At 66.7% G+C, this 56128-nt stretch carries 56 protein-coding genes (1 of these 56 cut by a window edge); 29 read left to right on the forward strand and 27 right to left on the reverse strand.

Features of this window, described 5'->3' with window-relative positions; genetic code table 11:
- The first annotated feature begins 22 nt into the window (after window positions 1-22).
- From C1876_RS07990 to hflX, 7 genes are all read left to right on the forward strand, one after another.
- Window positions 23-553 carry a regulatory protein RecX gene (locus tag C1876_RS07990; RefSeq protein ID WP_425320750.1) on the forward strand — a complete coding sequence of 177 codons (531 nt, stop codon included), beginning with the start codon at window positions 23-25 and terminating at the stop codon, window positions 551-553.
- A gap of 271 nt (window positions 554-824) precedes the next feature.
- Complete coding sequence (rny, locus tag C1876_RS07995; protein WP_114546202.1) at window positions 825-2357, forward strand: ribonuclease Y; 1533 nt, start codon at window positions 825-827, stop codon at window positions 2355-2357.
- Window positions 2358-2463: 106 nt separating this feature from the next.
- Entirely contained in the window at window positions 2464-3462 is a 999-nt protein-coding gene (locus C1876_RS08000; protein ID WP_244910081.1) for an ATP-binding protein, read from the forward strand.
- Between the two features lie 155 nt (window positions 3463-3617).
- Entirely contained in the window at window positions 3618-3968 is a 351-nt protein-coding gene (locus C1876_RS08005) for a stage V sporulation protein S (protein WP_114546204.1), read from the forward strand.
- 8 nt (window positions 3969-3976) lie between these two features.
- On the forward strand, window positions 3977-5356 hold the full coding sequence (gene miaB / locus C1876_RS08010; protein WP_114546205.1) for a tRNA (N6-isopentenyl adenosine(37)-C2)-methylthiotransferase MiaB: 1380 nt from the start codon (window positions 3977-3979) through the stop codon (window positions 5354-5356).
- Window positions 5337-6338, forward strand: coding sequence for a tRNA (adenosine(37)-N6)-dimethylallyltransferase MiaA (gene miaA, locus C1876_RS08015; protein ID WP_114546206.1), 1002 nt, complete (start codon window positions 5337-5339; stop codon window positions 6336-6338). The genes miaB and miaA overlap by 20 nt, the downstream gene beginning before the upstream one ends.
- Window positions 6339-6498: 160 nt before the next feature.
- Window positions 6499-7809 carry a GTPase HflX gene (gene hflX / locus C1876_RS08020; RefSeq protein ID WP_114546207.1) on the forward strand — a complete coding sequence of 437 codons (1311 nt, stop codon included), beginning with the start codon at window positions 6499-6501 and terminating at the stop codon, window positions 7807-7809.
- A 110-nt stretch (window positions 7810-7919) separates the two neighbouring features.
- Here the strand turns inward: hflX and lexA are convergent, their stop codons facing one another.
- Window positions 7920-8558 carry a transcriptional repressor LexA gene (lexA, locus tag C1876_RS08025; protein WP_114546208.1) on the reverse strand — a complete coding sequence of 213 codons (639 nt, stop codon included), beginning with the start codon at window positions 8556-8558 and terminating at the stop codon, window positions 7920-7922.
- Between the two features lie 125 nt (window positions 8559-8683).
- On the opposite strand from lexA, the gene C1876_RS08030 reads away from it, so the two are divergent.
- The 6 genes from C1876_RS08030 to C1876_RS08055 all read left to right on the forward strand — a co-directional run bounded on the left by C1876_RS08030 (window position 8684) and on the right by C1876_RS08055 (window position 12950).
- Window positions 8684-8956, forward strand: a complete 273-nt coding sequence (locus tag C1876_RS08030) for a hypothetical protein (RefSeq protein ID WP_114546209.1) — start codon at window positions 8684-8686, stop codon at window positions 8954-8956.
- A 388-nt stretch (window positions 8957-9344) separates the two neighbouring features.
- Complete coding sequence (locus C1876_RS08035) at window positions 9345-10859, forward strand: ATP-binding cassette domain-containing protein (protein ID WP_114546210.1); 1515 nt, start codon at window positions 9345-9347, stop codon at window positions 10857-10859.
- 87 nt (window positions 10860-10946) lie between these two features.
- Complete coding sequence (gene nrdR, locus C1876_RS08040) at window positions 10947-11393, forward strand: transcriptional regulator NrdR (RefSeq protein ID WP_114546211.1); 447 nt, start codon at window positions 10947-10949, stop codon at window positions 11391-11393.
- Window position 11394: 1 nt separating this feature from the next.
- A complete protein-coding gene (dut, locus tag C1876_RS08045) occupies window positions 11395-11841 on the forward strand; it encodes a dUTP diphosphatase (RefSeq protein WP_114546212.1) in 447 nt (148 codons plus the stop codon).
- Between the two features lie 55 nt (window positions 11842-11896).
- Window positions 11897-12304 (forward strand): MerR family transcriptional regulator, encoded by a 408-nt coding sequence (locus tag C1876_RS08050; protein ID WP_114546213.1) that lies wholly within the window; start codon window positions 11897-11899, stop codon window positions 12302-12304.
- 160 nt (window positions 12305-12464) lie between these two features.
- A complete protein-coding gene (locus C1876_RS08055; protein WP_244910082.1) occupies window positions 12465-12950 on the forward strand; it encodes a hypothetical protein in 486 nt (161 codons plus the stop codon).
- Between the two features lie 136 nt (window positions 12951-13086).
- On the opposite strand, the gene C1876_RS08060 is transcribed toward C1876_RS08055, so the two are convergent.
- Window positions 13087-13701, reverse strand: a complete 615-nt coding sequence (locus tag C1876_RS08060) for an acetate uptake transporter (protein ID WP_114546214.1) — start codon at window positions 13699-13701, stop codon at window positions 13087-13089.
- A 219-nt stretch (window positions 13702-13920) separates the two neighbouring features.
- Here C1876_RS08060 and C1876_RS08065 point away from each other — a divergent pair, with 219 nt between their 5' ends.
- The 4 genes from C1876_RS08065 (at window position 13921) to C1876_RS08080 (ending at window position 16517) form a co-directional block, all read left to right on the forward strand.
- Window positions 13921-14664, forward strand: a complete 744-nt coding sequence (locus C1876_RS08065; RefSeq protein WP_114546215.1) for a hypothetical protein — start codon at window positions 13921-13923, stop codon at window positions 14662-14664.
- 143 nt (window positions 14665-14807) lie between these two features.
- Window positions 14808-15128, forward strand: a complete 321-nt coding sequence (locus tag C1876_RS08070) for a PadR family transcriptional regulator (protein ID WP_114546216.1) — start codon at window positions 14808-14810, stop codon at window positions 15126-15128.
- Between the two features lies 1 nt (window position 15129).
- Window positions 15130-15507 carry a DUF1048 domain-containing protein gene (locus C1876_RS08075; protein ID WP_114546217.1) on the forward strand — a complete coding sequence of 126 codons (378 nt, stop codon included), beginning with the start codon at window positions 15130-15132 and terminating at the stop codon, window positions 15505-15507.
- A gap of 113 nt (window positions 15508-15620) precedes the next feature.
- Window positions 15621-16517 carry a DUF5996 family protein gene (locus tag C1876_RS08080; protein ID WP_114546218.1) on the forward strand — a complete coding sequence of 299 codons (897 nt, stop codon included), beginning with the start codon at window positions 15621-15623 and terminating at the stop codon, window positions 16515-16517.
- A gap of 77 nt (window positions 16518-16594) precedes the next feature.
- Here C1876_RS08080 and C1876_RS17500 read toward each other — a convergent pair whose 3' ends face one another.
- Window positions 16595-18097 carry a helix-turn-helix transcriptional regulator gene (locus C1876_RS17500; RefSeq protein ID WP_148707940.1) on the reverse strand — a complete coding sequence of 501 codons (1503 nt, stop codon included), beginning with the start codon at window positions 18095-18097 and terminating at the stop codon, window positions 16595-16597.
- Window positions 18098-18187: 90 nt separating this feature from the next.
- On the opposite strand from C1876_RS17500, the gene C1876_RS08095 reads away from it, so the two are divergent.
- Entirely contained in the window at window positions 18188-18754 is a 567-nt protein-coding gene (locus C1876_RS08095) for a hypothetical protein (protein WP_114546302.1), read from the forward strand.
- A gap of 279 nt (window positions 18755-19033) precedes the next feature.
- Here C1876_RS08095 and C1876_RS08100 read toward each other — a convergent pair whose 3' ends face one another.
- Window positions 19034-20644 (reverse strand): sensor domain-containing diguanylate cyclase, encoded by a 1611-nt coding sequence (locus C1876_RS08100; RefSeq protein ID WP_211309528.1) that lies wholly within the window; start codon window positions 20642-20644, stop codon window positions 19034-19036.
- 187 nt (window positions 20645-20831) lie between these two features.
- Here C1876_RS08100 and wecB point away from each other — a divergent pair, with 187 nt between their 5' ends.
- A complete protein-coding gene (wecB, locus tag C1876_RS08105; protein ID WP_114546219.1) occupies window positions 20832-21959 on the forward strand; it encodes a non-hydrolyzing UDP-N-acetylglucosamine 2-epimerase in 1128 nt (375 codons plus the stop codon).
- Here the strand turns inward: wecB and C1876_RS08110 are convergent.
- Complete coding sequence (locus C1876_RS08110; RefSeq protein ID WP_114546220.1) at window positions 21956-24181, reverse strand: glycosyltransferase; 2226 nt, start codon at window positions 24179-24181, stop codon at window positions 21956-21958. The two genes, wecB and C1876_RS08110, sit on opposite strands and share 4 nt — an antisense overlap.
- A gap of 151 nt (window positions 24182-24332) precedes the next feature.
- Between C1876_RS08110 and ku the strand changes: the two genes are divergently transcribed.
- Window positions 24333-25157, forward strand: a complete 825-nt coding sequence (ku, locus tag C1876_RS08115) for a non-homologous end joining protein Ku (protein WP_114546221.1) — start codon at window positions 24333-24335, stop codon at window positions 25155-25157.
- A 29-nt stretch (window positions 25158-25186) separates the two neighbouring features.
- On the opposite strand, the gene C1876_RS08120 is transcribed toward ku, so the two are convergent.
- Together C1876_RS08120 and C1876_RS08125 are read right to left on the reverse strand one after the other, a co-directional pair.
- A complete protein-coding gene (locus tag C1876_RS08120) occupies window positions 25187-25816 on the reverse strand; it encodes a hypothetical protein (RefSeq protein ID WP_114546222.1) in 630 nt (209 codons plus the stop codon).
- Between the two features lie 160 nt (window positions 25817-25976).
- Complete coding sequence (locus C1876_RS08125) at window positions 25977-27884, reverse strand: flavocytochrome c (RefSeq protein WP_114546223.1); 1908 nt, start codon at window positions 27882-27884, stop codon at window positions 25977-25979.
- Window positions 27885-28140: 256 nt separating this feature from the next.
- Here C1876_RS08125 and C1876_RS08130 point away from each other — a divergent pair, with 256 nt between their 5' ends.
- The gene (locus tag C1876_RS08130) at window positions 28141-29607 is read left to right on the forward strand and encodes a LuxR C-terminal-related transcriptional regulator (RefSeq protein ID WP_114546224.1); all 1467 of its coding nucleotides are present in this window, start codon (window positions 28141-28143) and stop codon (window positions 29605-29607) included.
- Here the strand turns inward: C1876_RS08130 and C1876_RS08135 are convergent.
- Genes C1876_RS08135 through C1876_RS08145 form a run of 3 tightly spaced genes read right to left on the reverse strand, consistent with a single transcriptional unit; the run spans window position 29604 to window position 31122 of the window.
- The gene (locus tag C1876_RS08135) at window positions 29604-30173 is read right to left on the reverse strand and encodes a phosphatase PAP2 family protein (RefSeq protein ID WP_114546225.1); all 570 of its coding nucleotides are present in this window, start codon (window positions 30171-30173) and stop codon (window positions 29604-29606) included. The two genes, C1876_RS08130 and C1876_RS08135, sit on opposite strands and share 4 nt — an antisense overlap.
- 26 nt (window positions 30174-30199) lie before the next feature.
- Window positions 30200-30676 carry a low molecular weight protein-tyrosine-phosphatase gene (locus C1876_RS08140; protein ID WP_114546226.1) on the reverse strand — a complete coding sequence of 159 codons (477 nt, stop codon included), beginning with the start codon at window positions 30674-30676 and terminating at the stop codon, window positions 30200-30202.
- On the reverse strand, window positions 30673-31122 hold the full coding sequence (locus C1876_RS08145; protein WP_114546227.1) for an acyl-CoA thioesterase: 450 nt from the start codon (window positions 31120-31122) through the stop codon (window positions 30673-30675). Before C1876_RS08145 ends, C1876_RS08140 begins: the two co-directional genes overlap by 4 nt.
- Window positions 31123-31163: 41 nt before the next feature.
- Here C1876_RS08145 and C1876_RS08150 point away from each other — a divergent pair, with 41 nt between their 5' ends.
- The 3 genes from C1876_RS08150 to C1876_RS08160 are packed head-to-tail and all read left to right on the forward strand — an operon-like array spanning window position 31164 to window position 33733.
- Complete coding sequence (locus C1876_RS08150; RefSeq protein WP_114546228.1) at window positions 31164-32336, forward strand: Mbeg1-like protein; 1173 nt, start codon at window positions 31164-31166, stop codon at window positions 32334-32336.
- Window positions 32333-33262 carry a prenyltransferase gene (locus C1876_RS08155; RefSeq protein WP_114546229.1) on the forward strand — a complete coding sequence of 310 codons (930 nt, stop codon included), beginning with the start codon at window positions 32333-32335 and terminating at the stop codon, window positions 33260-33262. Before C1876_RS08150 ends, C1876_RS08155 begins: the two co-directional genes overlap by 4 nt.
- A gap of 21 nt (window positions 33263-33283) precedes the next feature.
- Window positions 33284-33733: a hypothetical protein gene (locus C1876_RS08160; protein WP_148044593.1), complete on the forward strand. Its 450-nt coding sequence runs from the start codon at window positions 33284-33286 to the stop codon at window positions 33731-33733.
- A gap of 158 nt (window positions 33734-33891) precedes the next feature.
- Here the strand turns inward: C1876_RS08160 and C1876_RS08165 are convergent, their stop codons facing one another.
- The 4 genes from C1876_RS08165 to C1876_RS08180 all read right to left on the reverse strand — a co-directional run bounded on the left by C1876_RS08165 (window position 33892) and on the right by C1876_RS08180 (window position 37161).
- Entirely contained in the window at window positions 33892-35055 is a 1164-nt protein-coding gene (locus C1876_RS08165; RefSeq protein WP_114546231.1) for an ArsA family ATPase, read from the reverse strand.
- A gap of 15 nt (window positions 35056-35070) precedes the next feature.
- Window positions 35071-35283 carry a hypothetical protein gene (locus C1876_RS08170; protein WP_114546232.1) on the reverse strand — a complete coding sequence of 71 codons (213 nt, stop codon included), beginning with the start codon at window positions 35281-35283 and terminating at the stop codon, window positions 35071-35073.
- Window positions 35273-36481: an ArsA family ATPase gene (locus tag C1876_RS08175; protein ID WP_114546233.1), complete on the reverse strand. Its 1209-nt coding sequence runs from the start codon at window positions 36479-36481 to the stop codon at window positions 35273-35275. The genes C1876_RS08170 and C1876_RS08175 overlap by 11 nt, the downstream gene beginning before the upstream one ends.
- 158 nt (window positions 36482-36639) lie before the next feature.
- Window positions 36640-37161, reverse strand: a complete 522-nt coding sequence (locus C1876_RS08180) for a MarR family winged helix-turn-helix transcriptional regulator (RefSeq protein WP_158544650.1) — start codon at window positions 37159-37161, stop codon at window positions 36640-36642.
- Window positions 37162-37364: 203 nt separating this feature from the next.
- Here C1876_RS08180 and C1876_RS08185 point away from each other — a divergent pair, with 203 nt between their 5' ends.
- The 4 genes from C1876_RS08185 (at window position 37365) to C1876_RS08200 (ending at window position 40550) form a co-directional block, all read left to right on the forward strand.
- Window positions 37365-38579: a MalY/PatB family protein gene (locus C1876_RS08185; RefSeq protein WP_114546235.1), complete on the forward strand. Its 1215-nt coding sequence runs from the start codon at window positions 37365-37367 to the stop codon at window positions 38577-38579.
- Window positions 38580-38591: 12 nt separating this feature from the next.
- Window positions 38592-39029 (forward strand): lipocalin, encoded by a 438-nt coding sequence (locus C1876_RS08190; protein ID WP_114546236.1) that lies wholly within the window; start codon window positions 38592-38594, stop codon window positions 39027-39029.
- Between the two features lie 125 nt (window positions 39030-39154).
- On the forward strand, window positions 39155-39733 hold the full coding sequence (locus tag C1876_RS08195) for a TMEM175 family protein (protein WP_114546237.1): 579 nt from the start codon (window positions 39155-39157) through the stop codon (window positions 39731-39733).
- Between the two features lie 139 nt (window positions 39734-39872).
- On the forward strand, window positions 39873-40550 hold the full coding sequence (locus C1876_RS08200; protein WP_114546238.1) for a VanZ family protein: 678 nt from the start codon (window positions 39873-39875) through the stop codon (window positions 40548-40550).
- Here the strand turns inward: C1876_RS08200 and C1876_RS08205 are convergent.
- From C1876_RS08205 to C1876_RS08230, 6 genes are all read right to left on the reverse strand, one after another.
- A complete protein-coding gene (locus C1876_RS08205) occupies window positions 40547-42094 on the reverse strand; it encodes a helix-turn-helix domain-containing protein (protein WP_114546239.1) in 1548 nt (515 codons plus the stop codon). The genes C1876_RS08200 and C1876_RS08205 overlap by 4 nt on opposite strands.
- A 68-nt stretch (window positions 42095-42162) precedes the next feature.
- Complete coding sequence (locus C1876_RS08210) at window positions 42163-42846, reverse strand: ferric reductase-like transmembrane domain-containing protein (RefSeq protein ID WP_114546240.1); 684 nt, start codon at window positions 42844-42846, stop codon at window positions 42163-42165.
- The gene (locus C1876_RS08215) at window positions 42843-43541 is read right to left on the reverse strand and encodes a TorD/DmsD family molecular chaperone (RefSeq protein ID WP_114546241.1); all 699 of its coding nucleotides are present in this window, start codon (window positions 43539-43541) and stop codon (window positions 42843-42845) included. Before C1876_RS08215 ends, C1876_RS08210 begins: the two co-directional genes overlap by 4 nt.
- Before the next feature lie 84 nt (window positions 43542-43625).
- Window positions 43626-44240 carry a 4Fe-4S dicluster domain-containing protein gene (locus C1876_RS08220; protein WP_114546242.1) on the reverse strand — a complete coding sequence of 205 codons (615 nt, stop codon included), beginning with the start codon at window positions 44238-44240 and terminating at the stop codon, window positions 43626-43628.
- Complete coding sequence (locus C1876_RS08225; RefSeq protein ID WP_114546243.1) at window positions 44240-47071, reverse strand: molybdopterin-containing oxidoreductase family protein; 2832 nt, start codon at window positions 47069-47071, stop codon at window positions 44240-44242. Before C1876_RS08225 ends, C1876_RS08220 begins: the two co-directional genes overlap by 1 nt.
- Before the next feature lie 28 nt (window positions 47072-47099).
- Window positions 47100-47831: a hypothetical protein gene (locus C1876_RS08230; protein ID WP_244910085.1), complete on the reverse strand. Its 732-nt coding sequence runs from the start codon at window positions 47829-47831 to the stop codon at window positions 47100-47102.
- 282 nt (window positions 47832-48113) lie between these two features.
- On the opposite strand from C1876_RS08230, the gene C1876_RS08235 reads away from it, so the two are divergent.
- Window positions 48114-48611 (forward strand): hypothetical protein, encoded by a 498-nt coding sequence (locus tag C1876_RS08235; RefSeq protein WP_114546244.1) that lies wholly within the window; start codon window positions 48114-48116, stop codon window positions 48609-48611.
- Window positions 48612-48680: 69 nt separating this feature from the next.
- Here C1876_RS08235 and C1876_RS08240 read toward each other — a convergent pair whose 3' ends face one another.
- The 7 genes from C1876_RS08240 to C1876_RS08270 form a co-directional block, all read right to left on the reverse strand.
- A complete protein-coding gene (locus C1876_RS08240) occupies window positions 48681-49580 on the reverse strand; it encodes a 4Fe-4S binding protein (protein WP_114546245.1) in 900 nt (299 codons plus the stop codon).
- Window positions 49577-50314 carry a 4Fe-4S dicluster domain-containing protein gene (locus C1876_RS08245; protein ID WP_114546246.1) on the reverse strand — a complete coding sequence of 246 codons (738 nt, stop codon included), beginning with the start codon at window positions 50312-50314 and terminating at the stop codon, window positions 49577-49579. Before C1876_RS08245 ends, C1876_RS08240 begins: the two co-directional genes overlap by 4 nt.
- Window positions 50311-50988, reverse strand: a complete 678-nt coding sequence (locus tag C1876_RS08250; RefSeq protein ID WP_114546247.1) for a TorD/DmsD family molecular chaperone — start codon at window positions 50986-50988, stop codon at window positions 50311-50313. Before C1876_RS08250 ends, C1876_RS08245 begins: the two co-directional genes overlap by 4 nt.
- A 292-nt stretch (window positions 50989-51280) precedes the next feature.
- Complete coding sequence (locus tag C1876_RS08255; RefSeq protein ID WP_114546248.1) at window positions 51281-52135, reverse strand: dimethyl sulfoxide reductase anchor subunit family protein; 855 nt, start codon at window positions 52133-52135, stop codon at window positions 51281-51283.
- 2 nt (window positions 52136-52137) lie between these two features.
- Entirely contained in the window at window positions 52138-52710 is a 573-nt protein-coding gene (locus C1876_RS08260) for a 4Fe-4S dicluster domain-containing protein (protein WP_114546249.1), read from the reverse strand.
- 1 nt (window position 52711) lies between these two features.
- A complete protein-coding gene (locus C1876_RS08265) occupies window positions 52712-55594 on the reverse strand; it encodes a molybdopterin-containing oxidoreductase family protein (protein WP_244910086.1) in 2883 nt (960 codons plus the stop codon).
- 197 nt (window positions 55595-55791) lie between these two features.
- On the reverse strand, window positions 55792-56128 hold the 3' end of the coding sequence (locus C1876_RS08270) for a helix-turn-helix domain-containing protein (protein WP_114546251.1). The gene runs 1100 nt beyond the window's last position; 337 of the gene's 1437 nt are visible here — the last part of the coding sequence; its start codon lies beyond the right edge, outside the window — the gene reads right to left on this strand; it ends in the stop codon at window positions 55792-55794.

Genomic DNA, 56128 nt, shown 5'->3' on the forward strand with positions numbered 1-56128 from the left:
CCATGAGGCGCCCGACGACCTGCTGGTCGACTTCGGTCCCCGCGCCGCATCCAGCGAGCTCCCCGGTGGAATCTCCGAGGCCGACCCCCAAGACCCCCACGCCGACCCCGCCGCCGCCTTCCGCAAGATCGAGCGCCTGTGTCTCGTGCGCGAGCAGGCCAGCGAGCAGCTGCGCCAGCGTCTTGCGCGCGACGGCTTCGATCCCGACGCCGTCGAGGCGGCCGTTGCCCGCGCGCTCGCCTGCGGCCTCGTCGACGACAGCCGCTTCGCCGACGTGCTCGTCCGCAGCCGCCTTGCGCAGGGACGCGGACGGCGCGGCATCGCCGCAGAGCTCGAGGCGCTCGGCATCGACGCCGACGGCGTGGAAGCGCTCGCCGCGGGCGACGGCGACGACGCCGGGGAGGTCGACCGCGCCCTCGCGCTGCTCGATCGCAAGCCGCCGCGCGCGAAGAACCGGCGCGATGCCGCGTACCGCCGCCTCGCGGGCAAGGGCTTCAGCGCGTCGGTGTCCTCGACGGCCGCCCGCCTGTGGTGCGAATCCAACCCCGAATAAGCTCTCTGCGGCGGCGTATTCGCCGCCGCGCAGGGGTTTTCCGCCCCGCTATTTCAGAATATTTCTTGTCAGGGCTTTTACAAATCAGGCACAACCTTTATCATATGGTGTAGCTTGAGTGATCGTACCTGATGAGGGTACTTCTTATAGACAAATTCATACGATGCCACCCGTATCGCGTGCGTTCGCTCATGCCCGGTTATCCGGGATTTTTTATGCCTTTGTATTGAACCGAACGCTCTATTGGAAACTGAAACGAAAGGGGGAGCGTATGCCCGAGTTCATCTGGCTCATCATCGGAGCAGTCGTCGGCATCGCCCTCGGCTTCGTCGTCACGCGGTACCTGGTCAATGCGTCCACGAAACGTGCGGCGCAAGAAGCCGAATCTGTGGTGACCGATGCGAAACGACAAGCCGAAACGCTGCGCCGCGAGGCCATCATCGAAGCGAAGGACGAAGCCCTCAGGCTGAAGCAGGAAGCACAGGCCGAGAGCAAGGAGCGCCTGCGCGAAGTGCGTTCCGCGGAGAACCGCCTCTCGCAGCGCGAGGAATCGCTCGACCGCCGCGTCGAATCGCTCGATGCGCGCGAACATCAGATCTCGTCCATGCAGGGTCAGCTCGAGCGTCGCGAACGCGATCTCGAAGACGCTGCCCAGGAAGTCAGCTATCGCCTCGAGCGCGCGGCCGGCATGACGCCGGACGAAGCTAAGGCGGAGCTGCTCGACACGCTCAAGGACGAGGTCACGCACGAGTCGGCGGCCATCATCCGCGATGCCGAGGCCCGCGCGAAGGCCGAGGCCGACAAGAAGGCCCGCTCGATCCTCAGCCTCGCCATCCAGCGCGTGGCGGCGGATCACTCGGCCGAGACCACCGTGTCGGCCATCCACATCCCGTCGGACGACCTCAAGGGCCGCATCATCGGCCGCGAGGGGCGCAACATCCGCTCCTTCGAGCAGCTGACGGGCACGAACCTCATCATCGACGACACCCCGGAGTGCGTCACCATCTCGTGCTTCGATCCGGTACGCCGCGAAATCGGCCGCGTGACGATGGAGAACCTCGTGGCCGACGGCCGCATCCATCCCGCGCGCATCGAGGAGATGTTCGGCAAGGCCGAGGCGTTCGTGAACCAGCGCGTCCAGGAAGCGGGCGAGCAGGCCACGTTCGACACCGGCATCCACGACCTGCACCCCGAGCTCGTGCGCACGCTCGGCCGTCTGCGCTACCGTACCTCGTACGGCCAGAACGTGCTGAACCACTCGCTCGAGGTGGCCTACCTGTCCGGCGTCATGGCGTCGGAGCTGGGGCTCGACCCCATCCCGGCCAAGCGCGCGGGCCTGCTGCACGACCTGGGCAAGGCCGTCGACCATGAAGTCGAGGGCAGCCATGCCGTCATCGGCGCCGACCTGGCCCGCCGTTTCGGCGAGCGCGCCGAGATCGTCCACGCCATCGAGGCGCACCACAACGACGTGGAGCCTTCGAGCGTGCTGGCCGTGCTCGTGCAGGCGGCCGACGCCGTGTCCGCGGCGCGTCCCGGCGCCCGCAAGGAGACGCTCGACGCCTACGTGAAGCGCCTTGAGAAGCTCGAGGAAATCGCGAGCTCCTACAAGGGCGTGGAGCGCACGTACGCCATCCAAGCCGGGCGCGAGGTGCGCGTGATGGTGGAGCCCGAGACGGTGGACGAAGCCGCCACCACGGTGCTCGCCCACGACATCGCGCAGCGCATCGAGAACGAAATGCAGTACCCCGGCCAGGTGAAGGTCGTGGTCATCCGCGAGAGCCGCGCGGTCGGCGTCGCGAAATAGAGCGTAGGCGGCTGTGTCCGACGAAGCGCTTGAAGCGTTCATAGAGGACGTATGCGGTACGAGCCATCTCCGGGTCGAAGCAGACCTCGGGGATGGCTTCGTCCGTTTGAGGAGCGCCGAGGCCGAGCGCCGGCAGGCGGCGCACGACATCCGCTCCACCGAGGATATCGTCATCGAGATGCTGCGCAACGCGCGCGACGCGCACGCGAAGAGCATCTTCCTGGCCGTCTCGCGCGAGGGGCAACGCCGCCGCCTCGTCATGGTGGACGACGGCGACGGCGTGCCCGCTTCCATGCACGAGCGCATCTTCGAGCCGCGCGTCACGTCCAAGCTCGACAGCGTGCACATGGACAAGTGGGGCGTGCACGGCCGCGGCATGGCGCTGTACTCCATCGCGGTCAACGCGGAATCGGCGTGCGTCGCGGCGTCGGAAGCCGGCAAGGGTGCCTCGCTCGTGGTGGAGACCGACCTCGATCGTCTGGCCGAGAAGACCGATCAATCGAGCTTCCCCGTGTTCGAACGCACCGAGTCCGGCAGCATCGCCGTGCGGGGCCCGAAGAACATCCTGCGCACGGCCTGCGAGTTCTCAATCGAATGCCGTCACGACTGCACGGTGTACCTCGGCTCGGCCACCGACATCGCCGCCACGCTGTACGCGTTCGGCCTCTCGTCCCTCACGTCGGCCGTGCGGGCGTTCTGCACCGACGCCTCCGAGCTGCCCGTGGCCAAGCGGCTGTCCATCGCCGTCGATCCGGCGGGCCTCGCCGACGAAGCGGAGGAGCTCGGCCTGCTCATCTCGGAGCGCTCGGCGCGCCGCATCATGGACGGCGAGATCGCCCCGGTCGAACCGCTCATCAACCGCGTGCGCATCGAAGGCGACGACGAGTCGCGCGCGCCGGCGCGTTCGGCGAAGGCGAAGGCGGCGATGGGGGATGCGCGCGGGCTCAAGATCGCCCCCGACGACCTCGACGCCTTCTCGCGGCGCGTGGCGCGGGCGTTCTCGGACCTTGCGCGCGACTACTACCTCGAGTCCGAGGTGAAGCCGGAGGTGCGGGTGGGCAAGGACGGTGTGCGCATCGTCATACCCATAGAAAAGCTGCGATGAGCGGCAAGCTCGACAACGACATAGCCGCAGGTTGCGCACCATACCATGAATGGTTAGAATAGCAAGAGCACAAGAAATACCTATCTCACGCACAACGGAATCCTAACGCAGCATACATCGCATATCATACGGACTACCCACGACAAAGGATAGGCATGTCCACTTCCGAACATAAGCCAGACGTTGGCTGCTTGAAGGTATCGTCGAAGTCGTCACCGGCATCGGTTGCCGGCGCCATCGCCGGCATGGTGAAGGACGGCGTCAGCGTCGAAATTCAGGCGGTGGGCGCCGGTGCGGTGAACCAGGCGGTGAAGGCCATCGCTATCTCCCGCGGATTCCTTTCTCCCATCGGCATCGAGATCGCCTGCGTTCCCTCCTTCGCCGACATCGTCATCGACGGCGAGTACCGCACGGCCATTCGCTTCACGGTGGACCCGCGCTACACGCGCGGCGTCGCGCAGCCCCTCGGCGACGACCCTCACCGTACCGCTCCCGAGACCCACTGAAACGGACTATGCATACACCATTCACGAACTTGACGTTCTGCATCCGCACGTTCGGATGCCAAATGAACAAGCACGATTCCGAGCGCATCGCCGGCATGCTCGAAGGCCTGGGCGCGCTTCCCGTTGAAACCATCGAAGAAGCCGACATCGTGGCGTTCATGACCTGCTGCGTGCGCGAAGCGGCGGACACGCGCCTCTACGGCCAGGTGGCTTCCCTCAAGAACATCCCGCTGCGCGCGGGCACGCCGCTCTCGAAGCGCGTCGTCGCCGTGGGCGGCTGCATCGGCCAGCGCGACGGCGAGAAGCTCACCGACGAGCTGCCCCACCTCGACGTGGTGTTCGGCACCCACAACCTGGGCTCGCTGCCGCGCCTGCTCGAGGCGGCGCTCGCCGAGGGCGGCCATCAGGTCGAGGTGCTCGACGCGGCAACGTCGTTCCCCACGGAGCTGCCCACGGCGCGCGAGCACGAATGGGCGGCATGGCTGCCCATCACCATCGGCTGCAACAACTTCTGCTCGTACTGCATCGTGCCGTACGTCCGCGGGCGCGAGAAGTCGCGGCCGCTCGAGGACATCGTGGCCGAAGCCGAGCGCTACGTGGCGTCCGGCGTGAAGGAGATCACGCTGCTCGGGCAGAACGTGAACTCCTACGGACGCGACCTGTACGGTTCGCCGCGGTTCGCGGCCGTGCTCGACGCCCTCGATCAGACGGGCATCGAGCGGCTGCGGTTCGCCACGAGCCACCCGAAGGACCTCAACGACGAGGTCGTCGGCAAGTTCGCCACGCTGCGCTCGCTCATGCCGGCGCTCCATTTGCCCGTGCAGTCGGGTTCGGATGCCGTGCTCGCCGCCATGAACCGTCGCTACACGCGCGACCATTACCGCGGCCTCATCGCCAAGCTGCGTGACGCGGTGCCCGACATCGCCCTGTCCACCGACATCATCGTGGGCTTCCCGGGCGAGACCGCCAAGGATTTCGAGGACACGTACCGCCTCGTAGGCGAGGTGGGTTACCATCAGGTGTTCACGTTCATCTACTCGAAGCGCGAGGGCACGCCGGCCGCCACCATGGACGACGACACGCCGCGCGAGGTGATCCAGCAGCGCTTCGACCGCCTTGTGGACCTCGTTCAGGAGCGCGCGTTCGAAGCGAACCAGCGCGACCTCGGCGCCACGATCGACGTGCTCGTGGAAGGCGCTTCCAAGCGCGATACGACGCTTTTGGCGGGCAAGAGCCCGAAGAACCAGACCGTGCACGCTCCGGCCCCGGCCGGCGTGCAGGCGCAGGACCTTGCGGGCAGCATCGTGCGCGTGCGCGTGGACGAGGCGAAAACCTGGTATCTCGCCGGCGAAGTGGTGGACGGGCGCGATGCGGCCGACGGACGCTGATCAGGGCTCCTTTCCGCTGTCGAATCCGGTGATCTGCGTCGTCGGACCGACCGCTTCCGGCAAAACCGACCTCGCGCAAGCGCTCGCGCTCGAACTCGACGGGGAGGTGTTGAGCGCCGATTCCATGCAGATCTACCGGGGCATGGACATCGGCACCGGCAAGCTGCCCGCGTGCGAGCGTCTCGTGCCGCATCACGGGTTCGACCTCGTCGATCCGGGCGAGCCGTTCTCGGCGGCCCTCTTCCAAGACTACGCGCGCTCCCGCTTCCGCGACATCGACGAGCGCGGCAAGCGCATCGTGATGGCCGGCGGCACCGGCTTCTACGTGCGCGCGGCCATCGACGCCTACGAGTTTCCCGGTGGGGAACAGGTGGGCAATCCCGTGCGCGAGCGCTACCTTGCGGTGGCGCGCGAGCAGGGCGCCGAGGCGCTGTGGGAGCTGCTGCGCGCACGCGATGCGGAAAGCGCCGCCCTCATCCCGCCGGCCGACGTCAAGCGCGTCGTGCGGGCCTTCGAGCTTTTGGAGGAGGGCGCGACGTACGCGGAGCAGCGCGCCAAGCTCGCCCGAATTCCGCAGCTCGTGCCCGCGGTGTTCCTCGGCATGGAGGTGGACCCCGCCGTGCTGCGGGCCCGCATTGACGCGCGGGTGGACGCCATGGTCGAAGCGGGCCTCGTGGACGAGGTGAAGGGGCTGCTCGAGCGCGGGTTTCGCGAGGGCGTCACCGCACCGCAGGCCATCGGGTACAAGGAGATCGTGGCGGCGCTCGACGGCCGCATCTCCCTGGAAGAGGCCGTCGAGCAGATCAAGCTGGCCACGCGGCGTTACGCGAAGCGCCAGCGGACGTGGTTTCGCAAGGACGCGCGCATCATATGGCTGCAGGCGGACGAGGCAGATACGCCTGCGCTGCTCGCGCAGGCGCGCACGGTGCTGCGCGACAACGTTTCCGGGCGGTTTCCAGACGGCGCACCCGATATGCTATGATGATCTGCACGCACCACGTGCGTTTCTTTCGATCGTTCGAGAACGGAGCACCATCATGCAGACAGCGCGTTTTGTGATCTAGCGGGCCCGAGCGCCCCTCCGACTGTCTTTGCATGCCGTCTTGTCGGCATGCGTTTCCATGCATTGAAAGGTTGACTCCATGACGGAATTCGAATCTGTTATCACGCGGGGCATGACCCCCGTCATCGAAGAGCGCCGCGAGCGCGCGGTGCTCGTGGGCGTGGATCGCCCGGGCACCACCTGGCCGCTCGCCTCCTCGCTCGCCGAGCTCGAGCGCCTGGTGGACACGGCGGGAGCCGACGTGGTGGCCTCCACCACGCAGAAGCTCGACGCGCCGAACCCGCGCACGTTCGTGGGCACCGGCAAGGCCGAGGAGGTGGCCGAGCTGGCGCGCGCCCATGCGGCCGACCTCGTCGTGTTCGACGACGAGCTGACCCCCTCGCAGCAGGCGAACCTTGAAAAGGTCGTCGGGCGCGACGTGAAGGTCATCGACCGCACGGCCCTCATCCTCGACATCTTCGCCCTGCACGCCACGAGCAAGGAGGGCCGCCTGCAGGTGCGGCTCGCCCAAAACCAGTACCTGCTGCCGCGTCTGCGCGGCATGTGGGCGCACCTTGCATCCAACCGCATGGGCGGCGGCGTGGGATCGCGCTTCGGCGAAGGCGAGAGCCAGCTCGAGGTGGACCGCCGTATGGTGCGCAAGCGCATCACGTCCATCAAGCGCGAGCTCAAGCATCTGTCCGACGTGCGCGCCGTGCAACGCGAGAGCCGCTACGAGAGCGGCATGTTCAAGGTGGCGTTGGCCGGGTACACGAACGCGGGCAAGTCGAGCCTGCTCAACCGCCTGACGAGTGCCGACGTGCTGGCCTACGACAAGCTGTTCGCCACGTTGGACTCCACCACGCGCAAGTTCGAGCTGCCCGAGGGCCGCGAGATCACCATCACCGACACGGTCGGCTTCATTCAGAAACTGCCCACCACGCTCATCGAGGCGTTCAAGTCCACCCTCGACGAGATCACGGGCGCCGATGTGGTGCTTCACGTGGTGGATGCGTCGTCGGACGAGTACGAAGCGCAGATCGCCGCCGTCGAGGACGTGCTCGGGCAGATCGAAGCCCAGGATTTGCTGCGGGTGCTCGTGTTCAACAAGTGCGACCTGCTCGACGACGAGCATCTGGACGCCCTCAAGGCACGCCATCCGCAGGCGCAGTTCGTGTCGGCGGCGACAGGGGAGGGCATAGCCGAGCTCATCGACCACATCGCCCGCGTCGCGTCGGCGCAGGACGAGCATCTCGACGTGCTGATCCCGTACAACCGCGGCGATCTCGTGTCCGTCGCACACGAGCGCTGCCACATCCTGTCCGAAACGCACGAGGAGGCGGGCACGCATATCATCATGCTGGCGGCGCCTTCGTATGCGGGCCTGTTCCGCCCGTTCGCGCTTGCTTAGAGTAACTCTAAGGCTTACCTGCTCGATCGCTCGACCATGAGAAACGCCCCGCTGCTCGAGAGAGCAGCGGGGCGTTCGCGTTCAGCGGGTGCGACGGGTGCCGCGCGATGCTACAGGCGGCGGAAGACCGCGACCACCTTGCCGGCGATCGCGCAGTCGGTGGTGATGATGGGCTCCATGGTGGAGTTCTCCGGCTGCAGGCGGATGTGGTCGCGTTCCTTGTAGAAGCGCTTCACGGTGGCGCCGTCGTCGATGATGGCCACGACGATGTCGCCGTTGTTCGCGACGGGCTGTTCCTTGACCACGACGTAGTCGCCGTCGTTGATGCCCGCTTCGATCATGCTCTCGCCGCGTACCGACAGCAGGAACGACGGGGCGTCGCCCACGATCTCGGTGGGAAGCGACAGGGTGTCGGTGATGTTCTCCTCGGCGAGAATAGGCGAGCCGGCCGCCACGTTGCCCACGAGGGGGACGCTCACGATGTTGCTGAAGCTGGGCGTGACCACGTTGGTGGCGAGGACGGCGTCCTCAAGCGGATAGGTGAGCGCGATGGAGCGCGACTTGAGAGGGTCGCGCTTGATGAGGCCCTTTTCCTCGAGCGCCTTCAAGTGCACGTGCACGGTGGAGGGGGAGGAGAGGCCCAGGCTTTGGCAGACCTCGCGCACGGTCGGGCCGTACCCCTTCTCTCGAATGCATTCCTCGATGCAGTCGAGCACCGCTTGCTGGCGCTTCGTCACTTTCTCGGCCATGGATCGTCCTTTCGTCGCCCTCGGTACGTATCGAACAAATGTATGAAATTTCTATTGACATGAACCTTTGTTCGACCTATTATATACGCGAACAAAGGTTCTACGCAAGAGCAGGAGGGCACAAAATGAAGAATTTTGATACGAAGTACCCCATCGAGGGATCGTCGGCCCTGCAGCCGCACTATGGTGCGGCGCCTGCTCGGCATGCGCGCATCATCGCATTTCCCGAGGTGCAGGGCGCATCGGCCGCGCCGCGCGTCGAGTCGCGCATCGCGGCGGGCCTGCGCAACGGCACCGTGCAGGGGCTGTCGTTCGGCCGCATGCAGCGCTGGCAGGCGGCTCTCGGGGGCTGCGCGTTCGCGGCGCTCGCGTTCGTCGGCGTCGTCCTCGGCCTGTAAGCCGTCTCGTAGCACCCTCGGCCCGTTGCGGCCGTTCCATAACCCACAGATGCTGCGTTTCTGTGGCTGCGTAGCGCCTCCGCCACCCCGGAGGCGCGTCCGTTTCGGGGTTTACACCGCGCGCACCGCGTGGTAGACTCGGCCGAGCGATACCGTCTGCGCTCGCCACCCATGGCATGGCCGAGCGCCTCTTGAAGGAGACAAGGAACATGAAGCTGTAACGAAAGCCCGCACGTCGCCCCTTGCAGTATTCGACCAACCGCACCGGGTGCGCTTTCGTTATCGTTCGCACGTCCCTCATCAGCCATCGCATAGTCCCTATGCTCGCTGCTTCAGCGTCGTTGAACGCGACCCGAGCCACCCGTGCGCCTCTCAGACGGAGGTTGCCATGTTCGTTACCACCCATCATCTTTCCCATACCTACGAAGGCGCCGACGCTTCGGCGCTCGACGACGTCTCGCTCACGTTCGCTCCGGGCTGGACGGGCATCGTCGGCGCGAACGGGGCCGGCAAAAGCACGCTCGTAGAGCTGGTGTGCGGCACGCTCGCTCCCGAACGGGGAACGGTGTCCCCGCAGCTGCGCGGCGCGATATGCGAGCAGTCGACCGCCGAGCCTCCGGCATCGCTCGAGGAGTTCGCCTGCGACTACACGTCGACGGCCATGAAGCTGCGCACCCTTCTCGACATCGACGACGAATGGCTGTGGCGCTACGGCACGCTGTCGCACGGCGAACGCAAGCGCATCCAGATCGCATGCGCGCTCGCGGCGGAACCGCAGGTGCTCGCGCTCGACGAGCCGACGAACCACCTCGATGCCGAGGCGCGGGCGCTCATCATGCGGGCCCTCGCCTCGTTCAAGGGAATCGGCTTGCTCGTGTCGCATGATCGCACGCTGCTCGACGCGCTCGTCAGCTCGTGCGTGTTCATGGACGCGGGCAGGGCCGTTGCCATTCCGGGCGGTTACACGCAGGCAAAGCGCGAGCTTGACCTGCGGCAGGAAACGGTGCGTACCGAACGTCAGCAGGCGCGCGCCGAGCTGTCGCGCATCAAGGCTGAAAGCGTCCGGCGCGAGGGCGTTGCCGCGCGGGCCGACGCGCGGCGTTCGGCGCGGCATCTCGACAAGCGCGACCGCGACGGGCGGGCGAAAATCGGCCTCGCCGTCGTCTCGGGGCAGGACGGCAAGGCGGGAAGGCTCTCATCGCAGATGGGCAAGAAGATCGAGGCGGCGGAGAAGCACGTGGCAAGCCTCGAGGCCAAGAAGGTCCGTCGCAGCTCGCTCGAGCTCGACGCCGAGCCCGCGCCGCGCAAGGTGCTCGCACGCGTTCCGGCGGGCATCCTGCCGCTCGGGGAACAGCGTCGGCTGCACCATCCCGAGCTGTACCTGGGCAACGCCGACCGCATCGGCCTCATCGGCAAGAACGGCGCGGGGAAATCAACGCTGCTCGGACACGTGCTCGACCAGGTGACGCTGACGGAGGGGGTGTCGTACCTGCCGCAGGAGGTGAGCGACGCCGAGGTGCGCGCGCTGCTGGACGAGGTGCATGCGCTCTCGTCGGCCGAGCGCGGGCGGATGCTCTCCATCGTGGCGCGGCTCGAATCGCCGCCCGCACGCGTGCTCGACGGCAACGATCTCAGCCCCGGAGAGGTGCGCAAGCTCCTGATCGCACGGAGCCTGCTTTCCTCGCCGCACCTTATCGTCATGGACGAGCCGACGAACCACCTCGACATCCGCTCGGTCGAGGCCTTGCAGGACGTGCTGGCCGATTGTGCCTGCGCGCTCATGCTGGTCTCCCACGACGACACCTTCCTCGACGCCCTTGTGCATACCCGATGGTTCTTCGAGGTTGACCAGGGAGAAGGAGGAACGATGCCCGGCGATACGCACGTGCGCGTCGCGCTGTAGTGCAGGTTTTTTGCGCGAATCGTCCATGACGATTGAACCACTATATGTAGTATGCTAGGCTGAACCAAAATCGGTAAAGGAGCTTGTATGCGTTGTCCTTCTTGCGGTAATCCGGAATCGAAGGTGGTCGATTCAAGGCCCTCCGAAGACGGCACGGCCATCCGCCGTCGACGCGAATGCCTCGAATGCGGGCGTCGATTCACCACGTATGAGCGCCTGGGAGACAACCCGCTCATCATCATCAAAACCGACGGCTCCTCGGAGGCCTACGATCGTCAAAAGCTCATGCGCGGCTTGCTCAGCGCCTGCGCGAAGCGGCCTATAGCGCCCGAGCAGATCGCCTTGCTCATCGACAGCATCGAGACCGAGTTGCGCAACGCCTCGCGCAACGAGATCAGCTCGAAAGACCTCGGCGACATGGTGCTCGTGCGCCTCGCCAAGCTCGACGACGTCGCGTACGTGCGGTTCGCCAGCGTGTACAAGGACTTCCAGAACGTCGAGGAGTTCGCCGCCGCATTGGAGGGATTGCGCTAGCATGGAACACGTATCGGTACCTTTGCAGCAGCTCGATCCCGAGCTGCCCGTTCCCGCGTACGCCTATGAGGGCGATGCGGGCGTCGACCTTCGTGCCACCTGCGACGACGTGCTTCAGCCGTTCGAGCGCAAGCTCGTGCCGTGCGGCATCGCCGTGGCCATTCCGCGCGGCTACGCCGGCTTCGTCCTGCCGCGCAGCGGGCTCGCCATCAAGCATGGCGTGTCGCTCGTGAACGCACCGGGCCTCATCGACAGCAACTACCGAGGAGAGATCCAGGCCATCATGGTCAACCTCGATCCCAAGACGCCGTTCGAGATCAGGCGGGGAGACCGCATCGCGCAGCTCGTCATCATGCGCGTGCCGGACGCGTCGTTCGACGTGTGCGAGGATCTGCCCGAGACGTCGCGCGGCGCGGGCGGGTTCGGCAGCAGCGGCGTGAGCCTGTAAATCGTGCGGTGCGGCTAGACTTAGAGTAACTCTAAGTGACGGGAAGGGGATGCTGATGGACGGAAGCGAGCACGGCGCTCAGGCGAGTCGGACGCTGCCGTGCTACGGCATCAGCGACGTCGCCGACATGACGGGCATTTCCGCATTCACGATCCGCTACTACGACAAGTGCGGATTCTTCCCGGAGCTGGCCCGCGATCATCGCGGCGTTCGGTCGTTTGCCGAAGCCGACGTCGCGCAGCTGTACTTCGTCGACGCGCTGCGCAAAAGCGGCTTGTCCATCGAGGGCATCCAGTATTACGTCAAGCTGCAGAAGCGCGGTGCGAAAACGCGCGAAGAGCGTTTGTCCATCGTGCGGGCTCAGGAGACGGTGCTCGAGTATCAGCGTGCGGAACTTGACGAAAGTTTGAAGCGACTCCATGCCGCAGGTGTGGAATTGTCGACGGATTCGGGTGCCGAATGACCTTCATGGTATAGTACGTGCCAGATTCGCCAGAAACGGTGCGATTTCCATGACCTAGGACTCGTCCGAAGGCAAGATAGGGCCTTAGAACGGCTCTCAGAGCCTCGTTTATAAAACCCCAGGTCAGACATGCCAAATTTGCCCGATATAAGGAAGATACATGACGAACAACGAACAGAGACCTCCCGAGCCGCCTCCGGCGCCCGAAAACGAGCCCCGCGGCGAGGATTCATCCTCGCCGAAGCCTCCGACCGGCCAACCGGTCGCGTTGCAACCGAACACGAACGACCTGCGCGGGTTGAAGACGTCGCAGACGTTGGTCATGATATCGAGCGTCGCCGGTCCGGTGTCGCTGTTCATCGGCGGCGTGTTGCTGAGCGCCGTGGGTCTCGTCTGCGGCATCGTCGCGTTCCGTAAGCTCGTGGCGCTTGCCGCGCGGCAGACGAACGTCGCAGCGGTCGCATCGCGTCTCAAGCGATCGGCCATCGTGGGCATGGCGGTGTGCGGCGTAGCATTTGTCCTGAACGCCATAGCGTTTTACCTGATGTTGCCGGTGGTTATGGATATGGTTGCAAGCGGCGACTACACAGGCCTTATGACCGACGCCGGCACCGGCGCCGTAGGCCCCAATTCCACCTGGGGATAAACCCCGCACCTACGAGGCCCGGTGCAAGCCCCGCAGCGCTTGCACCGGGCCTCTCTCGTATCTCCTTGTTTTATTGATAATATGTCTTATGTAAACTTAACAAAAAGAATCCATATATGCCCGTTTTCTGCCCTTGCTAGGCTTGTTTTGACCAGAAGGGCTTACCAAGCGGGAGAAATTGTTCGTTGAAGTGGTTGTTGAGGATGTTCGCACCTGCGCCGTAGAAGCTGAGGAGCGAGATGACGAGCTCGCTGACCGCCGCAAGCGCGTGCGTCGCTTCAGGCGCGATGCCGAGCGTGCTTAGCGCGAGCCCGATGAACAGGAAGTCGATGGCCAGGAAGATGAGGAACAGCACCTTCGTCGTGCGCAACGCTCCAATCGTCATGAACGCCGTGAGAATCAGGTACGCGACGAAGGCCACGCCGGTCTGACCCGAATCGAACGTCTCAGCGGCGTATTGCCCGAACAGGCCGTTCGTTGTCGCCCACCCGAAGGCCATTGCGAGCCAGAAGAACCCGTACGAGATGAACGCCGTGCCGCCGAACGCGTTGTTTTTCCTGAGATCGATGATGCCGGCGACGAGCTGCGCGCATCCGCCGAGAAAGACGGCCCAGCCCATGACGGCGGCCGTCCCTTCGGTGAGGCCGAACTTCTGAGAACATGCGACGAGCGTGACGATTGCGAGGCCGAACAGCCCCAACGCGCTCGGATCGGCCCACGCGTCCCGCTGTTCCATCTTCATCTCCCCCATCTCGCACGCTCCTTTTCGTCGTAATTCCTACTAAATTACTAAATTTTGAACAATGATACCGGGTTTCGAACACGCAATCGCGTCGAGCCGCATTCCCCCACCGAACGTACCCGTTTTATCGGTGATGGCCCGCGTTGTGTTCTCTGTGATACCTTGAGTTGAGGAGTAAACTAGTCATATATACCGGAGGGCGAATGCATTCATAAGGAATGTGCGCTGGTGATCGAGCCTTATTATGCAGAGTGGGCAAAAGCTAGGAAGAAATGGTCGAAGAAAGAACCTTTCGCCGACAAGGTGCGCGATGCATGGGATCATACGAATAAGGCAGAGCGATTCGTATTCGCTTTGTTTATTTTATCCGATGCTGGGATTATCCTGTTCAGCTTCATCGCTTTGTCCGATTCGACGTTACTGCCCGCGTATGGAATTTTCTTCGCAGTTTTCCTCGCGATCACCGCTATCACGGATCGTGTTCTCGTGTTGCGCGATCGGCGCATTCCTGAATGGAGGATGGAGGTGAACGTGGAGCTCGTTGAAGACGTGCGCCGCGCTTTGGGGAAGCTCGGGCTTGCAAATTGCAAGCAGGTGCGCATCGTGCGGGACGAAGCCATACGGCTTCTTGAGCGCAAGGAGCATCGACATGAGACGATCGTTCACGGGGCGTTGGAGGTGGTGGTGCTTGCGGCGTTGGTATGCGTGTTCAACTTCCTTGTCACGGGGCTTGAGTACAACCTTATGCCGGAAATTGCGGGCATGCTGGCAGGCGTTGCTATCTTCGCGTCCGCTATCATCCTGCTCTTGATTCATGGCATATGGATCGCCGCCGACTGCTTCGGCGGGCTGCCCGTCTCTCAACTCCGGCTCTTCGTCGACGATTTATCGTGCCTTCTCGTCGAGGGGGCACGGACGCCGTCCCCCGTTCGCTCTCGCCCTCGGCGGAAGCGCCGCACCATGCAACATTAGAGTTACTCTAACCCCCAGTTTCCTCCATGAAAGCCGCTTCGTGCAGAAATCGTGGGGGCGCACTCATAGGTTGACTCCACTGGCTACTGTGCGTTACTATGTAGCGGTAGATAGTCATACTGAATAGCTGGGAGGTGATCGGGTTGGAGCATTTGACGGAGATGCTCAAGGGCGTGCTGGAAGGCTGCGTGCTGGAAATCATCAGCCGCGAGGAAACGTACGGCTACGAGATCACGCGCCGTCTGAACGACCTCGGCTTCGCCGACGTGGTGGAGGGCACGGTGTACACCATTCTCGTGCGGCTCGAGAAGAGCAAGCTCGTGGATATCGAGAAGAAGCCGTCTCCGCTCGGCCCGCCGCGCAAGTTCTACACGCTCAACGACGCGGGTCGCGCCGAACTCGCGCGCTTCTGGACGAGATGGGAGTTCGTCTCGTCCAAAATCAACGAATTGAAGGAGGTCTGACATGGGAAACCTGTCTCACTATATCAACCCCAAGCAAATCCTCGAGGACAAGCGCGAGTACCGGCGCATGATGGCGCGCGTCGACGCGCTGCCGGAGGACTACCGTTTCGCCTACAACAAGATCCAGCACTACATGTGGAAGTTCGCTTCGGGCGGCGGCCTGGACATGGTGGCGCTGCAAGCCGATCTGCTCGAGCTGTTCGAAGAGGGCGCTGCCGAGGGCAAGAACGTGTACGATATCACCGGCGAGGACGTGGCCGCGTTCTGCGACGAGCTGCTGGCCAACGCGAGCACGTACACCGCGAAGTGGCGCGAGGACCTCAACCGCGACTTCAAGAAGAAGCTGGGCTCCAAAGCCCCTGCAGACGGCTGCGAATAGCGCACGGAATTCCTCGTCACGCCGTCATCCGTTTCCCAACGAGCCCCTGACGAACAGGGGCTCGCGTCGTTTCAGGGCGCCCTGCACCGCTACGATGAAGCGGAGGTGATTATATGAGCATACTGACGTATGAAGATTGGCGCGACACCTGCAATACCGAGCATATGCTGGTGCAGATGATGGGCAAAGTGAAACTGGAATCGATGGCCCCGCAACCCGAGTGGAAGCAGGTCGTCCTCGACGCGGACGCCGACGGATTCACCACGGGGCTCATCCCCGCGGGAGCCGACGGCTTCGAGGTGCGGCTGAGCATCGCCGATGCGGAGATGCGCGCCGAAACCACGGCGGGCGATCGCGCCCGCTTCCCCATCCGGGGACGGGCCTCGGTGAGCGAGCTGTACAGCCGCTTCATGGCGATGCTCGAGAACATCGGGCATCCCGTCCAGATCAATCCCGTGCCCCAGGAAATGTACACCGAAGTCCCCTTCGATCAGCAGACGAGCGCGCACGAGTTCGACGAGAAGGCCGCCCAGCGGTCCTTCCGCCAATTCCTGTTCGCCCGGGGCGCCCTCAGCGCGTTCTCGGCGCCGTTTCGCGGCAAGAAGATACCGCCGTCGCTGTTCTGGGGCACGTTCGACCTGACCACCGTGCTGTTCTCGGGCAAGCCCTGCCCCTTCGAGCAAAGCGCGTCCATGGTGGAGCGCGTGGCCTTCGACGAGCAGTTCGTGGAGTGCGGGTTCTGGCCGGGCGACGCGAACGCGAACGAGCCGGCGTTCTTCGTGCTGGCCTACCCCTTCCCCGAATCGGGGTCGGCTGAGGACACGGGCGTTGCCGAAGCCTACTACGACGCGGCGAACGCGGAGTACTTCCTCCGCCTTGAAGACGCGCTGCGCTACGACGACCCGCAGGAGGTGGTCGAGCGTTTCTGCAGCACGACGTTCGCCACGCTCATGCGACGTCAGCAGTGGGAGCAGCGCGAATGGTTCACCGAGCCGCTGCTCAACGCCTAGCCCCCTCCCCTCGAGAAGAAGCAAACCATCCACCCGAACGCACCCCCTTAGAGTAACTCTAAGGGGGTGCGTGTTCGTCAGAGGGGTTCCAGCGGCAGGCTGTCTTTCACGAGGTCGATGACGTCCTGCTTCGAGTGCACGCCGAGCTTGGCGTAGAGCGTCTTCGTGTAGCTCTTCACCGTGTTGCGCGACAGGAATAGCGTCTTCTCGATGTACGCCGCATCGCGACCCGACGCGAGCAGCTTGAGGATCTCGGTTTCGCGTTTCGTCAGGCCGTGCTCGTTCGCCAGCTCGTCGCAGGCGAGGTCCTGCAGGTCGTTACGGGCGCGCACGTAGCGCTTGATGAGGTCATCGCGCTTTCGGATGGCGTGTTCGGCCGCGCGCTTCTCGCGGGTCCGGAGCAGCCAGATGCCCATCATGATGAGGTAGAGCAGCGCGAAGGACACGATGGTCATCTGCGCGAACGCGAACCGGCTGTCCACGGCGACGAACGATGCGGCCACCGATCCGAGCACCACGCCCGGTCGCGGAAAGGCGAACACGAGCGCAGCAACCCCCAGCAGCCTGTCGCGGTTGCCGCGGAACAGCTTGATGGCGAGCGTGTACGAGATGAGCAGGGCGATCTCCCAGCCCATGTGCGTGAGCACGACGAGCACCACGCTGTACAGGCCCGAGAGGAACGGCAGGAACAGCAATCCCGTGGCCACGACGGCCAGCACGGCGTTCAACATGGTGGTGTAGCGCCGCCCGTCGAAGCGCACGTACAGCAGGAAGCCGACGTCGGCCACGATGCCGGCGGCAACCGATGCGAAGCCGGGAACATCGGCCGAGCTGGCCGGGTTCGCCATGGCCACCACGTCGAGCACGCCGTAGACGAGGGACAGCAGAAACACGTACGCGAGCGGCGCCGCGAGCTTCGCGAAGGGGCGCGCCGTCTCGTCGTCCGCGAGCGCCGTCTCAGGCTGCGCGCCTACGCGCCCGGGCCCGCTCCCCTCCCCGTCCTGCGGCGCGGGCGCGTCCTGCCCGCCTTCCCCGCCCTCCTCGCGCTTCAGCAGCAGCGCCGCCGACACCAGCACGAACGCGCCGCATGCGGCCACGAGCGCGCGCGAATCGACGAAGTCGAGCGCGAGCACCACCGGCGCGCTGAGAAGCGAGGCGAACCCGAGCGCGTAGGCGTAGCGCTCCCCCGTCAACCGGCTCGCCCGATCGAACCACAGCGGAATGAGCACGCCTGCGCCGAGGCCTGCGGGAATCGCGGCCGTGTAGCTGAGGGCCGGCGCCCGCGAGGCCAGCGCCGCCGCGAGGCAGGCGAGCGCCACGGCGTAGCAGAGCGTCCCCGCCACCGTCATCGCCCGACGGCGCACCCTCCCCTTCCGCGCCACAACCCAGGTGAGGCCGCCGCCGAGGCAGAGCGCGCCGTTGAGCAGGGCAAGGTAGACGAGCGCGTCGGCTTCGGGCAGCTCGGTGAGCCAATCGCTGTAGAAGAACACGATGGCAACGACGTACAGGCACGCGAACCCGAGGGTGACGGTGCCGGTGCGTCGCCAACGTGCGAGCAGGAATGCGGTCGATTCGTTCATAGCGCCATGATACCCGAATTCGCCGGGATGGACGCGAAGCCCGTTACCCTTTATGCTGGCATCATGCAAACCGGAGGAAGGGGATTGTCCATGAAATCGATCAAAGCCGTTGTGACCGCCTGCTTGGCCGCCGCCATGCTGTGCACGGGCGTCGTGGCGCTCACGGGGTGCGGCCCGAGCGCCGAAGAGGTGGTGCGCCAGGGCGTGAGCGACGAGCTCGAGCGCCTCAAGACGCACGACGCCACGCTGCTCGAGGAGCTTGCCGCCGACAGCGGCGCCGACCAGCTGGCCGTGTACGGCATCGACGCGCAGGAGTTCATCGCGGCCTATCTCGACGGGTTCGACTACCGCATCGACGACGTGAAAGTTGACGGCGACGACGCCACGGCCACGGTGGTGCTCACCTGCAAGAAGTTCGACGCGTTCAGCCAGGCGCTCACGGAGGCGTCCACCGCGCTCGCCGCGGACGAGGAGACCGCCGGCCTGAGCGAGGACGAGATCAACGCGAAGATCGGCTCGACGGTGCTCGAGGTGCTCGCGTCGGTGGAGCCCACCGAGTCGAAGCCGGTCGACCTGCCGTTCCATCGCGCGGACAACGTGTGGTCGCCGACGAGCGGTGCGGAAAAGGCCTTGTCAACCGCCCTGTTCGCGGGTTAGAAACACCGCCTGAAGCGAGCGGAACCCTCGGTTACGATTTGGATACGCCGAGGTAACCAATGTGACGAAAAGGTGGCTTCAATCTGCGGAAATGGTATCGTGAGAACCACAGGATGACACCGCGACTCGTTGCAAGGAGGAAACATGGGGTACGTGGTTTCCCTGCTATGCTTCATAGGCGTGCTCGGGTGCGTTTCGTTCGTCCGACGCCTCGCATAACAGGACCGATTTCAAGAAGGGCCGGCAGATGCCGGCCCTTCGTCGTTTCCCGCGCGGTTTCTAGGAAGCGCTCCCGTTGGCGAACCCGCCGTTGTGGCCGGCCTTCGCCTCGTACAGTGCATCGTCGGCGCGCTTCGACAGCTCGAGGTAGGACGCGCCCGGCTTCGCGGCGATGGCGCCCGCCGACAGCGAGATCGAGGGCACGCCGCGCTTGGACGCCTCGTGCGCGATGGTGGTGTTGATGTCGTTCACGAGGCGCTGGGCCACCCCGTAATCGCTCGTGCCCGACAGGAAGATGGCGAACTCGTCGCCATGGAGGCGGCACGCCACGTCGACGGTACGGATACGGCCGACGATCATCTGCGCCGACAGCTTGATGGCCTCGTCGCCCGCGTCGTGGCCGTACGTGTCGTTGATGGTCTTGAAATGGTCGCCGTCGAGCATGATGAAGATACCCTCGTCCCCCTCCTCCATCCGGTCGATGAGCCGGGTCACCTCCTTCTTGAAGGAGCGCGCGTTCATCATGCCGGTGAGGTCGTCCACGGCGGCGTCCTTCTTCGCCGCCTCGAGCGCGATCTCCAGACGGCTCTGCATCTGGCCGAGCTCGATGTAGGCGCTGCGCAGCTCGCGCGCCTTCTGCGCCCGGCTCGCGCGCATGAGCGCGTACACCAACAGCAGCTCCACGAGCAGCAGCGGCACGAGCCAGGAGCCCGCCGTCTCGCCGAGCACGCCGAAGGCGGGGGCGAGCGCGAGGAAACCCCAAGCGCCCTCGCGTTGTACGCGCCCGAAGTACGGCTGTCCGTCGACCGTGAGCAGCTTGACGCCGCCCGCCATCTGCTCGAGGTTGGCGAACGAGCTGCCGAACCCGTCCCAGAACGAGGCGAAGGCGGCGCTCGCATCGGCCTCCTCGGTCGCTTTCTCCTGTTCGTCGTCGGAGGCGAACCCGCCGGCATCCGCGTTCGCGCGCGCTTCGTCGGCAGCGGCCTGCGCCTCGGCGGCCGAGCTGTGCAGATTGCTGCCGAGGTAAGCTTCGTCGGTGCTGCCGATGACGGTGCCGTCGCCGTCGTAGATCATGATCTGCCCGCCCGGGAACCGCTCCGACAGCATGGCGATGTCCTGGATGGCGCCCATCTTGATGTCGTAGGCGAACACCGTGCGGCCGTCGGGCTGCAGCTGCGACACGGTGGACAGGATGTAGTGGTTCGCGTAGCTCATGTAGGGCGGGGTGAACGCGACGGCGCCCTCGGCCGCGACGGCGGAGCGGTACCAAGGGCGCTCGGTGGCGACGTAGCCCGATTCCTCGTACACCGAGGCGGGCGTGTCCCAGCTGTAGAGGTAGCGGCCCTCGTAGTACATATAGAGGCCGTCGAAGGTGTCGCCCTCGATGGCGTCGAGCGGGTCGTTCGCTTCCTTGAGGAACTGCTCGACGTGGTCGGGGTTCGGGTCCTGGGCGATCCGGTCGCCCATCATATGCGAGAACAGGAGGAAGGAGTGCTCGTAGTCGTCCATGACGCCGTCGAAGCGCGACGCGATGTCGCGCGTCTCGGAAGCGAGGGTTCCGTCGATAGCCCGGGCCTCGACGAAATAGACGGCCGTGAACGCGATGACGTTGACGAGCAGGGCGACGAGCGCGTACGCCGTCCTGCGCTTCCTTCGCTGGCCTTCGTCCACGATATCCCCTCTTCCCCCTTGAACTTTCACTGTATTGTACACGAGGGGGTGGCGTTAACGCTGAGAACTTGGGTCGCCGAATGCGCTTGGAAAACGGTAGCGTTGCAGTTCTTCGTTGAATCATTCCTGGTAGCGGCTCGTTTGGACGGCTCATGCTACGATGCCGGACGGACGAAAGGAAGCTCGCATGGCAAGAAGAACCAAGGTGCTCGTGGCGTTCGGCACGCGCCCGGAAGCCGTCAAGATGGCGCCCGTGCTGCGCGCGCTCGAAGCCGACGAGGCGTTCGACGTGGAGGTGCTGGCAACCGCGCAGCACCGCGAGATGCTCGATCAGGTGGTGGACCTGTTCGACCTGCACGTCGATCACGACCTCGACATCATGCGCGCGTCGCAGACGCTCGACGAGCTCACCGGGCGCATCCTCGCGGCTGCCGGCCCCGTGCTGGAGCGGACGGCGCCCGATGCCGTGCTCGTGCACGGCGACACGACCACCGCCTTCGCGCTGGCGCTCGCGTCGTTCTACCGGCAGATTCCCGTGGGGCATGTGGAGGCGGGCCTGCGCTCGGGGGACCGCTACGCGCCGTTTCCCGAGGAGATGAACCGCCGCCTCGTCTCGAACCTCGCCACCTGGCACTACGCCCCCACCGAGGGCAACCGGGCGCATCTTCTGGCGGAGGGCGTCGATCCGGCGTGCATAGGGGTGACGGGCAACACGGTTATCGACGCGCTGCTGGAAACGGTCGACCCCGCCTACCGCTTCGCCAACCCGGCGCTGCGCGACGCGGCCTTCGGCGAAGCGCGCGTCATCGGCCTCACCTGCCATCGGCGCGAGAACCTCGGCGCGCCCATGGAGCGCATCTTCGAGGCGGTGCGCGACACCGTGGAGGCGTTTCCCGACGTCCAGGTGGTGTACCCCGTGCACCGCAACCCGCTCGTGCAGGAGGCCGCCGCGCGTATCCTGGGAGATCATCCGCGCATACGACTCATCGACCCGCTCGACTACGCCGACTTCTCCAACTTCATGGCGCGCTGCTGCTTCATGCTGACGGATTCGGGCGGGGTGCAGGAGGAGGCGCCGGCGCTCGACGTGCCCGTGCTCGTGCTGCGCGACACCACCGAGCGGCCCGAGGCCCTCGAAGCGGGATGCGCGGCCCTTGCCGGCACGTCCTACGCGGGCGTGCGCGCGGCCTGCGAGGCGCTGCTCGACGATGCCGCGCTCTACGCGCGCATGGCGGCCGCGCCCGACCCCTACGGCGACGGCCATTCGGCCGAGCGCATCGCCCGCGCGCTGCGGGAAGCGCTCGCGTCGGCCTAGCGGGCGGCGTCCTCCGAAACGTCGGCGCCCTCGACCCGCCACCGCGATGCGGCGAGGCCCATCTCGCGCGCCACGTCGTCCACCGAACGGCCGAGGTGCAACGCGTACGCGAGCGCCATGCCCGCCTGGGGCAGTTCCACCTGGGTGCGCTCGAGCAGCTGCGCGGCGGCGGCCGGTTGGGACGCACGGTCGACGCCGTCCGCCTCCCCTTCTTCTTCCCCCGCCCCTTCGAGCGCGCCTTCGAACGCCTCGAGCAGATCGGAGGTGCTCGAGAACAGGAAGAACACGCGCCCTCCCAGCACACGCGCCAGCTCGGCACGGGACGCGGCGGGCAGGTTGTCGTCCACGGCCACGATCCAACCCTTGCCCGCATCCACGAGCGGCAGCGGCGCGAAGCGCTCGACCGCCTCGCGCGGCAGCCGCTCCACGAGCGCGGGCAGCACGAGGTCGGGCGCGGCCCGCACGTACATCGACTGCTGCTGCAGCGCGTAGGCCTGCGTGAGATGGCGCTCCTCCACGAGCCCCTGCGCGAGCAGCTCCTGGCCGAGCCGCACGCCGTGCTCGCGCGCGGACCCCACGGCGCTCTCGAGGTGCCCCGGCTCCACGAAGCCGCGCTCGAGCAGGGCGTCTCCCAGCAGGCGCCGGTAGCGCTCGAGCACCGAGGCGGGCAGGAACTCGTGGTCGGTCTTGTTCCACGTCGGGCCGCTCGTCGTCTGCGCGTCCTGCCCGTCCTGCGCGTTCGCTTCGGCCTCGTCGGCGGGCTCTTCCGGCGCGGTTTCCGGCACCGCCTCCGCAGCGGCCTGAGCCATGGGCTCCTTCGCCCGATGCCCCGTCACCGGCGCGGCGGCCGCCTTCGCCTCGCGGTTGCGCAGCAGCACGTAGGCGGCCTTCTGCCGCCAGGCGCGGAACGTCGCGCACATGTTGATGAGGTTGCCCCACAGAAGCCTGAGCGGGAACAGCGGCGGCAGCAGGATGGAGAACGCCATGGTGCGCCAGCCGTACACGTTCACGAGCGCGCGCCCGCGCAGCACCTGGCGCTCCACCATCATGAACAGCAGGAACACGCACATCCACCACGAGAAGCTGTACAGCGGGTACATGACGGGCAGGTGCAGCTGCGGCGCGAACGTCTGCACGAGGAAGTACACGAGCACGGCGTAGCCCGGCAGCAGCACGAAGTTCGCGAACTTCGCCTTGAGGTCCTTGTACAGGAAGGTGCGCTCGGCGAACGTGAGCGCGCTCTTGCCGAACACGTCGCCCATGTTCGCGCTCTGCATGGTGATGCCGTACACCCACCGCGCCTTCTGCCGCACGGCCGCCTTGAACGTCGACGGGAACAGCGAGCGCGTGGCGATGTAGTCCCACACGGTGCGCCCGCGCCCGTCGACGCGCGGCACCTTCTCCAGCACGTAGTGCACGCGGAAGCCGCGCATGCGCAGGGTGAGCGACAGCTTGTAGTCCTCGGTCAGGCTGTTGCGCGGCAGCAGGTCCTCGCCCTCGAAGGCGTCGAGGACGCGCCGCCCGATGGCGAAGCCGGTGCCTGCCGACGGCACGAAGCCCAGCTCGTCGCGCATGACCATGGTGCGGAAGTGGTGCTCGGCGAACTCGTCGGCGTAGGTGGACGAGGTGAGCGTCTTGAAGAACAGCCGCAGCCGCGGCATGCGCTGCAGGGGGAACACGGGAAACTGCAGGGCGTCGAAGTCGTCGATCAGGTAGTTCGTCATCTTGAACTCGTTGGGATGCACCACGTCTTCGGCGTCGTGGATGGTGACGCTCGCGAAGGACACGTCGTGCGCCTGCTCGTAGGCGCGGATGGCCCGCACGGTGTAGTTGATGTTGTCGGCCTTCGACGTGGGGCCCTCGTCCTCGCCCACCACGCACACGACGGTGCCCTCGTGGCGCGCCTCGAGCGCGCGGGCCACGGCGATGGTGGCCGCGTCGTTGGGGTACACGCCCAGAAACACCCGGTAGAGCGAGCGCGGGTACTGCGCGGAGCCCACGAGGTTGTCCACCACCTCGCCGAGCACGGCGTCTTCGTGCCAGGCGGCGATCACCACGGCCAGCATCTTCGGCGGCTTCTCGTTGATGAGCGACAGCCGCACGCGCTTCTTGCCGATGCCGCGGAACAGCGCGTAGATGTCCCAGAGCAGGTCGTCGGCGCCGAACACGATGAACGCGAGCGCCACGGCGAAGCCGATCCAGTACACCACCTGCGAATCCATGTGCCGCCTTCCTTGAAGCCCGTCGCGTCCATCCGATTGCCCGCGCGAAAACGCCGTCGTTGCAGTTCGACTCCGAAGGGGCGCCGCCGCCGGGCGCGGTGCGTGCGACGCGCTACGATACCGTGCGACACTCATGAGGAAGGAGCGCATCATGGCCGGTAGAAAGGGCGCAATCGCGTTCGGGCTCGTGTACATCCCGGTGGAGCTGTTCACGGCGACGCAGGACGATGCCGTGCGGTTCAATCAGCTGGCAAAGGATAGCATGAAGCGCGTGCGCTACGTTAAAACGTGCCCCGACTGTCAACGAGAACTTAAACCGGACGACATCGTGAAGGGCTACCAGTACGAGAAGGGCAAGTACGTGGTGGTGGACGACGCGGAGCTCGACGCCATCAAAACCGACGCCGACCGCGCCATGAAGATCGTGCAGTTCTCCGACATGGCCGACGTGCCGCCCCTCTACTTCGAGAAGCCCTACCAGGTGGTGGCCCAGGCCGGCGGCGAGAAGGCGCTCGAGCTGCTGCGCCGCGCCATGGTGGACGAGGGCAAGATAGCCATCGGCACGACGGTGATGGGCAACTCCGAGACGCCCATCGCGCTCGTCCCCCACGACGACGACCTCGTCATGATGACGCTGCACTACCAAAGCGAGGTCAAGGACATCCCGAAGACGCTCGCCCACCCCGACGTGGCCGACGAGGAGCTCGACATGGCGAAGAAACTCGTCGAGAGCATGACCGCGCCGTTCGACCCGTCCCGCTTCCGCAACACCTACCAGGAGAAGCTCATGGAGCTCATCCAGGACAAGATCGCCGGTAAGCAGATCGTCGCGGCCGAGCAGCACGAACAGCCGTCGAACATCATCAACCTCATGGACGCCCTGTCGGCCAGCCTCAAAGCGCGCGAGGAGGACGAGGACAAGCCGAAGAAGCCTTCGGTGCGCAAGGGAGCGGCGAAGGCGCGGGCCACGGCCTAGGCGCGCGGCCACGCCGCGCGAAACGCTCGCTACGCGGCGGCGAGCTCGCTCAGGCGGGAGAACGCGCCGGCGCGCGCCGACACCCACAGCGTGTCCACCGTGCCGTCCTCGAACGTGCGCTCGAACCGCACGCGCTGCGGCGCCCACGCGATGCCGAGGCACGTGCCCGCGATGGCCGCGCCGTTCATGAGCAGGTAGAGCACGTAGCCCTTGATGCCCACGGCGAACTCGACCATGGCGACGGGCAGCATGAGCAGGACGCCGAGCAGCACGTAGCCCGCGAACCCGTACAGCAGCGCCTGGCGCATCCCCACGGTGCGCGCGCCCACGGCCGCGGCGACGATGGAGCACCACACGCCGAGGCCGGTGACCACCCCGAAGGTGGGAAGCGTCGAGGAGAAGGAGGCGTCGAGCGCCAGGAGCGCGGCCGCCACCGCGTACGAGACGGCGAGGCAGCGGGCGAACAGGGGGAGACGGCGAAACGCGACGGCGCCTTGCACGGCGCGCACCGCGACGAGCCGCCCGTGCGGGGCGCGCAACGGGCCCTTCGGCGCGTTCCCGATGCCCTCGTGCTCCCGGATGCGCGCGCAGGCGAACGCGCCTGCCAGCACCAGCACCATGACGGTGAGGATGATGCCGGAAACCGTTTCCTCTTCCACGCCAACCGCCTTTCAAAGAAGCTGGTCATAGGTGCAGTATAGCATGCGGAAACGAGCCGTGCACGCAACCTGGAACCGCAGGGAAAACGGACGGCGGGCCGCTTTCGCGACCCGCCTTCAGGGGTGTAGCAGCCCGCCGCGGAGGGTCGGGCGGGTGCTCTTATGCCGTGGCGTTCGCCGCTGCGCTTGCGCCGGCGATGCGCCCGAACACGATGAGGTCCGGATACGAGTTCGCGCCCAGTCGGTTCGCTCCCTGCACGCCGCCCGTGCACTCGCCTGCTGCGTAGAGGTTCGCGATGGGCTCGCCGGCGTCCGTGCACACCTGCGCGTCGGCGTTTATGCGCACGCCGCCCATGGTGTAATGGATGGTCGGGCAGCGCTTCGACGCGTAGAGGGGGGCGTCGTCGATAGGCGTGCCGAGCAATTCTTTGCCGGGGGTGATCTGGGTGTCCACGCCCGCTTCGCAGCAGGCGTTGTACCCGTCGATCGTGGTTTTCAGCGTATCGGCTGGTACGGCTATCTGCTTCGCAAGGTCTTCGACGCTTTCGGCTTGGAAGCTGTGGCCCGTTTCCACGAGTTCGGCGATTTGATCGAGGCGGTCGCTTTCAACGTCGGTACTGTCCACGATGAGCCACATTTCCTGGTTCGGCTGCTCGAGTTCGGCGTTGGAGATGACGTCGCGGCGTTCGTCCTCGCGGATGAAGCGCTCGCCGTTCTCGTTCACGAACACGAAGTTCTCGATGGACATCCAGTTGCCCACGAACGTGGCCACGCCGCCGTTCTGCGGATCGCCCAGCGGATGGATCTGCACCAGCTCCATGTTGCGCAGTCCGGCACCTACCTGCTGCGCCACGGGAATGATGTCGCCGGTGGACGAGGCGACGTTCGACGAGGGCATGGTCTTGGTCACGCGCCCGTCGTACTGCATGGCAAGCTCGGCGTTGCGCCCGTAGCCGCCCGTGCCCAACACGACGCTCTTCGCCTTCACGGAGACGGGAGCGCCGCTCGACGGACGCGCGCCCTCGACGCCGGTAACCGCTCCGCCGCTTTCCACGATCTTGTCCACCTTCGCATCGGTGTAGATCCTCACGCCCAGCTTCTCGGCGCTTTCGCGCAGCACGGATACGAAGTAGCTGCCGCCCTGCTCGCCCTTCCGCTCGACGTCCACCTCGTGCCCGCGCCGCCACATGCCGCCGATGGCCGTGTACACGTCGTCCACCAGTTCGAGGCCGTGGTCCTCCATCCAATGAAGGCCGTCCAACGCGTTGTCGGCCAGGATGCGCACGAGCTCGGGGTCGCCCTGCTCGTCTCCGCCCTCGTACGTCTGCTGATAGTAGAGGTCGGTCGAATCCTCGATGCCGAGGGGTCCCTGCCGTTCGGGGTCGGGGGCGTTGTACACGCCCTCCCCGGCATTCGTGTTGCCGCCCACGATGTCCATCTTCTCCAACACGACGACGCTCGCACCCGCTTCGGCGGCGCTCACGGCCGCTGCCAGCGCAGCGCCGCCCGAGCCCACCACGCACACGTCGCACGTTTCCTCGACGGCCTCGGCGGCGGGAAGCGCGCTCGCGGCCTTCTGCGCTTTCGACACGTCTCCCCCGGCCTGCTTCCAACAGTCGGCGACGGCGGCGGAGAAGGCCATGGACGTCATCGTGGCGCCGCTGATGCTGTCGACGTTGAGGTTCTGCGCCGCGAGGTAGCGCTCCTTGAGCATGCGGCACGCCTCGTCTCCGATGTTGCGGCTCTCGTCTTCCTCGTAGGCGATGTCCGTCAGCTTGCCCTCGTCGAACGTGCAGGTGATGGAAATCTCGGCGTTGCGCCCCGTTCCCGTCGCCGCATAGGAGCCCGGGGTGAACGCTGCGGCCGCCTTCGCGGACTCGTCCGAGCCGCCCCCTGGCGCGCATCCCGCAAGGCCGGCGCCGAGCGCGGCGAACAGGCCTACGGCGAAGCTGCCCTTGACGAAACCGCGGCGATCGAGGGTGAGCGAGCGGCGCACGTTGCCCGCGATGCGGGTCATCGTCTGCGCGTAGCGTTGCTCGGCTTCGATCTCGTTCCGATTCTTGATCATGGTAGTCCCTCCTTGACATCCCTTGTCTTCGCGACCGGCGCGACTTCGCCCGGCCGTGCTCCGATAGTGCGCTCGCGCAGGGCCGCCGTGAACCGCACGATGGGATGATCTTGGCGAAACCGGGATCACACGATCGGGTGAACTTGACATCGTGCCTGGTGAAACGAAGACCGTCTCAGGTCTGTTCCGCTGGAAACGCTTCGGAGTTCGCTATACTGGGGCCTGAACCGCAGGATGCGACGGGAGGGGAAGACCCATGAGGACGCATGAGACGCAGGCAAACGGGCGGTCGCGCGGCGTGCCCGCCGTGCTTCGGCAGGGTCGTCTGAGCGTGTTCGGCTTGTTCGCCACGCACGTGTGGATCTACTGCGTGCTGCACCGTGCGAACCTTGATGCCGGAGCATTGCCCGTCGAAGGAACGTTCTACGCGGCGCTCTCGCTGTTCCTCGTGCTTGCAGCCGTCGTCTCGTACCGGCGGCCGCCGCGCGGAAACCGTACGGCGGCATCGATCGCGGTTGCCTGTTTCATGGTGCCGGCAACGGTCGCGCTCGTGCTCTCGCCGCCCGGTGCGACCGATGCGCTTCGGCTCCTCGCCGCGATGTTCGGGGGCGTCGGCATCGGTTGGTGCTATCTTCAATGGGGCGCGTTCTACGCCCGCCTCGACATCGACGACGCCATCGCGTGCGTGTTCGTCTCGCTCATCGCCGGATCGGCCGTCAAGGCCCTCGTCAACTACATGCCGCCCACAGCCGCCGCGGCGACGCTCGCCCTCTGCCCGCTCGCAACGCTGCTGCTCTGCCGCGATGCGATGCGCCATGCCCCCGAGGCGCATCGCCGGACGGACCACTACAACCTGCGCACCATCCACACGTTGTGGAAGATCATGCTCGGCGTGGCCATCTACGGCCTCATCGTGGGCATCGTGCGCGGTTCGTCGTTCTCCCCCGCAGGCGAGACGTTCGGGTTCGTGACCACCGCGCACCATCTTGCGGAGATCGCGATGGGGGCGTTCATGCTGGTTTGGGTGTTCCGCCTCAAGCGGTCGATCGACGTGGCGAACCTGTGGCGCATCGTGGTGGTGGTCACCATGGTGGGACTGCTCATGCTGACGCTCGCGGGAGACGAATTGGGAGATGCGGGGTACATGATCATCGCCACCGCCCAGACGTTCATCGTCATGTTCTTCTGGCTCATGCTGGCCGACATCGCCCACCACAGCGAGCTGCATCCGTTCACGGTGTTCAGCGCCGGGTGGGTGGCGTACGCGCTGCCGCTCAGCATCGGCATCGCCATGGCGAGCGCCGTGCCGCCCGGATTGGCCTCGTCGCTCGTCATTCTGCTGGCCTACCTGTCGTCGATGGCCGTGATCTTCCTGCTCAACGACCGCAATTTCAGCCGCCAGCGCCTGCTCGCGGATCTCTCGGAGCCGCCCGTCGAGGTGTCGGCGTACGAGGCCATCGACCGCAGCTGCGTGCTCATCGGGCGCGAAAAAGGGCTCACGCCGCGCGAGGTGGAGGTGATGCAGCTGCTGTGCAAGGGCCGCTCGAAGGGCTACATCGCCGAAACGTTCATGCTGTCCGAGAACACCGTGCGCTCGCACAGCAAGAACCTCTATCGCAAGCTCGACGTGCATTCGGTGCAGGAGATGCTCGCCCTCATCACCCGCCGATGGGCGGTTCCCATCGGCGCGATGCCGCAAGATCGCGAGGATGCCTCGCGTTAGGCGGAGGGGGTTCCGGCCGAGCCCGGCGGGGTGGCGGACGGGGGCCAGAGGCGCGTGACGACCCCTACCGAGGCGAGGCCCACGGCCACGCCGATGACGGCGCCCGCGAGGATGTCGGTCGGATAGTGCACGTAGAGGTAGAGCCGCGAAAACGCGATGAGCCCGGCCACGAGCACGGCGGCAACCTTGACGAGCACGATGCCCTTGCCCTTGCCGGGCAAACAGCACAGCGCCGCCGCGGCGGCGAACGACACCATGGAGTGGTTCGAGGGGAACGAGTCGCCCGACGGCGGCGGGATGAGCAGCCCGGCGAACTCGTAGGTGACGAAGGGCCGCGCGCGGCCGAACAGGGGCTTCAGCACGAGCATGCCGAGGGCGGCCGTCACCGCCACCGCGACGAACACGGCCACGCCGAAACGGCGGTACCGCGGCAGCGCGATGAGCACGGCGGATGCGATGAGCCACACGAGGGCAAGATCGCCCAGGTGCGTGGCGATGAGCATGACGGTGTCGAGCAGCGGCGAGCGCAGGTGCTCTTGGATGGCGTCGAGGATGGCGATGTCCACAAGGGCTCCCGGTTCGGTCGACGAGGCTAGGAGCGCGCCGCGCCGGCGGTGAGCCAGGCGAGGAGGCCCGTGCATCCGGCCAGCACGTCGTCGTAGGTGGCGTCGAAGTCGCCCGTGTACCACGGGTCGGCCACGTCGCGGTCGAGGTCGGCGAACTCGAGCAGTTTACGGAGCTTGCCGTCGGCCCCGCGTCCCAGCTGGCGGCGCATGTCGCGCATGTTGGCCTCGTCCATGCCCACGATGAGATCCCACTGCTCAGCATCGTCGCGTCGCAGGCGGCGCGCCGTCTTGCCGCCGCAATCGATGCCCTGCGCCTCGAGAACGGCGCGCGTGCCGCGGTGCACGGGACTGCCAATCGCGTCGTCGTGGGTGGCAGCCGAGGCGATGTCGAAGGCATCGGCCATGCCGCGGCGCGCCACGAGGTCCTTCATGACGAACTCGGCCATGGTGGAGCGGCAGATGTTGCCGTGGCACACGAACAGGATGCGGTACGGCGCGCTCATCGGCCCTCCCCTTCCTCGGGTTCGAGCACTTCGAGGTAGCGCGCGTACAGATCGGGCACGGCGCGCTTCAGGCTGACCGGCTTGAAGGTTTCGGCATCGACGAGGCAGTGCGTGCTGCGGCCCGTGCAGCAGGGCTTGTCCGCATCGAGGTCCTGCCCCTCCTTGAACACCTCGTAGGCGTAGACGGTCTTCGTCGGCCGCGACGAGACGACGCGCGTGCGCACGATGGCCGTGTCGCCGTAGCGCAGCGGCATGCCGTAGTCGCATTCGAAGTGCGTGACCGGCGACATATAGCCCGCCTGCTCGATATGGTCGTAGGGAAACCCGATGGCCTGGAGAAACTGCGTGCGCGCATCCTCGAAGTACAAAAGGTAGTTCGCATGATAGACGACGCCCATCATGTCGGTCTCTCCGTAGCGTATGGTGATTGGCGTGCAAACCCGCATGGTTCGGCTGTCCGTCCTTTGCAATCGGCTACAATGATCGTATGAGGAATATCGTAACGTATATGGCTGAAGAGCAGCGCACCTTCGCGGAATCACCGTTTAACCCCGTCGACTCGCTCGTGTTCTCCACCCTGGCCTACCTCAACTACGAGGTGGCGCCCGGGTTGAACGCGGCGTCGTCCGACAGCGTGCTGCTGCACGACGTGGTGATGCTGTCCGATTGGCGGGAGCTCACCGCGCACAGCTGGATGGAGGACGCGAAGGACACGGTGGCGTTTCTGCACGTGCTGTCCGCGAGCCGGCGCATGCGCGACGTGCGCGTGGCCTTCTACGCCAACGAGCGCTCGGAGGCGGTGGAGAAGCAGTTCTCCGCGGTGACGCTCATGTATCCCGATGCTCACGGCTCAACCGCCTACCTGGCCTTTCGCGGCACCGACGGCAGCTTCGCCGGCTGGAAGGAGGACTTCAACCTTTGCTTCAAAGAGGTGATACCCTCCCAATGCACGGCGGCGGCCTACCTGTCGGGCGTCGCATCGGCGCTGTCGGGCCCGCTCGTGGTAGGCGGCCACTCGAAGGGCGGCAACCTGGCCGAGTACGCGGCGCTCGTCGCCGACGACGGCGTGTTCGCGCGCATGCAGGGCGTGTACAACCACGACGGCCCCTCGTTTCTGGACGACCCCTCGCCGCGCATCGACGACGAGCGCTTCTGCGCCCTGCTGCACAAGACCGTGCCCGAGTCCTCGGCGTTCGGCATGATCCTCGAGCGGCGCGCCGACTACCGCGTGGTGCAGTCGTCGGCCATGTCGGTGTTCCAGCACGAGCCGTTCACCTGGCAGACCGAGGACGACGACTTCGTGTACCAGGAGGCCCTCAACCCCTCCGCCGTGTTCTTCGACGAGGCGCTCGACACGTGGCTGCGCAGCAAGGCGCCCGACGAGCGCGAGCGGTTCATCGACACCATCTATGACCTGTTCGCCTCCACCGAAGCCGGCACCTGGAGCGAGTTTCAGACGAAGCTGTTCGCGAACACGCGCCTCATGCTGGGCGCGCGCTCGAAGCTGGACCCCGAGACGAAGAGCTTCATCTGGCAGACGCTGGGCTCGCTCGGCGGCATCCTGAAGAACGAGACCCTCAAGCGTTTCAAGCCCGCCCCGCCGACGTGGCGGCCGTTGCGCCGCGAGACCTACGACCCCGAGAAAGGAACCGAAGCATGAGCGCTGATGTCGCATACGGACCCCTGACCCCCCGCATGGCCTTGCAGCTTGCGGCGCCGCACACCTGGCCGGCCGCCATCCTGCCCGTGCTGGCGGCCGTCTCGGCCGCGGCGGTGACGAGCGCCGTGTCGGTGCTCATGGCGTGCGTGCTGCTCGTCATCTGCGTGCTCATGCAGGCGGCCGTCAACACGTTCAACGACTACTACGACTACGTGAAGGGCGCCGACTCGGCCGACGACAACGTGGACCCCACCGACGCGGTGCTCGTGTACAACAACGTGAACCCGCGCGCGGCGCTCGCGCTGGCCATCGGGTTTCTCGTGGTCGCGTTCGCCTTGGGCGTCTACGTCATCTGGGTCGCCGGGTGGATTCCGCTCGCCATCGGCGTGGTGGGCGCCGTCATCGTGGTGCTGTACTCGGCGGGCAAGACGCCCATCTCCTACCTGCCCATCGGCGAGCTGGTGAGCGGGTTCGTCATGGGCGGCCTCATCCCGCTCGCGTGCTACCAGGCGCTCACGGGCGTCTTCGACCTGCGCGCGCTGCTGTGGGCGGTGCCCACCATCCTGGGCGTGGGGCTCATCATGTTCACGAACAACACGTGCGACGTTGAGAAGGACGTCGAGTCGGGGCGCCGCACGCTGTCGGTGCTGCTCGGGCGGGCGCGTGCGCGGAAGCTGTACCACGCCGTGGTGTACGCGTGGGTGCTGGCCATCGTGGTGCTGGTGGCCGTGTTCTTCACGAACGGGCTCGTGGTGGTGCCCTTCATGGTGCTGGCGTCGTACCCGCTGCTCAAGGCGCTTCTGGGCAACCCGCTGGCGCCCGCCTCGCGCATCGGGGCCATGGCGCAGGTGTGCAGCGTGAACATCGCGCTGGGCGCCTTCTACGCGGCCGCCATCCTGGCAAGCAGCATGACGCTGACGGTCTAACGGCGGAAACGGAGGCTTCTTGTGGAAGGGACCTTGGTCGTCGCGCTCATCGTGTCGTGCGCGGCCCTCGCGGCGTTCGCGTTCTTCGCCTTCATGTTCTGGCGCGGCGCGTTGCTGTTCCTGTTGGCGGGCAGCGCCGCGACGGACGGCGAGCACGACGAGGCCTGCCGCCGGCTCGGCAAGCGCATGGCCGTCGTGCTCCTGGTCGCCTGCGCGCTCGTGGCCACCCTCGCCGTGCTGCAAGCGGCCGAGATCGCGCGCAACGCGCCCCTCGCCTCGGCGGCCACGCTGGCGAACAACGGCGCGTTCTTGGCGCTGGTAGCGGTTGTCATCTGGTTCTTCATCGTGCAGCGCCCCGACGGCGAACGCCGTCGGGCGAACCTGGACCACGTGCACGCCGCCGCCATCGTGTTCGTGGTGCTGATGCTGGGGGCGGTAGGAGTCGTAGGAATGGTAGCAGCGGGAGCGTAGGTCGCCTTTTTCAATTGGCGCCCCTTTTTTTTGGCGCGGGGATGATCGTGCTTGAGGGTGCGGCGCTTCCGCGCCGACGAGCGAACCCGCAGGTCTCCTCGACGGCGCGGAAGCGCCGCACAGCGCGCGCGTCTCCCTCCGCGCCATACTAAAGTGGCCTACCCCTCGAACTTCACCACCAGCTCGCCTTCCTCGTGCTTCGCGCCTGCTACCTCGCGTCCCCTGAGCTGCTCGGGCAGCGGGATGCGGCGGCTTTGGTTCTTCAGGGACACGATGAGCGCGTCGCCGTCTTGGCGCAGGGCGAGGTCGCGTTTGTCGAAGGCGGGGGCCGGAAGGACGAGCTCCCAGGCCCCGTCGCGCTCGCGGAACGCGGCGGGACGGTCGCGCACGAGCACGCGCTCGGGGTCGACGTCGCCGTACAGATCGTCGGCGGCCGCGCGCAAGCCCGCGAGCCCGCGCAGCTCGCCGTGGCGCAGCATGAGCTTGAGCACGGGCAGGCCCGCGAACCCTTCCTCGATCTCGGCGAGCGACGTGCGCTGCAGCTCGGTCCACCGCTCGAAGTACCCGGCCAGCGCATCGTCCGGGTACAGGCGGTTCGCCACGACGGCGTCCACCTGGTAGCCGTAGAGGTGCAGCCAGGCATAGGCGCGCTTCGCCTCCTTCACCACGATGCGCTCGGCGGTGGTCACGATGCGCACGCTCACGCGTTCGGCGTCCACGAGCAGGGCGCGCAGCTGCTCGAGCCTAGTCACGAGCGTGGAGAGCTCGTCGAACAGCTCGTCCTTCGGCATGGGCATCTTCATGACGCCCTCGAGCATGGGTCGTCCCACCTTGAGGGCGGCGCGCTTGAGCGGCAGCGCGTCCTCGATGAACGAGCCGAGGCGCTCGGGGTACTTGAGCAGCGACAGCGTCTCGCCGGTGGGCGCGCAGTCCACGATGAGCACGTCGTAGGCGCCGGCGCGCTCGATGTCGAGCAGGGCCAGCAGCGCGAACAGCTCCTCGAGCCCCGGGAACACGAGCAGCTCGTCGGCCTCGATGCCCGCGTCGGCATGGCTCGTCATGAGCGTGCGCAGGTAGGCTTGCAGGCCTCCCCATGCGGCGCGACCGGCCACCGCCGGGTCGATTTCGAGCGCGTCCACGTTCGGGGCGACGCGCACCGGCGCGCTGCCCACGGCGACGTCGAGCGCATCGCCCAAGCTGTGGGCCGCATCGGTGCTGGCCACGAGCACGCGCCGACCCGCATCGGCCAGATGGAGGGCCGTCGCGGCCGCCACGCACGTCTTTCCCACGCCGCCCTTGCCCGTGTACAGGATGATCCTCATGATTGCCGTCCGTTTCTATTCGATGACGATGGGGCGCGCGCCGCGCTCCCGCTGCTGTTCCGGTGCCGCCGGAGATCCCGACGTCTCGAGCACGCTCAGGGCGGCGTCGGCGCAGGTGCGCGCCGCGCCGGCCGCCGCTTGGCGCGCCTCGGGCGGCACGAGCGCGGCGAGCGCTTCCATCTCGAGGCGCTTCGCCTCGAGCATCTTGTGCATGAATTCAGCGTTCATCCTGGTCTCCTTTCGCAAACGTCACGCGCAGCACGCCCTCGTCGAGCCGGGCAGCGGCCACGTCGAACCCCGCCAGCACGTTCGGCAGCGGCATGCAGCGGGTCATCGCCCCGACGCGCACGACGAGATCGCTGCCCGCCTGGAACAGCTCGAGCGCGTCCTTCTCGACCAGCGGCAGGGCCAGCTCGAGCGTCCAGCCGTCGTCGGTCCGCTCGTAGCGCTCGTGCTCGACGGGCGGCGCCGCGGCGAACGCGTCCTCGCCCGGAAGCTCGGAGGCCAGCTGCTCCACGCCCGGAAGGTCGCAGATGTCGGTGCCGTACCAGGGGATGCGCGCCGTCGGCACGCCGGCGAACACCGTTGCGAGCTCGTCCATGCACCGCCGCTGCACGTCGGCCCACTCGGTGAAGAAGCCCTCCTGCGCCTTGGGCGGCAGCACGCGGTTCACCACGAGGCCGTCCACGCGGTAGCCGAACAGGTTGAGGTAGAGGTAGTTGCGCTTCGTTTCCTCCACCACCATCTTCTCGGGCAGCGCCACGATGCGCACGCTCGTGCGCTCCGGGTCCTTGAGCAGCACCTGCAAAGCGACGAGCCGTTCGTACAACCGCTCGATGTCGGACATCGCGTGCTTGTCGGGCAGTTCCACCTTGAGCACCGTGCGCGACAGCGGCGACAGCACGCGCACCGCCACCTTGCCGAGCGGCAGCCACTTCTCCACGTACCAGCCGAACAGCTCGGGGAACTTGAGGAGCGCGAGCGTCTCGCCGGTGGGCGCGCAGTCCACCACGATGGTGTCCCAGGCGCCGCTTTCGGCGAAGTCGAGCAGTTTGAGCAGGGAGAACAGGCCGTCGAATCCCGGCAGCGAGGGAAGCGCGTCATGCCCCTCGTCCACACCCTGCCCGTCATCCCCATCGCGCCGCCGCTCCATGCCCTCGGCCATCGTGGTCACGGAGCGCACGAGGTTTCCGTACTCCCCCTCCATGATGCGGTCGGCGTCGAGTTCGACGGCGTCGAGCCGCTCGGCCACGCGCACCACGTCGGGCCCGATACGGCGATCGAGCACGTCGCCCACGCTGTGCGCCGCATCGGTGCTGGCCAGGAGCACGCGCTCGCCCTTCGCAGCCGCGTTCCAGGCGCAGGCGGCCGCCACGCTCGTCTTGCCCACGCCGCCCTTGCCCGTGAATATCCTGATCTTCGTCATCTTGCTCGCTCTCCGCTCTCGCTTCTTTTCTCGAATTATTCCATACTCGAACTATTAGGCCGAAAAGCGCGGCCCGAAGGCCGCCCGCCTGGAACCCGCCGTCTGCCCCGCATCCGCCGCACGTCCTTCCGCGCCGCGAACGCGCCATGCGCTCCCGCTCACTCGATCGCGATGCGACGCGTCGTGCGCGCCCCGTCCTGCCCGCTTCCCGCACCCGCCGCCTGCCCTGCCCCGCCCTCTCGTTCGAGCAGCGCGGGCACGCGGGCGATCACCCTGAACAGCACGCGGCGCTCCTCGTCCGACAGGTCGGCGAACAGCTCTCCCACGAGGGATTCCACCGTGTCCATGACCGTGCGGAACTGTCGCGCGCCCTCCTCGGTGATGCGCACCACCATGACGCGCTTGTCCTCGTCGCTGCGCCACCGCTCCACGAGGCCGCGCTTCTCAAGCCGGTTCGCGATGCCCGTCGCCGTGTTGAGCGGCACGCCCACGTACTCGGCGATGCGCGACATGGAGGTCTCGCCCGTGCGGAACACGTGCACGAGCGCCAACAGCTCGTTTTTGGAGCACTCCATGAGCACGCCCTGCCACCGCTCGGAGTCGAAGGCGTCCTTCAGCACGTCGATGAACTCCCAGTACGCCTCTGCAGGCGGGATGTTCGCGGCGCGCTCGTTCGTCATAGAATGCTTCCTTTCTCGAAGTAAATTCATTCTGCCACCGAAGTACCGCCCTGTCAAGAGGGGACGCTGCGCGTCCGACGGCGCCCATCTTCGCTCCAAACACACGCCTCAGCGCCGCTATGCGTGTGTTTGGAGCGAAGATGGGCCGCGGTACCGTATACTGGTCGCAACCGAACGCGATGACGAAGGGACGGACGAAGCGCATGGCATACGATTTCGACGCGGCGCACGACCGCCGCGGCACGGACTGCGAGAAGTGGGACGCCGGCCCCGCGTTCAAGGGCCGCGACGATCTGCTGCCCCTCTGGGTGGCCGACATGGACTTCGCCCTGCCCGACGAGGTGCTGGCCGACGTGCGCGCCGTCGTGGACCGCGGCATCTTCGGCTACGGGTTCGCGGGCGACGCCTACTACGAGGCCGTGCAGGGCTGGTTCGCCCAGCGCTTCGGCTGGGACACCGAGCGTTCGTGGATCGTGCAGACGCCCGGCGTGGTGTTCGCCATCGGCGTCGCGCTGCAGGCCTTCACCGAACCCGGCGACGCCGTGCTCGTCCAGCAGCCCGTGTACTACCCGTTCGCCCAGCTCGTCGAAGCGAACGGACGCGAGCTGGTCAACAGCCCGCTCGTGTACGAGCACGGACGCTACCGCATCGACTTCGACGACTTCGAGCGGCAGGTGCGCGAGCGCAACGTGAAGGCGTTCATCCTGTGCAGCCCGCACAACCCCGTCGGGCGCGTATGGACGCCCGACGAGCTCGACCGCCTCGGCCGCATCTGCCTTGAGCACGACGTGCTGGTCATCGCCGACGAGATCCACGCCGACTTCACGTACCCCGGCCACGAGCACCGCATGTTCCCCCTCGTGAACCCCGCGTTCGAACAGCGCTGCGTCGTGTGCACCGCGCCCAGCAAGACGTTCAACATCGCGGGGCTGCAGGTGGCGAACATCGTCATCCCGAACGAGGAGCTGCGCGCCCGCTACCAGGCCGTGCTGGGCAAACTGGGCTACCTGGGCGCGAACGTGGTGGCGCTCGAGGCGTGCCGCGCGGCCTACGCGCACGGCGGCCCGTGGCTTGCCGAGCTCAAGGCCTACCTCGCGGAAAACCTCGGCTACCTGCGCGCCTTCGTGGACGAGCGCCTCGACGGCATCGAGCTCGTCGAGCCGGAGGGCACCTACCTCGTCTGGCTCGATTGCGCGGGCCTCGGCCTTGCCGACGAGGAGCTGGAAGACCTGATCGTGAACGAGGCGCATCTGTGGCTCGATGCGGGCAGCATGTTCGGCCCGGGCTGCGGGCAGTTCGAGCGCGTGAACATCGCCTGCCCGCGGGCCACGCTCGCGCAGGCGCTCGAGCGGCTGGAAGCGGCCGTGTGCGCACGGCAGGCCCGCGCCGCAGCAGCCGACGCCGAACCGCAATCGTAAGGAGAGGAACGCATGGAAATCGCACGTTTGATAATCGGAGCGGTATTGCTCGTGGTGGCGGCGGCGTTGGCCGTGCAGCTGTGGAACGGCCGCTGGCTGTTCCTGATCGCGAAGCCGGACAAGACCAAGAAGGGCACGTTCTACCCCGAGGGCACGATGAAAACCGGGCAGCGCGCCGCGTGGGTCATGGTCACGTGCTTCGCCGTGGTGGCCACGCTCATGGCCTACGAGATGGGCGTGATGACGGGCGTCCCCGTGTTCGTGCAGACGGCCTCCATCCTCAGCAACGTCGCCCTCGTGGCGTTCTGCCTGTGCCTGTTGTGGACGCTGTTCTCCGGGCGCAAGGATCAAAGCTACCAGGATCGCTTCAAGGGCGGCGGCACGCGCCTCATCCTGCTGTTGCTGGGCAGCTGCGCCGTCATGACCCTCGTGTCCCTCCTGTTCGCGTAGGGGTGCGTCGGCGGCGTGCCGCAACGCGACGATGACGCGGACGCACCGGCTTCCCTACGCAATGCGCCCGCCCCGCCCCCGTTCGCTATGCTGCATGGAAACGGCAGCGGACAGAAAGGGCGGACATGCCGAAGGGAAGACTGGAAGCGTTCACCGACGCCATCATCGCCATCGTCATGACGGTGCTCGTGCTCGAACTGCACGAGCCCGCAGCGGGATCGTTCGCCGCCCTGTTCGAGGAATGGCACCGCCTGCTCATCTACCTCGTGAGCTTCCTCATGCTGGCCGTGTACTGGAACAACCACCACCATCTGTTCCAGGCCGCCCGCACCGTGAACGGCAAGGTGCTGTGGGCCAACAACTTCTTCATCCTCAGCCTGTCGCTGTTTCCCTTCGTCACGTCGTGGATGGGCGACTACTTCTCGGACCTCGCGCCGCAGCTGTCGTTCGGCTTCACCATCATGGCGGCCGACATCATGTTCTTCGTCGTCGCGCGCGCCCTGCAGCGGGCCGACGAGGGCAACGGCGCGGTGGGCGTCTACTTCGACCGGTATTGGAAGTCGTGGGCATCGGTGGGCGCCAACCTCGTGGCCATCGCGCTCGGCGTGCTCGTGAGGCCCGAGCTCGTGTTCGCGGTGAACGCGCTCATGCTCGTCCTGTGGGTGGTGCCGGAGCGGCGCATCGAGCGCGCGGTGAGGCCCTGACCGCGCCTGCGCACATATCGAAACAAGCGGAAACGAAAACCTTAAGGCGTCCTTAAGTTTCGCCGACGGGACGAGAACGCGCTGTATCCCCTGATAGCATGGTTGCAGATCATGAACCGGAATCGAAGGGGGTACCTCCATGGACGACCTCGTCATCACGGTGTACGAGCTTGCGACGCTGCTCGTCCCGTTCCTTGTCGCCTACGCCGTCGTGCGCACCATCGCATCGCGTACCGGGCGCACGACGGCGGGCTTGCTGCCGGGCCTCGTGTTCGCGTTCTACGTGTTCGCGGTGCTGTACGTCACGGGCGTGGGCACCGTGTACGACCTCGCGGACATGGCGAACGGCACGCCGCGGCTCCCCAACCAGGTGAACGTCGTTCCCTTTGCGGGCGGCATCACGATGGGCACCGTGCTCAACGCCGTGATGTTCGTGCCCCTGGGCTTCCTGCTGCCGCTCATGTGGCGCCGCGGCGCGCGCCTGGCGCCCGTGGTGGGCTTCGGGTTCGCGTTCTCCCTGGCCATCGAGCTTACGCAGCTGCTGAACAACCGCACCACCGACATCGACGACCTGCTGATGAACACGCTGGGAGCCCTCGTCGGGTTCGTCCTGTTCAAGCTGTGGGAGCGCCTGACCACAAGCCGCGAACGCACGTCGCGCCATGCGGCGTACCCGGGCAACCTCTACAGCGGGCAGCGCGCGCTGCTACCGGGCCTCGCCGAACCGGCGCTCTACCTTGCCGTGATGTTCGTCGGCCATTTCCTCCTGTTCAACGGCATGGGCATCGCGGTGCTGCTGTACAACCTGGCGCACTAGTGCAGCTGCTCGGTGGCCTCGTCCACGAGCGCGATGAGCTCCTGGCGCGCGTGGATGTCGAGCTTCGCGTACACGTTGCGCGTGTGGGTGCGCACGGTGTTCCACGACACCTGCAGGCGCTTGGCGGTGGCGCCGCTGTCGTAGCCCATGGCCAGGCAGCGCAGCACGTCCTTCTCGCGGCGCGATAGCCCGGCCCGCTCGGCCAGGGCGTCGATGGCCTGGTTGAAGCGGCCCTTCTTGCCCGGGCCCTCCCCCGCGCCCGCCTGCGGCTCGGGCAGCCCGTCGCCCAGGAGGTCGTCGAGGGAGGCCTCCCCTTCCCCCTCGGGTTCGAACAGGCGGTCGAACTCCTTTTCGGAGAACAGGACGAACGCGCACGCCAGCACGGCGAACGCGAGCCCCAGGAACAGCGCGATGGGAGTGCCCTCGCTCACGATCTGCGGAAACAGGTGCACGCCCGCCGCCCATCCCGCGCCGGAGCCCACCATGAACATGCCGTAGCCGAAGCCGAACACGAGCGTGGCCGCGATACGGCGCTGGTAGACCACGAACGCGAGGATGCACCACAGCACGAACTCGAACACCGCCGAGAGGAACGTGACGAGCTGGCTCCACCCGAGATGCGTCACGCCCACGATGGGGCAGAACGCGATGAGCGCCACCACGGTTGCCATGATGACGGAGTAGATCTTGCCGAAGTCGAAGCGCTCCCCCTCGATGCCGATGGCCGCGGCGGCGAACACGAGCGCCATGAGCATGCGCAGCAGCATGACGAGCCGCGTGTTGTCGAGCGTGACGTCCACGGGCGACACCTCGACGAGCATGGAGCGCAGGGCCACCACCACGAACGAGAACACGAACGTGACCGCGATGAGCTTCCAGAACGAGCGCGGGAGCAGCGCGCGATCCTCCCGGCGCTCGGCGACGTCGCCCTGCGGCGCGATGAACGAGAGCGCGGCCGCCGCCGCGGCTATGAGGGGCATCGTGGTGAACGCGAGGATGCCGGTGAGCGACGGGCCGCCCGCGACGGGCTGCCAGGACGGCGAGCCGATGACGGTGAAGTAGACGAGGGCCAGCACGATGTGCGAGAGCGCCGCGTACAGGATGGCCTTGCGCGGGGCGAGCGCGCCGTAGAGCTGCCCGCACGTGAGGCCGATGACGGCCGTGCCGAACCCCGTGAGCGCGCTCGCCGCGTAGAACAGGCCCACGATGGCCTCGTTCGGCAGCACCTGCGTGAGGTAGTAGGGGCCGATGAGGATGATGACGAGGCAGCCGAGGGACGCGACGGCGCCGCCCGCCACCACGAAGGCGGGGCGGTCGATGAGCCGCCGGGCACGCGGCGCGCGCAGGGCAGCGGCCAGCATGGCGAGGCCGGACGTGAGCGTGGACACGATGTACATCGTGGAGATGTTCGCGCCGTTCGTCTCGGTGTCGCTCAGCCAGGCCGTGCCGCTGTAGGCGATGTAGGCCCACGCGAGCCAGATGCCGAGCGCCATGAACGGCAGCGACGGGCAGGCTTTGACCAGTTTCGCAAGGAATGACTTCATGAAAGCCGCCGACTCCCCTCCTGCAACGGACGACAGCCCCGGCCTCCCGCCTTCCCCTTCGGCGGGCGTCAAGCCGTCGTGCGCATCCGCCGATCCTTCGCGGCGCGGAACAGGCGCAAGACGAGGTAAGCCAGGAACACTGCCGAGTATACCGCAACGCTCGCCGTGGCGGCAATGCCGCCGTGCAGCGCCGACGGCGCCAGCATGAGCAGCAGGTGCACGTACACGAGCAGGAAGAACGGGTACGCGAGCTTCTGCGCCTTCTTCCAGGTGTCGGTGCGCATGCGCCGCTTCACCGCGTTGAACGACGTGACGCCCAGCACGAGCAGCAGGACGAGCAGCACGACGGCCACCGCGAACGAAGCCGTCACGTTCGGGCTCACCGCTCCGCCCAGCACGTTGCGCGGCAGGTAGGACGCCAGGTACACGGCCATGTGCCCGAGCGAGAGAATCCAGGCCACGATGGACAGCTCGGCGCGCACGGGCTTGAGCCACGTGTATGCGCGCGACGTGCGCGGAAGCACGCCGATGTACATGACCACCACGAACAGCGCGAGCGGCAGCAGGCACTTCTGCACGAGCGGGAACAGCGCGCTCCACACCGCGCGCGGCATGCCCCAGAACGTCCCGACGACGAACACCGCGTCCACCGCCACGGCCAGCGCGTAGAACGCCGTCGGGCAGGCCTTGAGCGGCGAGCGTAGCGCGAAGCACGCGGCCACGGTGCATGCGAGCACGATGACGAACGTCATGAGCGGCTCAACTCCTCCTCCATATCGTCGAGCAGGTTCGCATCGAACAGGAAGAACCCCTTGCTCGCCTTGAGCACGCCCCGGTAGAAGCGCGTCGTGAGGATGCGCAGGGCCAGTTCTTCGAAGTCGTCGAACCACGAGAGGATGTGGTCGTGCAGCACCGTCTTCGCAAGCGCCGCCTGCTCGCGCGCGGCCGCGACGTCGCCCGCCTCGAGCGCCTCGATGGCGCGCTGCGACAGGATGGCCTCGAATTCGCAGATGAACGACAGGTGGTCGTCGGGGAAGTCGTAGCCTTCGCCCGTCCGCACGCTGTTCTGGCGAAACAGGTGGTACACCTCGTGGAAGGAGTCCTGCAACAGCAGGCCCTCCTCGCTCGTGAACACCGATTCGTAGGGCGTGGCGTAGCGTCCCTTCCACGACGAGGTGCCCGCGAAGGCGGCCGTGAAGTCCACCGCCAGGTCCTGTCGCGTGCCGGAGTTGCGCTTGGCCAGCGCGCGCTCGATGTCGTGCAGCCCCTCGGCCATGAGCTCGTGCCCGTCGGCGAACGCGGCCAGGTCGCCTGCCGCGATGCGCTCGATCTGCTCTTGCGTGAGCGGCCGGTAGTACAGCGCCGCCAGCACGTCGTAGAACGCCGCGCGCCCCTCGAGCGCAGCGACGAGGTCTTCGGTCTGCGCACGTTCCTGCGTTGGTGTCATGGTGGTTCCCCTTTGCATCCTGCCGTCATCCCGAGCGGAGCGCCCTTCGACTCGCTGCGCTCGCTCAGGATGACGGCGTGTCGGCTACGCCTTCGCCGCGCGATCGGTGGTGACGGGATCGTCCTGCCACGACGCGGTCTTCGCGGACAGGAGGTAGACGGTGGAGGGCTTGAGGCCGTGCTGGTCGTCAAGCTGGTGGCAGTTCTCCGCGCCCGCCGCCGCAACCGCCTTCGCGGCCGGGCTCGCAGGGTCGTCGAGGTCGCCGAAGTACCGCGCGCCGCAGCAGCAGTTGTGCACGCACGCCGGCTCCCACGTCTCGTTCTCGTGGCGCTGGAAGCACAGCGTGCACTTCTCCACCACGTTCGTGTTCGGGTTGAGCGTGCGCACGTTGTACGGGCAGCCCGTGAGGCACGATCCGCAGCCGATGCAGTCCTCGGCGTTCACGAGCACGACGCCCGTGCCCTCGTCGCGGTACGACGCCCCCGTGGGGCACACTTCGATGCAGCCGGGGTTCTCGCACTGCTGGCATTGCAGGGGCAGCCAGTACTGCTCGAGGTCCGGGAACGTGCCCGTGGGCCCCACGGCGTGCACGCGGTTGTAGTACACGCCCAAGTCGACGTTGTTCTCAAGCTTGCAGGCAGCGATGCAGCTGTCGCACCCGCTGCAGCGGTCGAGGTCGATAACCAGGCAGTTTCTCATCAGAACACATCCTTCGTCTGAGCTTCGGACAGCATCTCCTCAGTCGGCAGGAACGGCGCGAACTCCGCGGGCTCCACCCACACGTTCGCGGGCTTTTCGGACTTCTCGATGCTCACCGTGAAGCCGCGGTTCGTGTAGGAGCCGTACACCTCGTTGAACGGGGCGTCGTTCTTCGTCAGCACGTTCACGTTGCACTCGCGCCAGCCGGCGGTCGGGTTCGTCTGGGACTCGTCGTAGCACTCGGGGTTCCAGAAGCGCTCCATCCACACGGTCTTGGGATGCACGCCCTCGGTGAGGTAGGCGCGCGCGTGCACCTCGCCGCGGCGGCTGCTCACCTTCACCCAGTCCATGTGCTCGATGCCCAGCTCGGCGGCGCTTTGCGGGTTGATGCGGATCTCCGCCGTGGGGAACAGCTCGCGGGACAGCGCGGCGTGGCGCATGGTGCCGTGATGGAAGTACGGAACGCGGCCCGACGTGAGCACGAAGGGGTACTCCTCGTCCGCGAGCGGGCTCTCGGCCGGCTCGATGTAGGAGCAGATGGGGCTGTAGTCCGCGCAGGCCTCCTGCGGCTCCGGGTAGCAGAACGGGTAGCCCGTGCGCGCCAGCTTGAGCAGGATCTGGCAGTACACCTCGATCTTGCGCGACTCGGTGCCGAAGCCCGCCGGCAGGCCGTCGTCCACCACGGTCTCGTGCTGGCGGTACTGGAAGTACCCGCTTGCGGGCGTGACGTAGGGCACGTACGTGTCGGTGTCCTTCACGAGCTCGTCCCAGCTGGGGGCGTGCAGCGTTTCGGCCACCGACGCCTTCACCTCTTCCTCGGTGGCGCTGCCCAGGTAGCCGGGCTTGAGGCCGGGAAGCTCGCCGCCCATCTTCTCGGCGCACTTCTTCACCACCTGCGCCGCGGGGATGCTGTGCGACACGGTCTCGCCGATGTGCGTGCACTCGTTCTGCAGCCACTGGGTGTTGAGCTGGGTCATGTTCACCATGGGCTCTTCCAGCCACTCGCGTACGGGGAACACGAGATCGGCCGCCTCCACGTGGAAGGACGTGAGCATGGGATACTGGCCGATGATGTAGTCCACCTCGGGAAACACCTCGTACCACGACTTCGCGTTGCCCAGCATGGCCAGCTTGTTGCCCGACATGTCGAACCACACGCGCGGCTTGTAGGGCTCGCCCGTGGCGATGGCCTCGCGCACCGTGGGGATGTGGCTGTGGCACCAGGCGTAGAGGCCCTTGTGGTCCTTCATGCCCAAGCGGTCGATGAGCAGCTGGTTCGCCAGCTTCTGCTGGGGGTTCTCCTCGCCCAGCTTCTTGGCGCGCGCCTCGTTCTCGGCGTCGCTCATGCCCACCACGGCGCCGATGCCGTACATGTCCGAGAACATGCCGTCGAAGCCGTTGTTGTACGTGACCGGGCGCTTCGTAGGCTGCGCGCCGCCCGCGCCGTACTGGGTCATGGTGCAGCCGGGCTTGTTGACGTGCCCCATGATGGAATCGAGCCCCATGCAGCCGAGCGGCACCTGGGAGGCCGATTCGGTCATGTCCGACGCCACGCCGTTGGCGATGCCCGCCACGCCGGCCTCGGCGTACAGCTTGATGGCCTCCTCGATCTTGCCGGCGTCGAGCCAGCAGTTCTCGGCCGTGCGCTCGAGCGTCCACGGGTCGGCCTCTTCCTTGTAGATCTGGCCGGCCGTCTTGTAGGACACGCCGTTGAACTCGCCCGACCAGAAGATCTCGGGGTCCACGGCGGCGTCGGCCGGCGCGGAGAACTCGAAGGGGGCCACGGCGTTCGTCTTGAGGTCGTAGCACACGTAGGCCGGGGTGTTCTCGGGCGTGGTCTGCTCGAAGTCGGGGAACAGCTCCTGGGCCTTCACCGGCAGCTTCGTCTCGGGGTCGATGAGGAACGGGAGGTTCGTCCAGTACTTCGTGAACTGCTCGTCGTAGAGCTTGTTCTCGAAGATGTAGCGGAACCAGCACAGCAGAAGGGCCGTGTCGGTGGCGGGGCGCACCGGCAGCCACACGTCGGCCTTCACCGCATCGGGCGAGAAGTTGGGATCGACCACGATGGTCTTCACGCCCTGCGCGCGCAGCTCGGCCATGCCGCGGCCCGACTCGGCCGTCTGGCTGACGGAGGGCTGGGCGCCCCACAGCACGACGACTTCGGCCTTGTTGTCGCTGCCCGTGCGGAAGATCTCCTGCACGGCGTTGTCGGCGATGGACTGGTCATTGCCGCCGTAGAACAGCTTCGACAGGCTCCAACGGGGCAGATAGCACTGCGCGCAGCCCGGTTCGAACACGGTGGGCGACCCGAACGCCATGGGCAGCGTCATGGCCTCCATGAACGAGTAGGAACCGCCGCCGCCCACGCTGGCGAAGAAGGCGTACGGGCCGTACTTGTCGATGGCGTCGCAGATGTGCGCGGCCGCTTCCTCGACGGCCTCGTCCCAGCTGATGACCTCCCACTTGTTCTCGCCGCGCTCGCCGGCGCGCTTGAGCGGGTGCAGGACGCGCCGGGGGCTGTACATGGTGTGCAGCTGGTTGAGTCCCTTGATGCAGAGGCTGCCGCGGCTCACCGGGGCATCGGGGTCGCCTTCCAGCTTCACGACGACGCCGTCCTTCACGGATGCGATGGCCGGGCACATCTGGATGCAGCCGTGGCACGAGGTTTTCATCCTCACGAGCCCTTCGTCGGCGGCGCCGCCTGCGGGCGCGGCCTCCTCCTTGGGAGCTTCCTGCATGCAGCCGGCCATCGTGGCGCCGAACGCCGCCGTGGCGCCCGCCAGGGCAGACGCTTTGACGAAGCTCCGGCGTGTCAACGTGGTTTCCGCCATGTTCTTGTCCTTCCTCCTCTTGTCGGTTCTACTCGCTCGCCTTCAAATCCTGTAGAAACGCTTCCCCCTCCTCCGTCAGACGCCACCCTTCATTCCAGACCAGAGCGCCCGCGCGCTCGAGCTTGTCCACGAACACGCTGGGCTGCATGGTATGGCGCGTCCCTCCGATGACGGTCTCGAGGACCGGGCGGTCGCGCAGCAGCTCGGCGATGTCGTGGTAGGTGCGGGGCTTCGCCGCCGTGAACTCGAGCAGCTCGCGGTACACGTCGGCCCGCTCGGGCGCGAGCTGCAAGAGCTCGACGAGGCGAGCACGCGGGCGATGCTGCTCGACGAAGCGCGCGCCCACGTCGGTGGTGCGGTACGCCGCGCTGCACACGAGGTCGTCGGCGGCGTCCTCGCCGAGGCCCGCCTTGTCCTCCTGGGTGATGAGCGCGCCGTTCGCGTCGCGTTCGAGCTTGTTGAGGCCGCCGGCGCGCACGAGGTGCTCGGCGAGGCGGTACGGGTTCTGCGTGGCGCCCTTGAAGGCAGGCCAGGTTGGCATGGTGCGCTCGATGTCGTCGAGCGTGCGCTCGTCGGCGCAATAGGCCAGCAATCGGTAGAGCGCCTCGCGGTTGAGCGGATGACGGGTCACCGTCTCCTCGAGCGCCGCCAGCTGCTCGTCGAACGTGCGCTGCTCCGGCGCTGCGGCCGTCTCGTCGTCGGCCCTGTCGGTGACGGCCGGACGGATCGGCTCGTTTCCTTGTTCCTGCATAACGGTCATGCACCTCCCCCTCGCTGCATTCTCCTTCGGGCGGCGCTGCGGTGATGCGCCCGGCCCGATGGCCTTACTCTAGGTCAGCGCAGGGGTCGGAAGCTATCTGCACTCTGCATGAACTCGGGAGAAAAGGTGAGGGAAAAGCTCACGCAAAATGCGTGAGTGAGACGATTTCAGCGCGACGATGGGAGGTTCGGGCGTTCGGCACGATAAATTCCGACGGGTTCGCATACGTCCCGGCGACGGCGGCGTATACTGGAGGGAAAGCCGGTCGAAGGGAGAACGCCCATGGACGGATACGTGAAGATGATCGTCGGGTACGTCGTCTTTATTCCCCTTATCGTGCTGATCTTCGTGAGTTCCTGGAAATACTGGCAGGGGAAATGGCTGCGCACGATCGGCGGGTGGACGTTCGCCCCCGACGAGGGGCCCGAGAGCCTGTACCAGAAGCGGCGGGCGCGGCGCATCGCGCTCGGCAACCTCGCGCTGGCGGCGCTTGCGGCGGGCACGCTCGTCTCGGTTACCCTCGAGGCGACGGGCAGCGGCCCGCGCACCTCTATGCTGTCGTGGAACTTGGCGCTGTCGGCCGTGCTCGTGGGGAGCGCCGCGTGGATACTCGCAACGGGACGCCGCGACGGCAAGGCGGTGGCGCAGGCGGCGGCCGGCACCGGCCCGGGGCTCGTCGAGAACTACGAGCTCAACACGACTCGCGCGGTCGTCCTCGTTCTTGCCATGGTGGCGGTTATGGCGGTGGAGATCGGAGGCGGGTTCGTCGCTCCTTGGTAGGCTTCCCGTTCGACGCAGCGCAGCGCCCCGCCGGGTATGGACGGCGGGGCGCTGCTGGTTTTCGGGCCGCTAGTCGACGGGGGCCGGTTCCGGGTCCTCGAGGGCTGCGGGCGCGGGCGCGGGCTCCGCGTCGGGCGCGTCCTTCGGGGACGAGAGCCGCACCTTGATGGACTTCGTGGGGCAGTTCTCCACGCAGTCGAGGCAGAAGGTGCAGGAGTCCAGCGTCGCCTCGCCGGGGTTCGCCACGTCGATGCCCTCGGGGCACGCGGCGGAGCAGGCGCGGCAGCCGTCCTTGGATATGCAGGTGGCGCAGTCCGCCTGCGGGCGGGCGCCGAGGCCCAGCCTCGCGCGCGCCTTCGCGGCGAGCCCGAAGAAGAACCCGAGCGGGCAGACCGCGGCGCACCAGCGCTTGAACAGGAAGAGCTCGGCGAGGAGCATGAGGGGGAACACGACGAGCTCCCAGCCCGGCTGCAGCAGCACGAACACGCGGTTGAGCGCCCAGAGCGTGCCGAAGACGAGCCCGATCGGGCACAGCAGGCAGAACACGGGGAAGCCCACGGCGAAGGACGCGGCGAGCAGCACGGCGAGGACGAGGCCCTGGGTCTTGAGGCCGGCGTCGCTCGCGCAGGACGCGCAGGACGACGGCTTTTCGGGAGCCTGCTCGCCGCCGCGGCCGAGGATGCCGCGCGGGGCGCGCCCTCCGAAGACGTTGCGCAGCAGCTGCGAGGGGCACAGCCACGAGCAGAACGCCCGTCCCAGCAGGAACACGACGGCGAGCACGGCGAGCACGCCGGGCAGCAGCGCCCAGGGGACGGAACCCGACGCCGCCGCGATCTGGGCGAAGCCCGCCGGGCAGAGCGCGCACAGCGTGCCCAGGGGCGCGCCCCCGCCGAGGTGCGCGGAGGCGGCGGCCAGCGCGAGCGCGAGCGCCGCGACGGCGATGCGGGCCATCTTCACCTTGGTCTTCATGAAGCGCCTCCCGACTCCCTCGTCGCGTCCGGCCCGTCGGGATGGACGCCTTTCGAATGGGGCGCGAGAGCGCCGCCGGCCGGCGCGGTGCGGCCCGCGGCCAGCTCCGCGCTCGAGATCGCGCCCTCGGCCCGCGCCGCGGCGCTCTCGCGCGACGCCACCACGATGCCCTTCGCCGAGGCCGACGCGTCGTAGGCGCGCAGCGACGCCGAGGGGCACACCTGCTCGCAGCGCCCGCACCCGTCGCAGAAGTCGGCGTGCACGACCGGGCGGTCGCGGTCGTCGAGGGTTATCGCGCCCTCCACGGGGCACTCGTCCCCGCACACCGTGCAGCCGGCCCAGTCCCAGGCCACGCATGCGTCCTTCACGACCACCGCCACGCCCAGGTCGCGCTCGCGCTCCCCGCCGGGCGACAGCGCGCCGGTGGGGCACGCCTCGACGCACCTCATGCAGAAGTCGCAGCACCCGTCGGCGAAAGAAAGCATGGGCGTGCCGTACGCCACGAGGCTCTCGGCCAGCGGCACCGGCGTGACGATGCCGTAGGGGCACGCCTGCAAACAGCGCATGCAGCGGTCGCACGCCGCCGCGAGCGCGCGGTTCGACGCCGCGCCGGGCGGGCGCACGAACGCCGCGTCGGCCTGGCGCGACACCGCGCCGAACCCGCCCGCGCCCACCATCGCCGCGCCCACGGCGCCGGCCGCGAGGAACCCGCGCCGGGTGATCGAGGCCGTCATTCCAGCACCTCGGCGAGCTCGTCGGCATCGGCAACCAGGAAGGCGCGGGTGAACGACGCGAGGTGCGCGTAGAAGCCCTCACCCGCCGCAGACTCCATGTCAACGGCGAAGCGGTCAGTCCAGTTCAGCAGATGGTCGTGCAGGAAGAGGCGCTGCGCTGCAAGCGAGGCTTCGGCGGCGTCGGCGTCGTTCGCGCGCAGCTCGTCGGCGGCGCGCTCGCCGAGGCGCGCCATGAAGGCGAGCTCGACGGCCAGATGGTCTTCCGGCTCGGTGAAGCCGGGGTTCTTCTCGAAACGGGCATCGCGGTAGACGTGCAGCACGTCCGCGTAGGCGTCCTGCATCATGAGGCCGCCGTCGCTCGTGTACACCGACTCGTAGGGGAAGGCCTTCTGCGCCGTGCGCGGCCCCATGCCGAAGAACACGAGGTCGAACACCACAGCCAGCTGCTCAAGGGCCCGCTCGTCAAGGTCGGCGACGTCCGAGCGCAGCGCGGAGAACGCCGCGTCGAGCGCCGGGTCGTCGAAGGAATACGCGTCGCACGCCGCAAGCTGCTGCGCGAACGCCGCATCGAGCTCCTTCTCGAAGCAACGCGACAGCAGCGCGTACACGCGACTGCGGTTCTCGCAGAACCCGATGAGGTTCGCTGCAAGCTCCGCAGAGAGAGGTTCGGTCATGATTGATCTCCTTGCTTCGTTCCTGTTAGTTGCGGCGCGTGGGCGCCTTTCCCATGCGCGCCCCTCCCTTTCCCATGGCGCGCCCGTGGACGCGCCGGTGGGGTTCGGCGCTGCGCGCCGATCGTTCGACCCGCGCATCCCTCGATCGGCGCGCAGCGCCGAAATCCACCGGCTCGCTTTCAAGCGCGCCATGGGAGGGAGGGCGCGCCACGAGAAAGGGAGCACCCCCTCCCCGGCGCACTATGGGGAGGGGCGCCGCGCCGGGGGCAACCCCCGGCGCGGGCCGCTCTCATTACCGGTAGATGAACTGCTCCACGCTCGTGCCCACGCCGTACATGATGACGCGCAGCACGACGGCGCCGATGGCCGAGCAGGCGCAGGCGGCGAACAGGTAGGGCGCGAGGCCGGCGGCCTTGCCCTTCCCCGCTTGCACGAGGGCGAGCGCGCTCAGGGCCACGGGGGCGGCAAGCCCCACGATGACGACGCCCACCCAGAACATGGGGGCCATGTCGCCGGAGATCAGACGCTCGATGGAGCGCGTCGGAGCCTGGTAGGGCGCCACGGCGATCCAGATCACGTACGCAAGCGACGTCACCACCATGATCAGCACGCCCGCCAGCGCCAGCTTGAGCGCGAAGCCGCGCTCGTCATCGGCGCCGCGCAGCAGCACGAGCCCGCACATGAGCGTCATGCCCATGGCCAGCCCGCCGCCCAGGAACATCAACGGCAGGGCGATGCTGTCCCACGCGGGACGGGCGGCGATCAGGTACGACGCGCCCGCCACGAACGGCAGCACCAAGCCTATGACGCCGCCCAGCACGCCGGACACCTTCGACGCCGTGGGGTAGTCCTTCTTCGCCAAAACGAGGTAAACGAGCGCCACGATGCCCATGATGGCCACGACGAACAGCTCTTTCGACAAACCGGAACCCAGGTTGCCCAGCAGGTGCGTCGCGCGCTCGGGATGCCCCATGTGCAGCACCGACACGCACCCGCCCACGGCGAGGCAGACGAAGGCCACGAGCGCGCCTGCGAACCGCACGTCGCGGAACTTGCCCTTAAGCTCGCCCACGCCCAGGAAGACGAAGCATCCCGAGGTCACGCCCAACAACACGCTGAAGATGAGAAGGGGCCATTGGATTTCCATGCTCACTCATCCCCTTTCCACGAGAACTTGTCCAATCCGTAGGTCACGCCGGGATGGTTCCCCACGTCCTTCAACTTGTGCGTCTGCTTCGAGGACGCCATCTTCGCCACGTCGGACGACGGATCGTCCAAGTCGCCGAACAGGCGCGCCTGGCCGGGGCAGTGCTTGACGCACGCCGGCTTCTCGCCCTTGTCGATGAGGTGCGCGCACATCGTGCACTTCTCGATGACGCCCTTGTCCTTGCTCGTGTCGTACGTGCGCACGCCGTAGGGGCAGGCCATGACGCAGTACTGGCAGCCGATGCACTTGCTGTGGTCCACCAGCACCACGCCGTCCTCGCGCTTGTACGAGGCTCCCGTCGGGCACACGCTCACGCACTGCGGGTCGTCGCAATGCTGGCACGCCACGGGAAGGTAGTACATCTCCAGGTCGGGGTACGTGCCGGAGGGCCCCACGGTCAGCACCTTGTTGTAGAAGGTGCCCAATCCCACGTTGTTCTCCTGCTTGCATACCACGGCGCAGGAGTGGCACCCGATGCAGCTATCCAAGTCGATAGCGATGATGTTGCGCGTCATGCTACTTCGCACCTCCCTTCGTCACCTGCACCACGCCGTCGGTCTGGCCATCGCTGGCAAGCTGGTCGGCGGAAAGCGGCAGGAATATCTTCAAGTCCTCGGAATTCATGCAGATGTTATTCGGCGCGCCCTCTTCGGCCTTGTATATTTTGCAGAGGCCCCCGTAGTTGTCGGTGCCCACCGCCGGGTCGTAGGGTCCGTCGTTCTCGAACAGGATGTTGCAGTTGCAGTCGAACGCCCCGTGCAAATCGTCGGTGGCCTCGCGCTCGGGGAACCACCAGTCGTGCTCGACGTGGATCATGTCGGGATTCATGGCGTCCGTGAGGTTCGCGCGCTGGCGGATGCGGTCGACGTACGTCTCGATCCACACCCAGTCGTCCTGCTCGATGCCGTGCTCGGCCGCCGTCGCGGGGTTGATGTCCACCGTCGGGAACATGTGCACCTCGCGCATCCACGGCGAGTTGCGGTACTCGGTGTGGAAGAACGCGTGGCTGCGTCCGCCGGTGATGAGCGTGTAGGGGTACGCTTCCAGCAGGTCGGGACGCGAGCGCTTCGTGATGGGCGGCTCGATGTAGATGGGCAGCGGGCCGTTGCCGTACAGGAGCAGATCCTCGCTCCACAGCTCCATCTTCGCGTTGTCGGACTGCGGATGCGCCGGAACCTCGGTGCCGTCGGGCAGCGTGTAGCCGGGCGTACGGTACACCGCGCCCTGCTTGTTGCCGCGGAACATCGTGCTGAAGCCGGGCTTCATGTCGCCGCTCTTGCGCATCATGCCGCTTTCGTACTTCGGCATGCCGCGCACCTCGGTCATCTGCACGCCCGTGATGGAAATGCGCTCGCGGAAGTCCTCGAAGTTCGACTTGAGCTTCTCGGGCAGCGTCGGCGGGCCGGCCAGCATGTAGTCGAACCACTCGTACTTGTCCTTCCAGTACATGTTCACGTTCATGTACTTCGCGAACTCGAAGCAGATGTCCATGTCGTCCTTGCACTCGCCGAGCGGCGCATGGAACGGCTGGCGGATGAGCAGCGTGTGGCTCGTGGGGTATCCGTGGCCGGAGTGCGGCCATTCCACGCGGTCGACCTCGCTGGGGTGCGCGGCCGGCAGCAGGATGTCGGCGAGCTCTCCCGACGGGGTGATGTACAGGTCCACGTTCACGAAGAAGTCGAGCTTCTTCATGCCCTCGGCGATCTGACGGCCGCTCTCGATGGACATGATGGGCTCGGACGTCTGCTGCCACAAACCGTGGATCTGGAACGGGTCGCCCTCGAGCATGGCCTTCGTGGTGGCGGCGCCGAAGCCGCCCTGCTGGCCGAGCACCACCTGGCCGCCGTTCTTCTGCACGGTTTCCACGAGCTCGCCGGTCTTGTCGTCGGCCACCCATATCTTCTGGTGGCCGGTGTTCTGGCACACCGACAGGCGGTTGATGTTGCGCGCGGTGCTCATGCGCAGGTCGCTCATGAGGCCCTTCATCTGCGGCACGATGTCGAACATCGAGTTCTCGTAACCGGTGGCGGGCTCGCGGGCGATGTTCTGGCCGCCCTCGGAATCGAAGTTGCCGGCGAGCGCCATCATGATGGTGAACGCCTGCGAGATGCCGGACGTGTTGATGGAGAACTCAACCTTCTGGCCGCGCGTGAAGCACGCGTGCGGGCTCGCGTCGATGTAGGCGCTGATGGCCTCGCGGATCTTGTCCTCGGGCAGCTCGCAGAACTCGGCGGCGCGCTCGATGGTCCACGGCGTGACGTGCTCGACGAGGATGTCCCAGCTCGTGCGGTAGGTCTTGCCCTCGATCTCGCGGCTGCCGGACAGCGCCGGCTTCGCGTCGGCCACGATGGTGCCGTCGGCGTCGAGCCACTGCAGCGCCTTGTCGCCGCCTACGCCGTTCTTGTTCTGCCAGTCGCCGGACCAGTAGATCAGCTGGTCGTGCGCCTCGTCCCATGCGGGGTACAGCTCTTCGTTTCCGCCCTCTTTGATCATGGATTCGCGCAGCTGGTAGCCCGTGCCCTCTTCGTCGATGAAGAACGGCGCGTTCGTCCAGTAGCGGGCGAAGTCGGTGGCGCACTTGTCCGAGTGGATGATCTCGTTGATGAAGGCCAGGGCCAGCGCCATGTCGGAGCCGGGGCGGATGGGCAGCCAGATGTCGGCCTTCGAGGCCGTGCACGTGTAGCGCGGGTCGACGGCGATCACCTTCGCGCCGCGCTCCTGCGCGCGCTTCACGGTGAGCCAGTCGTAGTAGCCGCGGCTGCGCTCCTGGCGGCACCAGATGAGGATGCAGTCGGCGTTGTTGCCGTCCCAGCCGGTGTACTGCGTCTCGTCGCCGTACAGGCGCTGCGACGTGAAGTAGGAGCCGAGCCAGCACAGGTTGCCCACGCCGAACGTGGCCGTGCTTCCCAGCTCGAGCCATAGGCGGTTGATGGCCTGGAACTGGTGGTTGTCGCGGCCCGTGCCGTACTGGTGCGCGATGGTGTGCCAGCCGTATTCCTCGCCGATCTTCGTGTACTCGTCGCGCGCGGTCTCGTAGGCTTCCTCCCACGTGATGCGCTTCCACTGGCCCGCGCCGCGCTCGCCCACGCGCTTCTGCGGGTAGCGAATGCGCGTGGGGTTGTACAGCTCCTGCGGGATGGCGAACGCGCGCCCGCACAGGGTGCCCTCGCTGAACAGGTCGGGGTTGCCCTCCACCTTCACGAGGCGTCCGTCCTTGACGTGCCCGAACAGCGCGCAGCGCCCGTAGCACTGGCGGCATGCGCTGGGGATCACCTGCACGTCGTCCCCGCTCGACGGTGCGCTCCCCTCGCCCTCTTGAGCGAATGCGCTGGTGGTGTTCAGCAGCAACGCTGACGATGCTGCCAGGGCCGAAGTCTTCACGAAACTTCGGCGGCTCATATGTAGCGACATCTCTCCTCCGTTTGCTCTCTCGTCTCTTCCCTGATCGTTCCGGCGGCGCCTCGTCAGCGCCCCCGTCACGGGCATCAGTATCGAGTACGAGGGCAAACGAAGCCCATACCCCTTGCGAGCATATTTTGCCGCGTTAAGCGAAATACCACCTGAGGTGGTAGACGAATCATCAGGAGAAACGCCCGCTACTCCTTGATACTCTCCTCGGTGCTCTCCACAAGGCCGATCAGCTCCTGCTTGGAATGGATACCCATCTTCTGGTAGATGTTGCGGGCGTGCACCTTCACGGTGCCCTCCGAGATGAACAGCTTCTCGGCGATGGCCTGCTTGTCCTTGCCGCGCGCCATGAGCGCCACGATCTCGCACTCGCGCTTCGTGAGCTTCCACTGATCGGCCAGTATGAGACAGCTCTGCTCGAGCGTGAGCCCCACCTGCTCGTCGGAGTCGTCGATGGCCGTCATGCCCCAGCGGGTTTTCAGGTTGCTCGCGTTCATGAGGTACATGGCCGACACGAACACGAAC

Source organism: Eggerthella sinensis, from assembly GCF_003339815.1.
Taxonomy (GTDB): domain Bacteria; phylum Actinomycetota; class Coriobacteriia; order Coriobacteriales; family Eggerthellaceae; genus Eggerthella; species Eggerthella sinensis.

Coding starts and splice junctions, on each gene's coding strand:
- rny (WP_114546202.1), top strand. CDS start 825: ATGCCCGAGTTCATCTGGCTCATCATCGGAGCAGTCGTCGGCATCGCC.
- C1876_RS08005 (WP_114546204.1), top strand. CDS start 3,618: ATGTCCACTTCCGAACATAAGCCAGACGTTGGCTGCTTGAAGGTATCG.
- miaB (WP_114546205.1), top strand. CDS start 3,977: ATGCATACACCATTCACGAACTTGACGTTCTGCATCCGCACGTTCGGA.
- miaA (WP_114546206.1), top strand. CDS start 5,337: ATGCGGCCGACGGACGCTGATCAGGGCTCCTTTCCGCTGTCGAATCCG.
- hflX (WP_114546207.1), top strand. CDS start 6,499: ATGACGGAATTCGAATCTGTTATCACGCGGGGCATGACCCCCGTCATC.
- lexA (WP_114546208.1), bottom strand. CDS start 8,558: ATGGCCGAGAAAGTGACGAAGCGCCAGCAAGCGGTGCTCGACTGCATC.
- C1876_RS08030 (WP_114546209.1), top strand. CDS start 8,684: ATGAAGAATTTTGATACGAAGTACCCCATCGAGGGATCGTCGGCCCTG.
- C1876_RS08035 (WP_114546210.1), top strand. CDS start 9,345: ATGTTCGTTACCACCCATCATCTTTCCCATACCTACGAAGGCGCCGAC.
- nrdR (WP_114546211.1), top strand. CDS start 10,947: ATGCGTTGTCCTTCTTGCGGTAATCCGGAATCGAAGGTGGTCGATTCA.
- dut (WP_114546212.1), top strand. CDS start 11,395: ATGGAACACGTATCGGTACCTTTGCAGCAGCTCGATCCCGAGCTGCCC.
- C1876_RS08050 (WP_114546213.1), top strand. CDS start 11,897: ATGGACGGAAGCGAGCACGGCGCTCAGGCGAGTCGGACGCTGCCGTGC.
- C1876_RS08055 (WP_244910082.1), top strand. CDS start 12,465: ATGACGAACAACGAACAGAGACCTCCCGAGCCGCCTCCGGCGCCCGAA.
- C1876_RS08060 (WP_114546214.1), bottom strand. CDS start 13,701: ATGGGGGAGATGAAGATGGAACAGCGGGACGCGTGGGCCGATCCGAGC.
- C1876_RS08075 (WP_114546217.1), top strand. CDS start 15,130: ATGGGAAACCTGTCTCACTATATCAACCCCAAGCAAATCCTCGAGGAC.
- C1876_RS08080 (WP_114546218.1), top strand. CDS start 15,621: ATGAGCATACTGACGTATGAAGATTGGCGCGACACCTGCAATACCGAG.
- C1876_RS17500 (WP_148707940.1), bottom strand. CDS start 18,097: ATGAACGAATCGACCGCATTCCTGCTCGCACGTTGGCGACGCACCGGC.
- C1876_RS08095 (WP_114546302.1), top strand. CDS start 18,188: ATGAAATCGATCAAAGCCGTTGTGACCGCCTGCTTGGCCGCCGCCATG.
- wecB (WP_114546219.1), top strand. CDS start 20,832: ATGGCAAGAAGAACCAAGGTGCTCGTGGCGTTCGGCACGCGCCCGGAA.
- C1876_RS08110 (WP_114546220.1), bottom strand. CDS start 24,181: ATGGATTCGCAGGTGGTGTACTGGATCGGCTTCGCCGTGGCGCTCGCG.
- ku (WP_114546221.1), top strand. CDS start 24,333: ATGGCCGGTAGAAAGGGCGCAATCGCGTTCGGGCTCGTGTACATCCCG.
- C1876_RS08125 (WP_114546223.1), bottom strand. CDS start 27,884: ATGATCAAGAATCGGAACGAGATCGAAGCCGAGCAACGCTACGCGCAG.
- C1876_RS08130 (WP_114546224.1), top strand. CDS start 28,141: ATGAGGACGCATGAGACGCAGGCAAACGGGCGGTCGCGCGGCGTGCCC.
- C1876_RS08140 (WP_114546226.1), bottom strand. CDS start 30,676: ATGAGCGCGCCGTACCGCATCCTGTTCGTGTGCCACGGCAACATCTGC.
- C1876_RS08145 (WP_114546227.1), bottom strand. CDS start 31,122: ATGCGGGTTTGCACGCCAATCACCATACGCTACGGAGAGACCGACATG.
- C1876_RS08150 (WP_114546228.1), top strand. CDS start 31,164: ATGAGGAATATCGTAACGTATATGGCTGAAGAGCAGCGCACCTTCGCG.
- C1876_RS08155 (WP_114546229.1), top strand. CDS start 32,333: ATGAGCGCTGATGTCGCATACGGACCCCTGACCCCCCGCATGGCCTTG.
- C1876_RS08165 (WP_114546231.1), bottom strand. CDS start 35,055: ATGAGGATCATCCTGTACACGGGCAAGGGCGGCGTGGGAAAGACGTGC.
- C1876_RS08170 (WP_114546232.1), bottom strand. CDS start 35,283: ATGAACGCTGAATTCATGCACAAGATGCTCGAGGCGAAGCGCCTCGAG.
- C1876_RS08175 (WP_114546233.1), bottom strand. CDS start 36,481: ATGACGAAGATCAGGATATTCACGGGCAAGGGCGGCGTGGGCAAGACG.
- C1876_RS08180 (WP_158544650.1), bottom strand. CDS start 37,161: ATGACGAACGAGCGCGCCGCGAACATCCCGCCTGCAGAGGCGTACTGG.
- C1876_RS08185 (WP_114546235.1), top strand. CDS start 37,365: ATGGCATACGATTTCGACGCGGCGCACGACCGCCGCGGCACGGACTGC.
- C1876_RS08190 (WP_114546236.1), top strand. CDS start 38,592: ATGGAAATCGCACGTTTGATAATCGGAGCGGTATTGCTCGTGGTGGCG.
- C1876_RS08195 (WP_114546237.1), top strand. CDS start 39,155: ATGCCGAAGGGAAGACTGGAAGCGTTCACCGACGCCATCATCGCCATC.
- C1876_RS08200 (WP_114546238.1), top strand. CDS start 39,873: ATGGACGACCTCGTCATCACGGTGTACGAGCTTGCGACGCTGCTCGTC.
- C1876_RS08205 (WP_114546239.1), bottom strand. CDS start 42,094: ATGAAGTCATTCCTTGCGAAACTGGTCAAAGCCTGCCCGTCGCTGCCG.
- C1876_RS08210 (WP_114546240.1), bottom strand. CDS start 42,846: ATGACGTTCGTCATCGTGCTCGCATGCACCGTGGCCGCGTGCTTCGCG.
- C1876_RS08215 (WP_114546241.1), bottom strand. CDS start 43,541: ATGACACCAACGCAGGAACGTGCGCAGACCGAAGACCTCGTCGCTGCG.
- C1876_RS08220 (WP_114546242.1), bottom strand. CDS start 44,240: ATGAGAAACTGCCTGGTTATCGACCTCGACCGCTGCAGCGGGTGCGAC.
- C1876_RS08225 (WP_114546243.1), bottom strand. CDS start 47,071: ATGGCGGAAACCACGTTGACACGCCGGAGCTTCGTCAAAGCGTCTGCC.
- C1876_RS08230 (WP_244910085.1), bottom strand. CDS start 47,831: ATGACCGTTATGCAGGAACAAGGAAACGAGCCGATCCGTCCGGCCGTC.
- C1876_RS08235 (WP_114546244.1), top strand. CDS start 48,114: ATGGACGGATACGTGAAGATGATCGTCGGGTACGTCGTCTTTATTCCC.
- C1876_RS08240 (WP_114546245.1), bottom strand. CDS start 49,580: ATGAAGACCAAGGTGAAGATGGCCCGCATCGCCGTCGCGGCGCTCGCG.
- C1876_RS08245 (WP_114546246.1), bottom strand. CDS start 50,314: ATGACGGCCTCGATCACCCGGCGCGGGTTCCTCGCGGCCGGCGCCGTG.
- C1876_RS08250 (WP_114546247.1), bottom strand. CDS start 50,988: ATGACCGAACCTCTCTCTGCGGAGCTTGCAGCGAACCTCATCGGGTTC.
- C1876_RS08255 (WP_114546248.1), bottom strand. CDS start 52,135: ATGGAAATCCAATGGCCCCTTCTCATCTTCAGCGTGTTGTTGGGCGTG.
- C1876_RS08260 (WP_114546249.1), bottom strand. CDS start 52,710: ATGACGCGCAACATCATCGCTATCGACTTGGATAGCTGCATCGGGTGC.
- C1876_RS08265 (WP_244910086.1), bottom strand. CDS start 55,594: ATGAGCCGCCGAAGTTTCGTGAAGACTTCGGCCCTGGCAGCATCGTCA.